The organism is Sphaerotilus uruguayifluvii (assembly GCF_013294065.1).
Taxonomy (GTDB): domain Bacteria; phylum Pseudomonadota; class Gammaproteobacteria; order Burkholderiales; family Burkholderiaceae_C; genus Sphaerotilus; species Sphaerotilus uruguayifluvii.
Genome location: NZ_JABSNM010000004.1, coordinates 169,194 through 223,664, shown reverse-complemented (window position 1 = coordinate 223,664; position 54,471 = coordinate 169,194). Strand labels below are relative to the sequence as shown.

Genomic DNA, 54,471 nt, shown 5'->3' with positions numbered 1-54,471 from the left:
GCTGCCGGGCCTCGCGGCCGCGCAGGACGCGGCGAAGTCGATCGTCATGGCCTCGACCACCTCGACCGAGCAGTCGGGCCTGTTCGCGCACTTGCTGCCGAGCTTCAAGGCCGCCAGCGGCATCGAGGTGCGTGTCGTGGCCGTCGGCACCGGCCAGGCGCTGGACATGGCGCGCCGCGGCGACGCCGACGTCGTCTTCGTGCATGACCAGGTGGCCGAGGAGAAGTTCGTCGCCGAGGGCTGGGGACTCAGGCGCGTGCCGGTCATGTACAACGACTTCGTTCTGGTCGGCCCGGCCGCCGATCCGGCCAGGGTCAAGGGCGCGACCATCACCGAGGCGCTGCGCAAGGTGGGCGCCTCCGGCGCCGCCTTCATCTCGCGCGGCGACAAGAGCGGCACGCATGCGGCCGAGCTGCGCCTGTGGCGCCAGGCCGGCAGCGATCTGGCGGCGCCGGGTGCGCCCAGGCCCGCGGGCTACAAGGAATGCGGCTGCGGCATGGGCCCGGCGCTGAACATGGCCGCCTCCACCGGTGCCTATGTCTTCACCGACCGCGGCACCTGGCTGAGCTTCAGGAACCGGGCCGATCTGACCATTCTGGTCGAAGGCGACAAGGCGCTGTTCAACCAGTACGGCGTGATGGTGGTCAATCCGGCCAGGCACCCGCATGTGAAGCAGGCTGCCGCCCAGGCCTTCGCCGACTGGGTGACCTCGCCGGCCGGACAGGCCTCGATCGCGTCCTACAAGGTCGGCGGCGAGCAGCTCTTCTTCCCGAACGCGCCGCGCTGAGGCGTCTGTCTCACTCTGGAGCATTGGCGGCTCCGGACATAGGTGAACCCCGGGCAGGCGTCCGGGGTGGCCGTTTTCCCGCGTGATTTCTAGGGTTAAGCCTAGGTTCCTCGCCGGCATCGATATGCAGATGATTGCATAGACATCGGCCGATCACGGAGAACCAGTCATGCAGAAGAGCCTCCACCTGAATCCGGACAAGTGCACCGGTTGCCTGCAGTGCGAGATGGCCTGCTCCTACGAGAACTACGGCGTCTTTGCGCCGGCGAAGTCCCGCATCAAGGTCTTCGACTTCCACGAGACGGGCCGCAAGGTGCCCTACACCTGCACCCAGTGCGACGAGGCCTGGTGCCTGCACGCCTGCCCGGTGGAGGCGATCACCATCGACAAGACCACCGGCGCGAAGGTCGTCGCCGAGACCACCTGCGTGGGCTGCAAGGTCTGCACCATTTCCTGCCCCTTCGGCACCATCAACTACGTCCAGGAAACCGGCAAGGTCCAGAAGTGCGACCTCTGCGGCGGCGAGCCCGCCTGCGCCGAGGCCTGCCCGACCGGTGCCATCACCTTCATCGACGCGAACTGGACCGGCATCGACAAGATGAAGGCCTGGGCCGACAAGCTCGGCAACCAGGCCTCCGCCTGATCCTGTCCAGAAACATCCGCCTCACCCGGCACTAGGAGCACACACATGTCTTGGGCAGGAAAGATCCTCCGCGTCAACCTCACGAACGGCACCGTCGCCAGCGAACCGCTGCGCATGGACTGGGCCAAGCAGTACCTGGGCTCGCGCGGCCTGGGCACCAAGTATCTGGTCGAGGAGATGGATGCCACCGTCGACCCGCTGTCGCCCGACAACAAGATGATCTGGTGCACCGGTCCGCTGACCGGCACCATGGCTTCCACGGGCGGGCGCTACACCGTCATCACCAAGGGCCCGCTGACCGGCGCCATCGCCTGCTCGAACTCGGGCGGCTACTGGGGCTCGGAGCTCAAGGCCGCCGGCTGGGACATGGTGATCGTCGAGGGCGCCTCGGCCAAGCCCGTCTACCTCTACATCAGCGACGACGTCGCCGAACTGCGCGATGCCTCCGGCCTGTGGGGCAAGAGCGTCTGGGAGACCGAGGAGACGCTGAAGAAGTCGCATCAGGATCCGCTGCTGCGCATCTCCTGCATCGGCCTGGCGGGCGAGAACAAGGTCCTGTTCTCCGCCATCGTCAACGACCTGCACCGCGCGGCCGGCCGCTCGGGCGTGGGCGCGGTGATGGGCTCGAAGAACCTGAAGGCCGTCGCGGTGCGCGGCACCAAGGGCGTGGGCAACATCGCCAACCCGAAGGAGTTCATGAAGGTCACCTTCGAGAAGAAGAAGATCCTTCACGACAACGCCGTCACCGGCGCGGGCCTGCCGACCTACGGCACCCAGGTGCTGATGAGCGTCATCAACGAGATCGGCGCGCTGCCGACCCGCAACCACCGCGACGTGCAGTTCGAGGGCGCCAAGGACATCGGCGCCGAGGCGATGGCCACGCCGCGCGCGACCGACGGCAAGAAGCACCTGGTGACCAACCAGGCCTGCTTCGGCTGCACCATCGCGTGCGGTCGCATCTCCAAGATCGACAAGACCCACTTCACGGTCGAGAACAAGCCGAAGTACTGGGGCGCCTCGGGCGGCCTGGAGTACGAAGCGGCCTGGGCGCTGGGCGCGGCCAACGGCGTCAACGACCTGGAGGCTCTGCAGTACGCCAACGTGCTGTGCAACGAGCAGGGCATGGACCCGATCTCCTTCGGCGCCACCATCGGCGCGGTGATGGAGCTCTACGAGATGGGCGTGCTGACCCAGGAGCAGCTGGGCATCGACGCCAAGTTCGGCGATGCGCGCGCGCTGGCCCACTTCGCCGAGATCACCGCCAAGGGCGAGGGCTTCGGCGTCGAGATCGGCCAGGGCTCGGCCCGCCTGTGCAGGAAGTACGGCCACCCGGACCTGTCGATGAGCGTCAAGGGCCAGGAATTCCCGGCCTACGACTCGCGCGGCGTGCAGGGCATGGGCCTGACCTACGCCACCAGCAACCGCGGTGCCTGCCACCTGCGCTCGTACACCATCGCCTCCGAAGTGCTGGGCATCCCGGTCAAGACCGATCCGCTGACCGCCGACGGCAAGCCGGAACTGGTCATGGCCTTCCAGGACGCGACCGCCGCCTTCGACGCCGCCGGCATCTGCATCTTCACCAGCTTCGCCTGGACGCTGGCCGACGTGCAGCCGCAGGTGGCCGCCGCCTGCGGCGAGGAGTTCACGCTCGAGAACCTGAACCAGATCGGCGAGCGCATCTGGAACATGGAGCGCGACTTCAACAACCGTGCCGGCTTCACCGCCAAGGACGACACGCTGCCCAAGCGTCTGCTGGAAGAGCCCGCGCAGACCGGCCCGGCCAAGGGTCTGGTCAACAAGCTGCCGGAGATGCTGCCCAAGTACTACGAGATCCGGGGCTGGGATGCGGAAGGTCGCCTGAAGCCCGAGACGCGCGAGCGCCTGGGTCTCTGAGCACGAGAGGCGCAACACGATGAGGCACGTGATCCTCGGGGCCGGTCCGTCCGGCGTCATCGCGGCCGAGACGATCCGAAAGCACGCGCCGCATGACGAGGTCATCGTCATCGGCGACGAGCCGGAGGCGCCGTACTCGCGCATGGCGATTCCCTACCTGCTGATCGGCAAGGTCGGCGAGGAGGGCACGCACCTGCGCCACGGCGAGGGCCACTACGAGCGGCTGGGCATCTCGCTGCGCCGCGGTCGCGCCAAGCGCGTCGACGTGCAGGCGCGCAGCGTCGAGCTCGACGACGGCAGCACGCTGGCCTTCGACCGGCTGCTGATCGCCACCGGCTCGTCGCCGGCCTCGCCGCCGATTCCCGGCATTCACGGCCGCGGCGTGCATCCGTGCTGGACGCTGAAGGACGCCCGCGCGATCGCCGCGCTGGCGCGCCCGGGTGCCAAGGTCATCCAGATGGGAGCCGGCTTCATCGGCTGCATCATCATGGAGGCGCTGCAGCAGCGCGGCGTCGAGCTGACCGTGGTCGAGATGGGCGACCGGATGGTGCCGCGCATGATGGGGCCGACCGCCGGCACCATGATCCGCGACTGGTGCGAGACCAAGGGCGTGCGGGTGTTCACCAGCACCCGCGTCGAGGCGATCGAGCGCCGCGCGCCGGACCTGATGGACCGCCTGGCCGAGGCCGGCGGCATCGAGGACCATGTGCCGGTCACGCCGATGACGGTGCGCCTGTCCAGCGGCGAGCATCTGCCCGCCGACCTGGTCATCAGCGCCACCGGCGTGCGCCCGAACATCGGCTTCCTCGAGAACTCCGGCATCACCTGCCTGGTCGGCGTGCTGACCGACGAGCGGCTTCAGACCAATGTCGAGGGCATCTACGCCGCGGGCGACTGCGCCGAGGCCTTCGACAAGGTCAGCGGTCGCACCATCGTCAGCGCGATCCAGCCCAACGCGGCCGAGCAGGCGCGCGTGGCCGCGATGAACATGATCGGGCGCGACGCCACGCTCAAGGGCGTCACGCAGATCAACGTGCTCGACACGCTGGGCATGATCTCGGCGTCCTTCGGCAAGTGGGACGGCGTGCCCGGCGGCCAGCATGTGGAGCTGACCGACCGCGAGGAAGGCCGGCACCTGAGCCTGCAGTTCGACGGCGACATGCTGGTCGGCTGCAACTCGATCGGCTGGACCGAGCATGTCGGCGTGATGCGCGGTCTGGTCGAGGGGCAGGTCCGTCTGGGCGAGTGGAAGGACCGCCTGCTCGAGGATCCGACGCTGCTGATGGAGGCCTATCTGGCCTGCGCGCAGGCCCAGGGCGACTTCGGGGCGGTTCGCGCCAAGGCATGATGCCGGCATGAGGATCACCTTCAAGCTCTTCGCGATGCTGGCCGAGCACCTGCCGGCCGACCGCCCGCCGGGCAATGCCGTCGATCTGGAGGTGCCGGACGGCTCGACGGTGGCCGCGGTCATCGACCGCTTCCAGCTGCCGCCCGCGCTGGTGCATCTGGTTCTGGTCAACGGCAGCTATGTCGCGGCCGACCAGCGCGCCGCGCGCGTGCTGGCCGACGGCGACGCGCTGGCGATCTGGCCGCCGATCGCCGGCGGCTGACGCGGCCGATGCCGCAGCCCGGTCCCGGATGAACGACGTTCCTGCCGCCTTCTCGCGCGAGCAGGGCTGCACCGAAGCCGAGTGGCTGGGCTGGCTGCCCGGCGCGGTCGACGGCCGTGCGCTGGCGCTGCAGCCCGGCCAGGCGCGCGTCGAGGGCATCGGTCCGGGAGGGCTGACGATCCGCTGGCGCGCGCTCGAGCCGCGCTGCATCGCGCTGATCCGCCTGCCCCGCCTGGCGGTGGACTTCCGCTTCGACGCGGATGTCGATGCGCCCGAGCGCCGGCACTTCATGTGCCGTTTCGATCTCTGGATGCAGCGCGGCGGCGGCTGAGGCGCGGGGGGCGTCGCGCTTTCCGCTATCGTCGCGGCCCATGAAGACCCGCGGCATCCATCTCCAGTACACCTTCGGCCCGCCTGACCAGCGCGGCGCCGACATCGGCAACCCGCTGTTCGACCTGATCAGCGCGGTGCACGAATGCGGCTCGATCCAGCACGCGGCGCGCTCCCTGGGCGCCTCCTACCGCCATGTCTGGGGCGCGCTGAAGCAGTGGGAGGAGGCGCTGGGCGAGCCGCTGGTCACCTGGGCCCAGGGCCAGCCGGCGCGGCTGACGCCCTTCGCCGACCGGCTGCTGTGGGCCGAGCGCCAGGCCCGCACCCGGCTGACGCCGCACATCGAGGCGCTGCGCGCCGAGCTCGAGCGGGTGCTGGCCGACGCCTTCGACGGCACGCAGCAGGTGCTGACCATCCACGCCAGCCACGACATCGCGCTGGCGCGGCTGCGCGAGCTCGCCAGCCAGGACGAGCGGCTGCACATCGAGCTGAAGTTCTCCGGCAGCCTGGACGCGCTGCGTTCCCTGGCCGAGGGGCGCTGCCTGGTCGCCGGCTTCCATGTGCCGGCGCTCGGCGAGGCCGCGCCGCTGTTCTCGCAGGCGCTCAAGCCGCTGCTCAAGCCGGGCCGCCACAAGCTGATCGGCTGCAGCCGGCGTCGCCAGGGCCTGATGGTGGCGCGCGGCAATCCGCTGGAGCTGCGCAGCCTGCGCGATCTCTCGGGCGGTGTGGCGCGCTATGTCAATCGCCAGACGGGCTCCGCCACGCGGCTGCTGGCCGACCACCTGCTGGCGCGCGCCGGACTGGACCCGGCCACGATCACCGGCTGGAGCGAGGGCGCCGAGGACAGCCATCTGGCGGTGGCCGCGGCGGTGGCGTCAGGGCAGGGCGACGCCGGTCTCGGCATCGAGGCCGCGGCGCAGGCCTTCGGGCTGGACTTCGTGCCGCTGGTCGAGGAGGACTACTTTCTCGTCGGCCTGAAGGAGACGCTCGACCACCCGGCGGTGCAGCGCCTCGGCCAGGTGCTGCAGGGGCCGCGCTGGCGCGAGCAGCTCGAGCGCCTGCCCGGCTATCACGCGGCCGAGCGCATCGGCGAGGTGCTGTCGCTGACCCGCGCGCTGCCCTGGTGGCACTACCGCACGCCGCGCGCCTGAGGCCGGGCCTGGCCCAGCACCTTCTGCTCGTAGACCGGGTAGAGGTGGGCGACGTTGCGCACGTACTCGGTGCGGAAGGCGGCCCACTGGCGGAACTCGTCGGGCACCGGTGCGCGCAGCACCTCGTTCATGTCCCAGCCCTGCGCCGCCCAGGCGCTGAAGCTGCGGTCGATCCACTGCAGGAAGCGCCGGGTCTGCGCGATGCCCTCGGCCGCGCGTTCGGGGCCGACCTGCACCGGGCCGTGGCTGGGCACCAGCGTGCGCAGCCCCATCGCCTGCAGCCGGTCCAGGCTCTGGAGCCAGCGCTCGACCCGGGCGTGCGGCGTCGTCGGCACCCGCTGCACGAACACCAGCCCGCCGACGAAGGCCACGCCGCTGGCCCGGTCGACCAGCACCAGGTCGGAGTCGGTGTGGCCACTCAGCTCGGTGAGATCGAAGGTGCGTCCGCCCAGCGTCAGCGTGCCGCGACCGTCCGGGCCGAGCGGCAGGTCGGCGTCGGGCCCCAGCGCCTCGGTGCCGCGCATCCAGTCGCCGCACAGCCGGTAGAGGTTGTTCTCGTAGGCCGAGGCCTCGCGGGCGATGCCGGCGCGCGTCGTCGGCGTGGCCAGGCGCGGCACGTCGGCGAAGCCCTGGTTGCCGAGAAAATAGTCCGGATGCAGGTTCAGGTGGATGACGCGCGCGACGCGCTGGCCGGTGGTGTGCTCGGCCAGCGCGCGCAGCTGCTGGCCGTGCAGCCGGCTGGTGCCGGTGTTGACCACCAGCGTGCCCTCGGCGGTGGCGATCAGGCCGAGGTTGATGATGTTGCAGCCGTTGGCGATCGAGAAGTCGTCGACCGCCCCCTCGACCACCCAGACGCCATCGGCCAGCGCACGCGCCTTCAGGCCGTAGTCGAGGCGGGCGACGTCGACCTGCGGCGCCTCGGCCGCGGCCGGCGGCGCGAAGCCGCCGGCCAGCAGCGCGGCGGCCAGCAGCGCCGCCAGCGGGGAACGGATCGGGAGTTGCCGGACGGTCCTCATGCTCACTCCAGCCGCGCGTCGATGCGGTTGCCGTTGTTGTCGGTGCCGACGATGCGCAGCTGCCCGGCCGGCCTCGTCGGGAAGTCGAAGGAGAACACCGGGTTCTCGCTGACCGGCTCGTAGGTCTGCAGCCGCAGCAGCTCGCGGTCGCCGTCGTCGCGCACGCTCAGGCGGTTGACGTAGAAGGCCGGGATGCCGCCGACCAGGCCGGTGTCCATCGGATGCATGATCTTCAGCCGCAGCCGGCTGCCGGCGGCGCTGTCCGCGCCGGGCACCGGCGAGGCCTCGAAGACGCGGCCGCTGACCAGGCCGAGCGTCTGCGTCCAGCTGCCGTCCTTGCGGGTGCTGCCGGGCACGGTGCAGCCGCCGCCGGCCGAGTCGACCCAGGTGCCGCCGACGTGCCAGACGCCGTCGGCGGTGCGGGCCGCCGCACGCACCGGGCTGGCCTGCTCGAGCTTGAAGCGGAAGGACACGCTGGGCAGCGCGCTGATCGGCTGGTACTCCAGCACCCGCCGGATCGGGTTGCGGTCGACCAGCACGACGATGCGGTCCACGCCGGGCAGGTCGCGCACCGACACGGTGACCGGCACGTTCATCGGGTCTTCGGCGAAGGCCGGCCCGCGCACCTGCACCCGCTCGTCGAAGACGGTGCGCGCGTCCTGGCCGAGGTATTCGCGCCGGATGTCCGGCCAGGGATGCGACTGGTAGGGGTCGCCCTCGAACAGGTCGGCCGCGGCGGTGCCGGCGACGGCCGACAGCGCGGCCAGCGCCGCGGCGAGCACCGCGGAGGCCAGGGCAGGATGGCGCGAGGAGAGGAACATCTGGGGTCTCCCGGGCTGGGCGCGAGGGGTCCGGTGTCGGCGGGCGGCTCCGGGGTTCAGAAGCGGCGCTGGTAGCGCAGCGACACCAGGCCGGTGCGGCCGGCGGCCGGCTCGAAGTAGCGGCCGTTGGCGTCGTTGACGATCACGCTGCCGACCACGCGGCGGTCGGCGACGTTGTCGATGCGCGCCAGCAGCTCCAGCGTGCCGTCGGCGTCCACCGTCCATCGGTGGCTGTAGCGCAGGTTGAAGAGCGCGTGGCCGCCGGCGAAGTCGCTGTTGAGGTCGTTGACCGCGGTGCGGCCCTGGGCGCGCCACTCCAGCCCCAGCTCGCCGTCGGCGCTCCACGGCGCGATCCAGGCCAGCTCGGCGAAGGCCGAGGCCGGCTGCGTGCCGGCGATGCGGTTGCCCGCCGGCACCGTCGCGGTGTTGGTCGTCGCGGTGAGCGTGCACGGCACGCCGGTGCAGGTGACGAAGCCGTCGGCGTAGCGCGCATGCAGCACGGTGAGCGCCATCTGCGCGCGCAGTCCCGGGCGCACGTTCCAGCGGCTGCCCAGCTCGGCGCCCCAGCGCTGCGTGCGGCCCACGTTGCGGAAGGACGAGCGCCCGCCCGAGTTGGTCGCCACGCCGATCTCGTCGTCGGTGTCGATGCGGAACAGCGTCGCGTCCAGCGTCAGGCCCGGCACGCGCCACTTGGCGCCCAGCTCGATCTGGCGGCTGCTCTGCGCCTTCAGGTCGGTGTTGAAGCCGGCGCCGCCGTCGGGGCGGTAGGCCAGCTCGCCCAGCGTCGGCGACTCGTGGCCGCGCGCCACCGCCGCGTGCAGCGTCCAGGCCTCGCTGGCGCGCCAGCGCAGGCCGGCGACCGGGTTGACGTAGTGGTAGGCCAGCTCGCCGGAGTCGTCGCCGTTGCTCAGGTAGTGGTCGTCGACGTCCATGCGCACCCGGCCGCCGCGCACGCCCAGGCTGGCCAGCCAGTCGGGTGCGAGCGTCCATTCGGCCTGCGCGTAGGCCTCGCGGGTGTCGGCGCGGTCGGTCTCGTCGCGGCGCAGCGTGCCCTGCACGCCCAGGGCGGTCGGGGCGGCGGCCGTGCCGGTGTAGTTGTTGTAGCCGCGGCGGGCGTCCTTCTGCCGCTCCAGGCTGGCGCCGGCGGTCAGGTCCAGCGCCTGCCACTGCCATTGCGCACGGGCGTCCAGGCCGTCGTAGCCGCGGTCGAAGTCGACCAGGCCGCCGCCGTGGCGGGCCGCGGCCTGGGTGGCCGGCGCGATCGCCTGGTACTGCGTGACCGCGCGCGTGCCGGCGTAGGCCGCCACCCGGGTCTGCTTCAGCGCGCCGGCGCTGCCGTCGAAGCGGTGCGTCCAGGCGGTGCCGAGCTGGGTCTGGCGGATGGACTTGCGGGTGTCGTACTGCAGCGCGACCGCGGCGGTCTGGTCCGGGTCGGCCTCGACCTGCGCGCGGGTCAGGCCGAGCGGGTCGTCGGCGCTCTGCACCTGGTCGCTCAGCGCGACGGTGACGCGGTCGGCGCCGTCCTGCCAGCCCAGGCGCAGGTTGGCCAGGCGGCGATCGGCGCCGCTGTGCGGGCGGAAACCGTCGATCGACAGGTCGGAGACGTTGCCCGAGAGGTCCAGCCCCTCGCCCAGCGGCGCGGCGAAGCCGACGCGGGCCTGGCGCAGGCCGGCGCTGCCGGCATCCAGCCCGACCTCGAACTGGCGCTCGCGCACCGGCTTCGAGAACAGCGCGATCACGCCGCCGGAGGCGTTGCCGTACAGCGCCGAGAACGGCCCGCGCAGCACCTCGACGCGCTCGGCGCCGGCGAGGTCGAAGTGCGCCACCTGGCCCTGGCCGTCGGGCATGGTCGCGGGAATGCCGTCGGCGTACAGCCGCAGGCCGCGCACGCCGAAGCCGGCGCGCGCGCCGAAGCCGCGGCTGCTGATCTGCAGGTCCTGGGCGTAGTTGTTGCGGTTGGCCACCACCAGGCCGGGCACGCGCGCCATCGACTCCGACAGGTTGATCATCGGGCCGCTGTCGCGCAGCGCCGCCTCGCCCACCGCGGTGATCGCGTAGGGCACGTCCTGCAGCCGGCGCTCGCGGGTCGAGCCGGTCACGACGACCGCATCGAGCTCGGCCTGCGACGAGGCCGCGGCCTGGGCCGACGCTGGCGCGGGCAGCGCCGCCAGCAGGGCGAGGGCCAGCGGGCTCAGCGCGAGAAGGGCGTGCGGACGCGAGTGGGAAGCGGGGCTCGACGGGGTCGGGCAGCGGCGGGAAGCGCGGGAGCGGATCATGGTGCGGACAAGGGGGACGATCATCGTTTGACGGCGATGGTCCCGGTCTGCTGCCCGCGCAGCCAGTCGGCATTTACCCGGTGGAGTTCCCGACTGTCCCGGAAAGTGACATGTGACAGCGGCGGCGCCGGGGCGGCTCAGCGCCGGGCGTGCCCGTCGTCGGGCGGCACGCCGGTGATCCAGCCTTCCAGCGGATCGATGCGCTCGGGCAGGCCCCAGCGGGGCAGCCGCGTCGCCTCGGCCGCCTGCAGCAGGCACAGCACCGCATCGATGCGGTCGCCGCGTGCGTCGTCCACCAGCGCATCCCGCTGCGCCGGGTCGAGCCGCAGCCTCAGGCCGAGCGTGCCGGCCCGGCCCTGCTCGAGCGCCTGCACCAGCGTCTGGCGCGCCTGGCGGCGGGCCTCGTCCTGGCGCGCCGCATCGTCGCTCTTGTAGCTGCGCCGGCCCAGCAGCGCGCGGGCGCTGCGACCGGGATAGGCCTCCAGCGCGATGCGGCTGCGGTCGCCCGCGTGCAGGCCGGGCAGGTGGCAGCCGGCGTCGAGCAGCGCCGGCGCGCCCGCGTGCAGCATGAAGGCCACCGGCGGGTTGACCCACTTCATCGACGGCGAGGAGCCGGCCGGGCGGTCGCAGGCCCGGTGCGCGAACTTCGCGCCCGCCGGCCGTGCCGCGCAGAACGCGGCGAAGGCGGTGCGGATCTCCGGGCGCGACAGGCGCCGGTAATGGCCGATCAGCGCGGCCCAGTCGGTGTCCGGCCAGCCCAGCGTCCCGATCAGCTCGCGCGGCAGGCCGAAGGGCAGGTCGAAGCCGCCCAGCCACGGGCCGGGCTCGTGCAGCAGGTGCAGGAAGCCGTCCGCGTCGGGCAGCGCGCGCAGCCGCTCGAGCCGCAGCTCATGGCCGTCGAGCCGGCCTTCGGCCACGACGATCGGCTTGAGCCGGTCGGGCCGGCTGCCGAAGTCGACGCCCAGCAGGCGCGGCGCGGATTCAGCCGCCGGCACGCCCGACGATCGAGGCGGTGGCGATCAGCTCCTCGAGCATCGCCATCGAGGCGCGGCCCGAGACGGCGAACGGATCGAGCACCGGCCGCGCGCTGTACTTCAGCACGATCGACGGATTGACCCGCGCGAGGTTGACCACGCCCATCGTCCAGCCGGCGAAGCGACGCTCGGCGATCTCCTCGAAGTGCAGCAGCGTCACGTCGTGGTGGCGGCTGTCGCGCACGATCGAGCCGTAGAGCCGGTTGACCGCGTCGCGCCCGCCCTCGAGCACCTGCATGAAGACATCGCCGCCGTGGCACAGGATGCCGGTGATGCCCTGCGCCGGGTTGCGCGCGCGCGACTGCGCCAGGATGGCATCGATCGTCTCGGGACTGACCGCGGTGGCGCGGCTCGCATACAGCAGGCGGACCATCATCGGGATTCCTCTTCGCCCTCGTGGGCAGTGGCTGGCGGTGGCGGGCGGTGACGTCGGTGAGGCGGCGGCCGGGCCGGCTCAGCCCTTGCGCTGGCCCAGCAGCGCAAGGAATTCGCGGCGCAGGTTCGGATCCTTCAGGAAGGCGCCGCGCATCACGCTGTTGATCATCTTCGAGTCCAGGTCGCGCACGCCGCGCCAGCCCATGCAGAAGTGGTCGGCCTCCATGACCAGCGCCAGACCGTCGGGCTGCATCTTGTCGGCCAGCAGGTCGGCGACCTGGATGATCGCCTCCTCCTGGATCTGCGGGCGGCTCATCACCCATTCGGCCAGGCGCGCGTACTTCGACAGGCCGATCAGCGCCGAGTGCTCGTTGGGCAGGATGCCGATCCACAGCTTGCCGATGATCGGGCACAGGTGGTGCGAGCAGGCGCTGCGCACGGTGATGGGCCCGACGATCATCAGCTCGCCCAGACGCTCGGCGTTGGGGAACTCGGTGACCGGCGGCTGCGGCTCGTAGCGGCCGCGGAAGACTTCCTTCAGGTACATCTTGGCGACGCGGCGCGCGGTGTCCTGGGTGTTGTGGTCGCTCTCGGTGTCGATCACCAGGCTGCGCAGCACGCCCGACATCTGGCCGGCGACCTCCTCGAGCAGCGCGTCGAGCTCGCCCGGGCGGATGAAGTCGGCGATGTTGTCGTTGGCGTGGAAGCGTCGGCCGGAGGCGCGGATGCGCTCGCGGATCACCGTCGAGACCAGCCGGCCCTCGTCGTCCGGGCGGTCATGCTGCAGCGGGGTCGGGCTGTTCATCGGGCGGCGGAAGTCATCGTTGTCTTGCACGTCGTTCTTTCAGATCACGACCGGCATGCTATCAGCGCGGCGAAGTCCCCGCCGCCCGGGCGGACGGTCGTACACAAAGCCACACCTGCAACACGGTCGGCCGGACGGGGTTTGCGAGAATGGGCCGTGATGCGGCGATGGTTCCGTGTCGCCTGCCGTGAAGGATGTCTGCCCATGTCCCGCCCGCCGCTGATCGGCATTTCCGCCCGCATCTACTTTCCGGCCGCGCCGGTGGCCGACATCGGCGGCGTCTTCACCCGCACGCTGCACTACCTCGAGCAGTCGGTGGCGCACTGGATCCTGGGCGGGCGGGCCCTGGCGGTGATGATTCCGGCCATCGAGAGCGACGGCATGCTCGCGCGCAGCGAGATGAGCCTGGCCGAGTACGCCAGCCAGCTCGACGGGCTGGTGCTGCAGGGCGGCAACGACATCGCGCCCGAGAGCTACGGCGAGACGCCGCTGCGGCCCGAGTGGCGCGGCGACCGGGTGCGCGACCGCTACGAGATCGACCTGTTCGACGCCTTCGTCAGCGCGGCCAAGCCGGTGGTGGGCATCTGCCGCGGCTGCCAGCTGATCAATGTCGCGCTGGGCGGCACGCTCTACCAGGACATTCCGACGCAGCAGCCCTCCGAGGTCCGCCATCTGCATGCCCAGCAGTACGACCGCCAGTTCCACGACGCCCGGATCGTGCCCGGATCGGGGCTGGCGCGGCTGTATCCGGGGGTCGAGCGCATGACGATCAACTCGATCCATCATCAGGCGGTCAAGGACCTGGGCCGCGATCTGGTGGTCGAGGCCCGCTCGGCGCCCGACGGCCTGGTCGAGGCGATCCGCTGGCGCGGGCCCAGCCTGGTCTTCGGCATGCAGTGGCATCCGGAGTTCATGGCCCAGGACCGCCACCATCCGGCGCAGCTCGACGGGCGGCCGATCCTCGAGGAGTTCCTCTCCGCCTGCCTCAGGCGCCGAGGCTGACGCCGGCCGCTGCGCCGACGCCTGCGCGGCAGCGCGCCAGCAGCGCCTGCATCTCGGCGGCAGCCATCGGCCGGCCGAGCAGGTAGCCCTGCATCTCGTCGCAGCCCAGCCGCGTCAGCAGGTCGCGCTGCGCGCCGGTCTCGACGCCCTCGGCGACGATGCGCAGGTTCATCTTGCGCGCCAGCGCGACGATGGCCTCGACGATGGCGATGTCGTCGCCGTCGTCCGGGATGCCGTCGACGAAGGAGCGGTCGATCTTCAGCCGCTGCAGCGGCAGGCGCTTCAGGTAGGCCAGGCTCGAGTAGCCGGTGCCGAAGTCGTCGACCGAGAGCTGCACGCCGATGCCGCGCAGCGTGTGCAGCAGCGACAGCGTGCCTTCCGGGTCGTCCATCATGCTCGACTCGGTGATCTCGAGCTCGAGCTGGGCGGCGGCCAGGCCGCTGCGGCGCAGCGCCGAGCGCACCGTGCGGTCCAGGCCGTGGCGCTGGAGCTGGCGCACCGACAGGTTGACCGCGACCCGCACGCCGGCGTGGCCGAGCAGATGCCACTGCCGCGCCTGGTGGCAGGCCTCGTCGAGCACCCAGTCGCCGATGACATGGATCAGGCCGGTCTCCTCGGCCAGCGGGATGAACTCGCCCGGGCCGATCAGGCCGCGCTGCGGATGCTGCCAGCGCAGCAGCGCCTCGGCGCCCTCGAGCCGGCCGTCGGCGGCGAACTGCGGCTGGTAGTGCACCCGCAGCTCGCCGCGCTCGATCGCGCGGCGCAGGTCGTTCTCCAGGCGCAGCCGCTCGTGCGCCTGCGCATCCATCTCCGGGCTGAAGAAGCAGTAGGTGTTGCGTCCGGCCGCCTTGGCCTTGTAGAGCGCGGTGTCGGCGTACTTCAGCAGCGTCTGCGCATCACTGCTGTCGCGCGGATACAGGCTCACGCCGACGCTGGCGCTGACATGCAGGTCCTGCGCGTCGATCTCGAAGGGCAGGTCGAGCGCGCCCATCAGCTCGTCGGCGATGCGTGCGGCCTGCGCCGCATCGTCGAGGTCCTCGACCAGCACCAGGAACTCGTCGCCGCCGAGCCGCGCGATCGTCACGTCCGGCGGCAGCAGCTGGCGCAGCCGCTGCGCCACCTGGCGCAGCAGCTCGTCGCCGACCAGGTGGCCGAGCGTGTCGTTGATCGTCTTGAAGCGGTCGAGATCGAGGAAGAGCAGCGCCAGCGCGCGGTGGTGGCGCTGCGCCTGCGCCAGGCCGCGCTCCATCCGGTCGAGCATCAGCATCCGGTTGGGCAGGTCGGTCAGCGGATCGTGGTAGGCCAGATGCTGGATGCGCGCGTCCTGCAGGTGCTGCTCGGTGACGTCCTGCGCGATGCCGGCGCGCCGCACGGTGTTGCCGTGCTCGTCCTGCACCGCGAAGCTGCGCAGCAGCACATGGCGGAGCTGGCCGTCCGGGCGGCGCATCCGGAAGCGCAGCTCGTAGTTGCCGCGGTGCGGCGAGGCATCCACCACCGCCGCACGCACCGCCTCGATGTCCTCCGGATGGATCTGCGCGAACCACAGCCGCCAGTCCTTCATCATCTCCTCGACCGGCATGCCCCAGATCCGCTCGATCGCCGGGCTGACGTAGAGCAGCCGGCGCTCGTCGGGGTCGCTGAGCCAGACGACGTCGTCGATGGTCGCGGCCAGCTCGCGGAAGCGCCGCTCGCTCTCGGCCAGCGCGCGGCGCTCGCGCTCGAGCTGCACCCGCAGGAAGGCCGACTCCAGCGCGATGTGCAGCCGCGGCAGCGACAGGTCGCGCTTGACCAGGTAGTCGTGCGCGCCGAGCTTGATCGCCTGCGCCGCGGCCGTCTCGTCGCCCTGGCCGGTGACGACGACGATCGGCAGGTCCAGGCCGCGCTTCTCGCGCACCTCCTGCACCAGCTCGAGCGCGTTCATGCCCGGCAGCAGGTAGTCCAGCAGCAGCACGTCGATCGGGCCGAGCGCGTCGGCGCCGCCGCGGTCGAGCGCGGCGAGCACCTCGGCGGCGCTGCCGACCGCCTCGACCAGGATGTGCGGGGCCTGCTGGCGCAGGTGGCGGCGCAGCAGGTCGACGTCGCTGGCGGTGCGCTCGGCATACAGCACATGCAGCACCTGGTGGCCGACGTGGTCCGGACGTTCCCGGCGGCGCCGCACGGCCGTCTCGATCGTCGCGGGCAGGTCGTCGAGATAGCGGGTGTCCTTGATGATGTAGTCGTCGGCGCCGCTGCGCAGCGCGCTGACCGCGGCCTCCTCGTCGCCGCAGCCGGTCAGCACCAGCACCGTCAGGGCCGGGCGGCTGCGGCGCACCTGCGCGACCAGCTCGATGCCGTTGCTGTCGGGCAGGTTCATGTCGATCAGCAGCACGTCGCAGGCGCAGTCCGGCTCGGCCAGCAGCGCGCGCGCCTGCTCGAGCGTGGCGGCCAGCCGCAGCTGCAGCCGCGGGGCCCGCAGCGCCAGCATCCGGCGCGTCAGGTCCGCATCGAGCGGGTTGTCCTCGACATAGATCAGGTTCATGCAGGGGTCTCGCCGACGGTACGGCCGGTCGGGCAGGTGAATTCGAGCACGAAGGTGGCGCCTCGGCCGGGCTCGGAGCGCGCGTGGACGCGCCCGTGCATGCGCTCCATCGCCTTGCGCACGATCGCCAGGCCGATGCCGGTGCCGGGATAGTCCTCGACCCGGTGCAGGCGCTGGAAGATGTCGAAGATGCGGTCGTGGTAGCGCATGTCGAAGCCGATGCCGTTGTCGCCGACGGACAGCTCGACGCCGGCCCGGCCCTGGGCATCGGGGCGCGAGATCGCGCTGATCGACAGCCGCAGCGGCCGGTCCGGACGCCGGAACTTGATCGCATTGTCGACCAGGTTCCTGAGCGTCAGCAGCAGGCCCTTGCGTTCGCCCAGGATCACCAGCGCGCCCAGGTCGGTGGCGACCTCCGCGCCGGCATGGGCCAGGCAGCCGCCGACCTCGGCCAGCGTCTCGTCGACCAGGTCCTGCAGCACGATCGGCACCAGCGTCGGGCGCAGCCGCTCGATGCGCGAGTAGGCCAGCAGGTCCTCGATGAGCTGGCTCATCTGGTTGGCCGCGCGGCGGATGTTGTCGACGAAGAGCCGGCCTTCCTCGTCGAGCTGCGCCGCCTTTTCCGACAGCAGCAGCCGGCTGTAGCCGTCGAGCCCGCGCAGCGGCGCCTTCAGGTCGTGCGAGACCGAGTAGGTGAAGCGCTCCATCTCGCGGTGCTTGGCCTCGAGCTCCGCGGTGCGCTCGCTCACGCGCTGCTCCAGGCTGGCATGCAGCGCCTCGATCTGCTGCTCGGCCCGCTTGCGCGCGCCGATGTCGAGCAGGTAGCCGTAGGCGCCGGGGCGGCCGTTCTCGTCGATCTCGACGGCCGCGCGGGCCTCGTGCCAGACCGGGCCGCGGATCGGATGCACGATGCGGAACTCCAGATGGAAGTCGCCCAGGCGCCGCACGGCCTCGCGCATGCCGTCGGCGAGCCGGTCGCGGTCCTCGGCATGCACATGCGGCAGCACCCGGAAACCGGGGTCGGTCAGCTCGCCCTCGTCGCGGCCGAAGGCGCGGCACAGCCCGGGCGACAGCAGGGTGAAGCGCAGCCGGGCCGGATCGCCGATCAGCTGCAGCGCGAACGGTGCGCCCGGCGACAGCTGCATGAAGCGCTCGAGCCGCCGGTCCGAGCCGGCGCGCAGCCGCTCGGCCTGCATCTGCGCGGTCACGTCGACGATCGCGCAGACATGGCTGGCCGGAGCCAGTCCCGGCATCAGCGCCACCGGCGTCGTCGTGATGTCGAGCCAGCGTTCGCGGCCGTCCGGGGCGCGCAGATGCACCGGCGCCAGCGGCCGCGGGCCCGGGGGGCGCTCGCCGGGCAGCAGATGCTGGCGCAGCGGCTCGCCGCCGTGCTGAGGCCGGCCTCGCGCGTCGAGCAGCGTCCAGCCGAGCTGGTCGATGCGGCGCCCGCGCATCGACAGCGGATCGAGTCCGAACAGCGCCAGCGCCGCGGCGTTGCCGGCGAGCACCCGCGCCGCCTCGTCGATGACCAGCATCGCGTGCGGCATCGCGTCGAAGATGCGCATGTGCAGCGGGTCGTGCCGCTCGGTGCGCCCGATCTCCTCGAACTGCCACAGCCGCACCGCGCCCCGCGGGCCCTCGACCCGCGGTCCGACGCGCAGCATGGCCTGCACCGCGGCGCCGGCCGGGCCGCTGCCGGCCAGCCGCACGACGATGCGCGGGCCGACGTCCGCGACCGGACGCCGCAGCAGCTCGTCGAGCTGCGCCCGGTGCTCCGGCGCGATGCGCTCGTCCAGACGCTCGCCGGGTCCGAGGCCGTCCGGACCGAACAGCCGCCGCGCCGCCGCGTTGGCGCCGCGCACGCGACCGTCGTCGGCGCCCGCCAGCACGGCGGCGTCGGGCACCAGATCGATCGGCAGTTCAGGGGCTCCGGGGGAGGACATCGGTTCGCAGGGCATGGACGGGCACGGCAGGCGCTGGATTATGGAAAAACCGGCAAATCCCGAGTGTGGCGAAAGTCTCGCACGCCTGCCCGGTGATCGTTCGCGCTTTCTTGGGGTCGAAGCGTGAAAAACGATTCAGTACCTCGGTCCGGCGCGTTCTTCTCCCGGGTCCTGCCCGGAGGCTGGAATGCCGGAAATGTGCTTTCATCGATGCGCGGGCGGATGCTTCGTGTCGTCCCGCCGACTTTCGCAACACAACAAGAGCCGTTTCCGTGCGATGCGGCCTGTCCTCCGATGAATCCTGTCTCTCTTCATGCACTTGCTGGCGAGGTCCCCGACCTCCGCCGCGGACCGCTTCCGACCGAGGAGGCCGGCCATGGCCGCTGACCCCCGCTCGATCCGTCGCCGTGCCACGGTGGCCGTGCTCGATCCCCTGCTCGACGAGGCCTCGCTGCACGAGGCGCTGTGGCTGCAGCACGACACCATGCGCGCCGACCAGGTCTCCGACATCATCGGCTTCGTCGATCGCCTGGCCGCGCGGCACCTGTTCGACGCCGCCACCGTCAAGCGGCTCTACAGCGATCTCTACAAGGCCCTGCGCGAGCGCGAGGACCGGCTGCCGGCCGATCCCTGGGCGGCGATGCAGGCCGCCCGGGCCGTCGAGCCGCCGGCCGCGCCGCCCGAGCCCCCGGCGCCTGCCGTGGCTCCGCCGCCGCCCCCGGCGGCACCGGTGATCAACCCGGTCGAGCGCGCGCTGCAGGCTGCGCGCCTGGACGGGGCGGTCGGCATGGCGGCCGCCGTGCCGGCGCCGGTGCCGCGTGCGCCGGAGAGCCAGGACGGCCATGGGCCGGCCGTGGTGCTGTTCGCCGCGCTGGTCGGGGCGGTGGTCGCCGAGGTGCGGCGCTTCCACGCCGAGGCGCTCGACGAGGTGCGCCGCGACGTGCTGCGCCGTGCCGACTCCGCCGCGGCCTCGCCGGCGCTGCGACTGGCCTTTCGCACCGCCTGGGCGCGCCCGCTCGACAGCGACTGGCGCCTGGCCGGCTCGGCCGGCGACCTGGCCGATCTGGTGCGGGTGCTGCATGTGGCGCTGGTCGAGGCCTTCGGCCGCAACGGCGCCGAGCAGATCCTCGGCCGCGGCCTGCGGGCCGCCGAGGCGCTGCCCGAGGCTGCGGCGCTGGTGCCGCGGCGCCTGCTCGAGACGATTCCGGGGCTGCGCCTGTGAGCGCCGCCATGTTCCCTGTTCCCGCTGCCCTGGAGTGAGCGATGGCCTCCCGACCGACCGATCTTCCCGATCTTCCCGACCTGCCTGCCGACGAGATCGACGAGCGCCTGCCGATGAGCGCGCAGGAGCGCCGCCTGGTGCTGACCTCCTCGCTGGGCACGATCTTCGAGTGGTACGACTTCTTCCTGTACGGCGCGATGGCCTCGGTCATCGCCCGGCAGTTCTTCACCTCGCTGGATCCGACCGCGGCCTTCATCCTGACGCTGCTGGCCTTCGCGGCCGGCTTCGTCGTGCGTCCGGTCGGCGCGGTGATCTTCGGCCACCTCGGTGACCGGGTCGGCCGCAAGCACACCTTCCTGGCCACCGTCACGCTGATGGGCCTGTCGACGGTGACGGTGGCGCTGCTGCCGACCTACAGCAGCGCCGGCGTGTTCGCGCCGATCGCGCTGGTGGTCCTGCGCATGCTGCAGGGCCTGGCGCTGGGCGGCGAGTACGGCGGCGCGGTGATCTATGTCGCCGAGCACGCGCCGCAGCACCAGCGCGGCGCCTACACCGGCTGGATCCAGACCACCGCGACCATCGGCCTGCTGCTGTCGCTGCTGGTGGTGCTGGGCGTTCGCTCGCTGCTGGGCGAGGCGACCTTCGCGGACTGGGGCTGGCGCGTGCCCTTCGGCCTGTCGGCGCTGATGCTGTCGCTGTCGCTGTGGCTGCGCCTGTCGCTGACCGAGTCGCCGGCCTTCCGGCGCATGCAGCAGGAGGGCCGCGGCTCGAAGGCGCCGCTGGCCGAGTGCTTCGGCCAGTGGAAGAACCTGCGGGTGATCGTGCTGGCGCTGTTCGGCCTGGTCGCCGGTCAGGCGGTGGTCTGGTACACCGGCCAGTTCTACGCGCTGTTCTTCCTGACCAGCGTGCTGAAGGTCGACCCGAACACCGCGACCTGGCTGCTGACGCTGGCGCTGCTGATCTCGCTGCCGCTGTTCGTCGGCTTCGGCATGCTGTCGGACCGCGTCGGGCGCAAGCCGGTCATCATGACCGGGCTGCTGCTGGCCTGCCTGGGGCTCCATCCGCTCTACCAGGCGCTGACCGCCTTCGCCAACCCGGCGCTGGCCGAGGCGCAGCAGAAGGTGCGCATCGTCGTGCGCGCCGATCCGGCGACCTGCTCCTTCCAGGCCAATCCGCTGGCCACCGACACCAGCTTTGCCACGCCCTGCGACATCGCCAAGCGCGCGCTGGCGCAGCTCTCGGCCAGCTATGCCAACGAGGCGCTCGCCCCGGGCTCGCCCACCGAGGTGCGCATCGGCGAGACGGTGCTCGAGCCGCCGGCGGGCGTGCTGACCGAGGAGGGCGGCCGCTTCGACAACGACAGCCTGCTGGAGATCTCGCACTTCCGCAAGGAGGTGCTGCCCGACGCGCTGGCCGCGGCCGGCTATCCCGCCAAGGCCGATCCGGCGCGCATCAGCCGCACCGGCGTCGTCGCGGTGCTGGTGGCGATGATGGTGCTGGTGGCGATGGTCTACGGCCCGCTGGGTGCGGCGCTGGTCGAGATGTTCCCGACCCGCATCCGCTACACCGCGATGTCGCTGCCCTACCACCTGGGCAACGGCTGGTTCGGCGGCCTGCTGCCGTCGATCGCCTTCGGCATGGCCGCGCAGGACGGCAGCATGTACCACGGCCTGTGGTTCCCGATCGGCGTGGCCGGCCTGACCTTCGTCGTCGGCATGCTCTTCATCCGCGAGACCAAGGACGTCGACATCTACGCCAAGTTCCTGTACTGGCACCCGAACCGGTTCGGGCGCTGATCAGGCTCAGGGCGCGGCGGCGCTCTCCGGCTCGCCGCCGAGCTCGGCGAGGTCGTCGTCCTCGACCTCGCGCAGGGGCGGCGGCACCAGCGTGACCGGCACGCGCGCGCGGCGCAGCACCTCGTGCGAGACGGCCTCCTGCAGCCGGCCCAGCAGCGCGCCGTGGCTGAGCGTGGTCATGACGATCTGGTCGCAGCCCTGCAGCAGCGCCTGCTCGGCGATCTCGTGGGCGGCGTCGCCGGTGACGACGAGCGCCTCGGCCGCGATGCCGGCCTGCGCCAGCAGCGCGGCGGCCGGGGCCAGCGCGTGCTCGCCGGCCTCGCGGCTGGCGCCGTCGATCAGCTCGACATCGGGGGCGAGCACCACCTCGTACAGATGGGGCGGCTCCTGCACGTTCAGCAGCACCGTCTCGATGTCGAGGCCCGTCCGCCTCAGCCCGATCACATGGCGCACGGCGTCGAGCGCATGCTCGCTTCCGTCGAGGGGCAGCAGGATGCGGATCATCAGGTTCTCCTTGCGGCAATGGGACACGGCCCATCGTAGCCCCGGGCGAGCGCACGCGCAGGCCGGATGGCGCAAGGAATCGCGGGAAAAACCGCTGGAAAGGCGGAGGGAGAAAACCTGGGGGGAGGGAGATGTCGCGCGAGGCGAGGGGGAGGGTGACGAGCCTGAACCCTGGCACTGAGTGCTAACGGTTAGGGCTGCTTCGTTCCCGACCTGACCCGGTTGGCCGCGCCCCCATGCAGGGAGGCCCGTCAGCGCGCATTGTAGCCGATTTCCTTGCGATGGCCCCGAGGCTGATCGCAAGGGTTCTGTGCGAACATCGGCGCTCGCACGAAACGGCCCCGATGAAGAAGAATCCCGACAAGACCCTCGAGACCCCGCACGACGATGCCGAGCGGCAGGTCGCGCTGCGCAAGATCCGCCGGCTGATGGAGTTCTGGCGCATCGAGCCGCACGAGTTGCGCGGGCGCCCGTCGCGGCCTGCGCCGGTGGCCGAGGCGGTCCTCGAGGTGCGCTATCGGCATCCCGTCTCGGGGGAGACCTGGGACGGGCGGGGTGCCCAGCCGCAGTGGCTGCGCGAGGCGCTGATCCGCGAGGGCTACACCGTCGACGAGCTCCGGCGCGCGGTCTGCGGCGATCCGCCGGGCTGAACCCGGCCGGGCCGGCGAACGTCGATCAGCACTCGCCGCAGTCGACGATGACGACGGGCGAGGACGTCCTGCCGCTGGACGATCCGACCTTCTCGATGGCGTCCACGACCTCCATGCCGCTCACGACCTGACCGAAGACCACATGCTTGCCGTCCAGCCACGGGGTCTGGGCCGTGCAGATGAAAAACTGCGATCCGTTCGTGTTGGGGCCGGCATTGGCCATCGACAGGATGCCCTTGCCCGTGTGCTTGCGCCTGAAGTTCTCGTCGTCGAACTTGTTGCCGTAGATGGACTTGCCTCCCGTGCCGTCGCCGCGGGTGAAGTCTCCGCCCTGGCACATGAAGCCGGGAATGATCCGGTGGAATTTCGAGGACTTGTAGCCAAAGCCCTTTTCGCCCGTGCACAGGGCCCGGAAGTTTTCGGCCGTCCGGGGAACGTCCTGGTCGAAGAGTTCAAAGACGACTCTTTTCGCTGCGCCGCCGCCGATCGAGATGTCGAAATAGGTTTTCATGGGTCAGGCGTTCCTTCTTGATGGTGCTGAGCGTCGACACCGGTGCCGGCGCGACGTGGCGGCACTGTATCGAGGCGGCGTGGCGCGGGCAAGCACGAGGCACAAAGCAAAACGCCTTGGTGCTTTTGACACCAAGGCGTGATCTGCTTGAATTTCTGGCTCCCCGACCTGGGCTCGAACCAGGGACCTGCGGATTAACAGTCCGTCGCTCTACCGACTGAGCTATCGGGGAATTGTCTGGAATGACGTGTCCGAGAATCTGATCTTTGGCTCCCCGACCTGGGCTCGAACCAGGGACCTGCGGATTAACAGTCCGTCGCTCTACCGACTGAGCTATCGGGGATCAGATTTTCTTGGCGTCAACCGACAAGAATTAGATTATATGACAGGATCTTGTCGCCTTGCAAGAGGTTCAGGCCACTTTTTTCTGCAGGTCCTCGAACGGAGGGGCTGGCGCCTGCGTCGTGGGCGAGGTGTCCCGGGCTGAGCTCGGCAGGAACAGGTCGAGCACGTTGCCGCCGTCGGGGTGGCCGTGGCAGCGCAGGTCGCCGCCCAGGCCGCGCATGATCTGGCGGCCGATCGCCAGCTCCAGCCCGCTGCCCGGCATGACCACGTCGCCGCGGCGGGACTGGAAGAAGGCCGAGAACATCGGCTCGTGCTCGCTCTCGGGCAGCGTCGGGCCGGCGTCGCGGATGCACCAGTGCAGCATCCCGTCCGCGTCGATCGAGGCAGCGATCTCGATGGTCGCCTGGTCCGGCGAGACCGCGATCGCGCGCTCGAGCAGCGCGCGCACGACCTGCTGGAAGCGCAGCGGCTCGACGCTGGCGAGGCCGTCGACCTGCTCGCGCGCCAGCATCAGGCTCTGGCCGCGGGCGCGTGCCTCGGCGCGGGCGTGGCCGAGCACCTCCTCGACCAGCACCGCAGTGTCCGCGCGGGTGCAGCGCAGCGTGCCGGCCGCGCTCTTGACCCGCGACAGGTCGAGCAGGTCGTCGACCACCGACAGCATGCGCAGGCCCGCCTGGCGCACCGGGGTGAACAGCTCCTGCAGGCCGGGATCGCGGCGGGTGCGCAGCGTGCCCAGCTCGGAGAAGCCGATGATCGACTGCAGCGGCGTGCGCAGCGCATGGCTCAGGTTGCCGATGAACTCCGACTCGGCCCGGTAGGCCGCCTCGATGCTCTGGCGCGCCTCGGCCGCGCGCTGCTCGGCCTCGCGGAAGCTGGTCACGTCGGTCAGGCTGCCGATGATGCCGCCGGGCCGGCCGTCGGGCCGGTTCAGCGCGACCTTGGTGATCAGCGCCTGGCGGCGCTCGCCGCCGCGCAGCCGGATCTCCTCGACATAGTGGCTGCGACCGCTGCCGCGGCCGCTCCACAGCGCATGGTCGAGCGCGCGGTGGTAGGCGAGCTGCTGCAGCGTCGGATCGCTCTCGCCGCGCTGTCCCAGCAGCTGTTCGCGCCGCACGCCGAGCAGGTCCTCGAAGGCCTGGTTGACCATCGTGTAGCGCCCGAGCGGGTCGAGCACAAACATCGGCGCCGGCGCGGCCTCGATCAGCGTGCGCAGATGGCCCTCGCTGTCGGCGAGCCGGGTGCGTGTGGCCTCCAGCGTGTCGCGCAGCCGTTCGTGCATGCGCAGGCTGCGCCAGGCCACCACCGTGCCCAGGCCGATCACGCCCATCGCGGCCAGCATCATCGCGACGGTCCAGGTCAGCTTGTGCTGCCAGGCGGCGTCCAGCAGCTCGGCGGGCATCTCGACCTGGGTGAAGACCGGCCAGCGGCCGCTGGCCTGGAAGGCGATCAGCGCGCTGCGACCGTCCAGGCCGTTGCCGGAGAAGCTGCCGTGCTCGCGCTCGGGCAGGAAGTCCTGCAGCACCCGCAGCGCCGGCATCGGCGTGCCCGGGGCTGCGGCCATGTTCTCGGTGCCGGCGATCAGCTGGCCCTGGTAGTCGAGCACCGCCGCCGCCAGGCCGGTGTCGCCGAGCAGCAGCTGCTGCTGGCTGGCCAGGGCATCCGGATTGATCGCCGCGACCAGGTAGCGCGCGCCGCCGCCGGCACCGCCGTCGAGCATCAGGGCGAGCGTCAGCACGCCGACGCCGGCCGGCGCGGTGGCTGCGGCCGCGCCGCTGGCGGCCAGATCGCGGCCGCCGAGCCACGGGCCGAGACGGAAGTCGCCCGGTCGTGCCGGCAGGGCCAGCCGGGTCCGGTCGATCTGCGGCACGGCCGACCCGGGCGCGGCCTCGGTGCTGGCCAGCACCCGGCCCTGGCCGTCGACCAGCCACAGGCTGCGCAGATGCGGCAGCGCATGGCGGGCCTCCTGCATGCGCTGCGTGACCCGATCCGCGGTCTCGGCATGGGCGGAGATCGTCTGCAGCGTCAGCGCAGCGGTGTCGAGCAGTCGGCCGGTCTCGCCCTGCAGCACCCGCGCGAGCATTTCCAGCCGGCGCGTCTCGTCGTCGATCGTCTCGCGGCGCTGCTGGGTCGCGAAGGCGGCCGTCAGCAGCGCCACCGCCATCAGCAGCAGCACGCCGACCCACAGCAGGCTCGAGCTGCCCAGCCGCCAGGCCGGGGACGGCGGCGTGCGGTGTGCGGCGTCGGCCGCGGCCGGCGTCGCCGTGCTCCGGCCGGCCGCGACCGGATCGTCGTCGGGGTGCGGATCGGCGGCGGCCGCCTCGGCGTTCATCGGGCCGCTCCGGGGCGCACCACGATCTCGGAAAGGCCGTGGCGCCGCGCGGCGCTGGCGAGGCGGCCGTCCTGGCGGATCATGTCGACGAAGCGGTCGACGCGCGACAGCCAGGCCGGGTCGCCCTGACGCATCGCGTAGGCGTAGGGCAGCACATGGAAGGGCTGCGGCGGGCTGATCAGCCGGGCCCATTCGGCGTTGTCGAGCAGGCGACGGCTGTAGGGATAGTCGGTCATGAAGACGTCGATGCGTCCGGCCTCGAGCTCCTGCTCGCGGGTGGTCGGTGCGCGCACCACGGTCAGCGTGGCCCGGCGCAGCGACTCGCGCATCACCGGCTCCATGAAGGTGCCGGCCTGCACGCCGACCTGCACGCCGGGCTGGTCGATGTCCTCCCAGCGCCGCACGGCCCGGTTCGTGCGCGTGGTGATCGCGCAGATGTCGCTCTGCAGGTAGGGCTGGCTGAACGCGAGCTGCTGACGGCGCTGCGGCAGCACAGCGACCGCGAACATCGCGATGTCGCAGCGTTCGCCGCGCACGTCATCGACCAGCGTCGCGAACGAGGAGTCGACGTACTGCAGCCGCACGCCGAGCTCGCGCGCCAGCTCGGCCGACAGGTCGATGTCGATGCCGCTGAGCTGGCCGGTCTTGGGGTTGCGGTAGGTGATGCCGTAGTAGTCGGGCCAGATGCATACCCGCAGCTCGCCGCGTCGCGTGATGCGCTCGAGCTGGCTGCCGTCGCCTTCGCCGGCCCGGGCGGCCGGGGCAGCGAGCATCATCATCATGACCAGTGTCGGCAGCTTCGGCAGGAGGGAGCGGAGACGCATGCGGGGCGGCGGGTCAGGGAACGGGCGACAGGCCGGACGACGATACCAGCTGTGTCGAGTGTGACGGCTGCTTTCGCGCCGGACGCGGCCAGTCCGCGGAGCAACGTGATTTCCGCAGGAAAGCGTGAGGGATTTTACGGAACCGCGGCGACTTTGCCGGTGTCGGACTCAGGTTTCAGGAAATGCGACCGAGCCGGCGCTGCAGCAGCGCGCTGCTGCTGGTGTAGAGCAGCGGGCCGCGCTCGTCCGGGCGCAGGCGCTCGTGCGCGGCATGCGCGGCCAGCGTGGCCTCGTGGAAGCCGCACAGGATCAGCTTCCTCTTGCCGGGATAGCCGGCGATGTCCCCGGCGGCATGGATGCCGGGCACGCTGGTCTCGAAGGTGGCCGGGTCCACCACGAGCAGCTTGCGGTCCATCGCCAGGCCCCAGTCGGCGATCGGGCCCAGGCGCGGGCTCAGGCCCTGGCAGACGACCAGCGTGTCGAGGTCCAGCGTGCGCGCGCTGCCGTCGGGCAGCGCGATGTCGACCTGCAGCAGCCGGCCGGCCTCGTCCTGGCGGGCCGCGGCGAGCTGCGCCGCATGGAAGACGATGCGCCCGGCCTGGCGCAGCGCGTCGATGCGCGCGAGCAGGGCCGCGTCGGCCTGCAGCACGTCGCGGCGGTGCATCAGCTGCACCGCGGGCAGATCGTCGCGCTCGGCCAAGGCGGCGGCGCGCAGCAGCGCGGCCTCGTCGCCGCCGATGACCAGCACGCGCTGGCCGGCGAAGCGCGCCAGCGCGGCCGGAGCGGTGCCGGGGTGGTAGTGAAGATGGCGGCCTTCGAGGCCGTCGAGGCCCGGCGCCTTGAGGCGCCGCGGCTGGAAGGCGCCGACGCCGGCGCAGATGAAGACGGCGCCCGCGTCGAAGGCGGTGCCGTCGGCGCAGGCTGCGTCGAAGCGGCCGTCGTCACGGCGGGCCAGCCGCGTGACTTCCTGGCCGAGATGCCAGCCCGGCGCCAGGGGCGCCAGCTGCGCCAGCAGCCGATCGGTCAGATCGCGGCCGCTGGACTCGACGATGCCGGGAATGTCGAGGATCGGCTTGTCGGCATAGAGCTCGACGCATTGCCCGCCGGCCTGCGGCAGGGCGTCGACGATCTGCACGGACAGGCCGAGCAGGCCGAGCTGGAAGGCCTGGAACAGGCCGACCGGGCCGGCGCCGACCACCAGCGCATCGGTGCGGAGGATCGGCGCGGCAGGGCTCATCGGCCGGGCAGGACGCGGGGCGCCGTCAGCGGATCGGCAGATCAGCGGATCAGCTGGTCGAGCTTGCCGGTCACGTTCTTCCACTGCTCGTGGTCAGGCAGCGGATCCTTGCGCTTGGTGATGCTGGGCCAGGTCGGCGCCAGATCGGCATTGAGCTTGATGTAGGCCTGCTGGGCGGCCGGCACGTCCTCCTCGGGCAGGATCGCGCTGACCGGGCACTCGGGAATGCAGACCGCGCAGTCGATGCACTCGTCCGGGTCGATCACCAGGAAGTTCGGGCCTTCGCGGAAGCAGTCGACGGGGCAGACGTCGACGCAGTCGGTGTACTTGCAGCGGATGCAGGCTTCGGTGACGACGTGGGTCATGACGGGGGAATTCGGTTCAGGGTTGAAGGGCGGGATTCTACGGTCTCAGGCCGTGCGGGCCGAGACGGGGGATTGATCGTCGTCATGCGCGTCGTCCGGATGCACCGGACGGGCGCCTGCGCCCACCGTGACGAGGGTGGGGCGGCCGTGGTGCAGAGCATCGGCCTCGGCCAGCGTGGCCACCGTGTGGCGGCTGAAGCGCTCGTCGGGCCAGCCGGCGCGCGAGATCGCCACCACCGGCGTGTCCGCCGGCCATCCGACCTCGGCCAGGCGCTCGGCCAGCGAGGGCAGCTGGCGTCCGGCCATGTAGAAGACCTCGGTGTCGGCGCTGCGACGGGCCTCGAGGTCGCCGGTGCGCGTCATCGCGGTGCTGAAGGCGACGCTGCGGCCGACGCCGCGCCGCGTCAGCGGCTGCTGCGAGGCGGCGGCCGCAGCCAGCGCCGAGGTGATGCCGGGCACGACCTCGCTGGCGATGCCGGCCTGGCCGAGCGCGTGCAGTTCCTCCTCGAGGCGGCCGAACACGCTCGGGTCGCCGCCCTTGAGGCGCACGACCCGCGCCGAGCGCCGCGCGCACTCGACCAGCAGCGCGTTGATGCGCGCCTGGCCGGTGCTCTCGGCGCTGAAGCCGCGCTTGCCGACGTCGATCCACTCGGCGTCGGGCGCCTCCTGGCGCAGCGCCGGATCGGTCAGCGCGTCGGCGAGCACGATCTCGGCCTGGCGCAGACGCTGCAGCCCGCGCAGGGTGATGAGGTCGGCCGAGCCGGGGCCCGCGCCGACGAAGACGACACGCACCTCGCTCATGGCTCGGCCGTCCGGACTCAGGCGCCGACCAGCAGCGCGCCGCTGGTGCGGTTGGTGGTCGGGTCGACCACGATCAGCGCGCCGCCGACGCGGTTGTCGGCATAGGCCTCGACCGGCAGGGCCTGCTGGGTCTGGATCTGCACGCGGCCGATCTCGTTGACCGACAGCTGCTCGGCCTCGACCTGCTCCAGCGTGTTGATGTCCAGGCGGTGCTCGATGGCGGTGATGCGCGCCTGCACCCAGCGGTTGCCGTGGCGCACCCAGTACTTGCGGCCCAGCACCGCCGGCTCGGTGTCGAGCCAGGCCAGCGTGCCGCCGAAGTTCTGCTGCACCGGCGCGGTGCCGGGCGTGAAGATCCAGTCGCCGCGCGAGACGTCGACCTGGCGGTCCAGCACGATGCCGGCGGACTGGCCGGCCTCGCAGCCGTCGACCACCAGACCGGCGTGGCGCACCTCGGCCACCACCGCGGTCTCGCCGCTGGGGTAGATCTGCACCGTGTCGCCGGCCTTCACGCCGCCGTGGGCGATGCGGCCCCACATCACGCGGTGCTGGTGGCCGGTGCCCTGACCGTCGTCGCGGGCGACGTACTGCACCGGCACCAGCAGGTGGCCGTCATGGGCCTCGTCGGTGACCGGCAGGGTCTCGAGCAGCTGCAGCAGCGTGGGGCCCGTGTACCAGTCCCAGTTCGCCGACGGGGTGGCGACGTTGTCGCCGCGCAGCGCCGACACCGGGATGATGCCCTTGACCGCGATGCCGGCCTCCTGCGCGAACTTCTCCAGCGCGCGGGCGGTCGCCTCGAAGGCGGCCTGCGTGCCGGTCTCGATCGCGTCGAGCTTGTTGATCGCGAAGACGATGCTGGGCACGCGCAGCAGGCGCGCCAGCAGGCTGTGGCGGCGGGTCTGCGGCAGCAGCACCACCTCGGGCACCGAGGTGTCGAGCTTGGTGATGTCCACCAGCACCACCGCGGCATCGCTGCCGGCGGCGGCCGTCACCATGTTGCGGGTGTACTGCTCGTGGCCGGGCGCGTCGGCGATAATGAACTTGCGGCTCTTGGTCGCGAAGTACTGGTAGGCCACGTCGATCGTGATGCCCTGCTCGCGCTCGGCCTCCAGGCCGTCGGTCAGCAGCGACAGATCGATCGGGGCGCCGGCGGCGCGCTTCTCCAGCGCGTCGAGCTTGTCGGCCAGGATGCCGCGGCTGTCGAACAGCAGGCGGCCGATCAGGGTGCTCTTGCCGTCATCCACGCTGCCCGCGGTCAGGAAGCGCAGGGCCTTGTGCGCCAGTTCCTCGCCGGCGTCGATGTGTTCCACGGTGCTCATCAGAAATAGCCTTCCTTCTTGCGGCGCTCCATCGAGGCCTCGGAGGTGCGGTCGTCCATGCGGGTGGCACCGCGCTCGGAGACGGTCACCTGCAGCGTCTCGGCGACGATGTCGGCGGTGGTGGCGGCGTCGGATTCCACCGGGCAGGTGCAGGTCATGTCGCCGACGGTGCGGAAGCGCACGTCGACCGTCTCGACGGTGTCCTCAGCCGAGGGCGGCGTCACGTCGGTCACCGGCACCAGCAGGCCCTTGCGGCGGTAGATCTCGCGCTTGTGCGTGTAGTAGATGCTCGGCAGCGGGATGTTCTCGCGGGCGATGTAGAGCCAGACGTCGAGTTCGGTCCAGTTCGAGATCGGGAAGGCGCGGAAGTGCTCGCCCGGCTTGATGCGGGTGTTGAACAGGTTCCACAGCTCCGGGCGCTGCTCCTTGGGCTGCCACTGGCCGAAGGCGTCGCGGTGGCTGAAGATGCGTTCCTTGGCGCGCGCCTTCTCTTCATCCCGGCGGGCGCCGCCGATCATGCAGTCGAAGCGGTGCTCCTCGATGGTTTCGAGCAGCGTCACCGTCTGGTGGCCGTTGCGCGATTCCAGCGGGTGCGCCAGACGGATCGTGCCCTTCTTCATCGAGTCTTCCAGATGCCCGACGATCAGGCGCTCGCCCATCTCGGCAATGCGCTCGTCGCGGAACTGGATGACTTCGGGGAAGTTGTGGCCGGTGTCGACATGCACCAGCGGGAAGGGCAGGCGGCCGCTGAAGGTCGGGCGCTCGCCGGGCTTGGATGTCTTCTGCTTGAAGGCCTTCTCGGCGAGGTGCAGCACCACGCAGGAGTCCTTGCCGCTGGAGAACAGCAGGCCGGGACGCTCGAAGGCGCCGGCGACCTCGCGCAGGATGAAGATCGCCTCTTCCTCCAGCGCGTCGAGGTGGCGGTGGTCCACGTCGGGAAGCGTTTGGGTCATGGTCTCGGGGACAGTCGTCGTGTGTTCGGGGGGCAGGGCGGCGCGACTCTCGCGCTCAGGCCGCCGGCTTCTGGGAGACGTGCAGGCCGCATTCCTTGGCCGATTCGTCTTCCCACCACCAGCGACCGGCGCGGAATTCCTGACCCACCGCGATCGCGCGGGTGCAGGGAGCGCAGCCGATGCTCGGCATGAACTGGTCGTGCAGCGGGTTGTACGGCACCTCGTTGGCGGCGATGTAGTGCCACACGTCGTTCCAGGACCAGTCCACCAGAGGGTTGATTTTGGCACGACCCTGGTCGTCGGCCTCGACGGTGCGGACCTCGCCGCGTGCGTTGGACTGCTCGCGGCGCAGGCCGGTGACCCAGGCGGTGCGCCCGGCCAGCATGCGCGAGAGCGGCTCCATCTTGCGCACGCCGCAGCAGGCCTTGCGCAGCGCGATGCTCTCGTACATCGCCTTCTCGCCGTTCTTCTGCACGAACTCGATCACGGCTTCCTGCACCGGGCGGTAGACCTCGACCTTCAGGCCGTAGTGCGCCTCGATGCGCGGGATCAGCGCGACCGTCTCGGCGTGCAGCGCGCCGGTCTCCAGCGTGGCGATGGTGATCGGCAGCTGGTGGCGCGCGATCAGGTCGGTGACGACCATGTCCTCGGCGCCGAGGCTGGTGGCCTGGACGAGGGTGCCGGGATGGGCGGCGGCGGCGTCCTTCAGGGCCTGGAGGGCGGCCTCCAGGCGGTCCTCGAAGCCGGCCTTCTTGCGGCCGTACAGGGCGATCGCGCTCATATCGCGGCTCCGGCGTTGATGAAGTCGGCGCCGCCGGTCGCGGCCGGACGGGCGAAGACCGGGCGGGCCTCGCCGACCGCGCCCTGGTAGTGGCCGGCGAAGAAGCCCAGCGCGCGCTCGGCGGCCTCGCGCGACTGGTCGCGGCGCAGCACGACGGCGTCGAAGCCGGTGCGCTGCATCAGCGGCAGCATGTCGACCAGCGCCTCGCCGGTGGCGCGGATCTGGCCCTTGAACTGGTAGCGCACCCGCAGCAGCCGGGCCTGGGTGTAGGCGCGGCCGTCCACCCACTTCGGGAACTGCAGCGCGACGAGCGACAGGCGCGGCAGATCGGCCACGATCGACTCGACGTCGACGCCGTTGGGCAGGATCACGCCGACGGCCAGGCCGGCCGGCCAGGTCTCGCGCACCGCATGCCACTGCTCCAGCGTCAGCAGCAGGTGGTCCTTGGGCTGCGGGTGCGGGATCGGGCCGTCCTCGCCGCCGACGGTGTGCCACGGGTCATGGGCGATGTCGATGAACTTCATGGTGTGTCGTGTTCCGGATGTCGGTCGGCCGCGGCTCAGGCGCGGGCGGTGGCGGTGCGCTGGGCGTTGGCGGCGGCCTTGAAGGGGTCCAGGCCGATGCGGTGCAGCGCGTCGATGAACTTCTCGTCGGGCTGGCGCAGCTCGCGGTAGGTGTCGAGAATGGCCTCGACCGCGTCGGTGATCTCGCTGGCGGCGAACGACGGGCCGATGACCTTGCCCGGCACGGCCAGCGGCGCGTGAGCCGAGCCGTCCGAGCCGCCCAGCGTCACCTGATACCACTCGCTGCCGTCCTTGTCGACGCCGAGGATGCCGATGTGGCCGCTGTGGTGGTGGCCGCAGGAGTTGATGCAGCCGCTGATGTGCAGGTCGATCTCGCCGAGATCGAACACCTCGTCGAGGTCGGCGAAGCGCTCGGTCAGCTCGGCCGCCACCGGGATCGAGCGCGCGTTGGCCAGATCGCAGAAGTCGCCGCCCGGGCAGGCGATCATGTCGGTGACCAGGCCGATGTTGGGCGTGGCGTAGCCGGCGGCCTTGGCGGCGGCGTGGACGGCGGGCAGGTCGCTGGCCTTGACCCAGGGCAGCAGCAGGTTCTGGTCGTGCGTGACGCGCAGCTCACCGAAGGAGAAGCGGTCGGCCAGGTCGGCGGCCGCGTCGAGCTGGGCATCGGTGGCATCGCCCGGCGCCTGGCCGGCGCGCTTGACCGACAGCGTCACCGCGCGCCAGCCCGGCACCTGGTGCGCGTGCACGTTGCGCTGCAGCCAGCGCTGGTAGGCCAGCGGCGCGTCGGCGTCCGCGGCCGGCTCGGCCAGCGGCTCGACGCCGGCCGGGCGGGTGAAGCAGGCCGCGACGCGGTCGAGCTCGGCCTGCGGGATCAGGTGCAGCGCGCCGTCCGGGTCGTTCTCGAGGATCTGGCGGAACTCGGCCTCGACCTGGTCGAAGTACTTCTGGCCCTCGGCCTTGACCAGGATCTTGATGCGCGCCTTGTAGGCGTTGTCGCGGCGGCCGTAGCGGTTGTAGACCCGCACCACGGCTTCCAGGTAGACCAGGATCTGGTTCCAGGGCAGGAACTCGCGGATCACCGAGCCGATGATCGGCGTGCGGCCCATGCCGCCGCCGACCAGCACCTTGAAGCCGATCTCGCCGGCCTCGTTCTTGACCAGCTGCAGGCCCACGTCATGCCAGCCGATCGCGGCACGGTCCTCGGCGGCGCCGGAGATGGCGATCTTGAACTTGCGCGGCAGGAAGGCGAACTCGGGGTGCAGCGTGCTCCACTGGCGCAGCACCTCGGCGTAGGGGCGCGGATCGACCAGCTCGTCGGCGGCCACGCCGGCCAGGCCGTCGGTGGTGATGTTGCGGATGCAGTTGCCGCTGGTCTGGATGCCGTGCATGTCGACCGCCGCCAGCTTGTCCATCACGTCGGCGGCCTGGCTCAGCGGGATCCAGTTGTACTGGACGTTCTGGCGGGTGGTGAAGTGCACGTAGCCGCGGTCATGCACCCGCGCGATCTCGGCCAGCGCGCGGATCTGGCCGCTGCCGATGGCGCCGTAGGGCACCGCCACGCGCAGCATCGGCGCATGGCGCTGGATGTACCAGCCGTTCTGCAGGCGCAGCGCCTTGAAGTCGTCGCCGTCGAGCTGGCCGGCGAAGTGGCGGTCGAGCTGGTCGCGGAACTGGGCCGCCCGGGCGCGGACGAACTGGCGGTCGAAGTCGGTGTACTGGTACATGGAGGGGTTCGTGTCGTTCGTTCAGGTTCTCGGACGGGAGCCGCGGCGGCGGGCTCAGGCGGTCATCAGGATCTTCTTCGCGGCCAGCAGCAGCGAGGCGCACAGCGCCAGGCGCGTCCAGACGTCGGGCAGCATCTTCGTGAGCCGCGCGCCGATCCAGATCGCCGGCACCGAGCCGACCAGCAGCTCGATCAGCAGCGCCCAGTGCACGTTGCCCAGCGTCGCGTGCCCGAGGCCCGCCACCAGCGTCAGCGGCACCGCATGCGCGATGTCGGTGCCGACCAGCCGCGGCGTCGGCAGGCGAGGGTACAGCAGAAGGATCATCGTCGCGCCCAGCGCGCCGGCGCCGATCGAGCTCAGCGAGACCATCACGCCCAGCGACAGGCCGCACAGCAGCGTCAGAACCGTCTGGCGCTGCGGGGTGATGAACTGCTCCAGCCACAGGCCGACGCGGTGCCAGACCGGACGGAAGATGATGGTGATGGCGGTCAGCACCAGCGCGACGCCCAGCGCCACGCTCAGCAGGCTGTCGGCACGCTTGGTGACGCCGACCAGATGCATCCAGGCGGTGGTCGCGATCGAGGCCGGGATGCTGCCGGCCAGCAGCCAGCCGGTGATCCGGTAGTCCACATGGCCGTGGCGATGGTGCGCGATCGAGCCGGAAACTTTCGTCAGTCCGGCGAACCAGAGATCGGTGCCGATGGCGACGGCCTTCTCCAGGTTGAAGACCGAGATCAGCAGCGGCGTCATCAGCGAGCCGCCGCCGACGCCGGTCAGGCCGACGATCAGGCCGATGCCGAAGCCGGCGGCGATCGCGATCCAGTCGATGGTGAGGCCTGTCATGGTGGGCAAGGGCGCCATGCGGCGGCGCAGCAGAATTTCGGATGCGCGACTGTAGTGAGGCACTTCATGATGCCAAACTATATTTTTCGATGATGCTTATATGAATATCGACATGAAGACGCGGCGCCAGAGCCTGTCCCGGCTGCTGGGCGGCCTGGGCGTGCTGGGGCTGGGATCGATGCTGGGCGCCTGCTCGACACCGCCGGCCGGCGAGCCGGCCGCCAGCGTGCCGCCGCCCCGGCCGGCCCCGCGGCCGCCGCGCATCGGCCTGGCGCTGGGCGGCGGCGCGGCGCGCGGCTTCGCGCACATCGGCGTGATCCAGGTGCTGGAGGAGAGCGGCATCCGCCCCGATCTGGTCGTCGGCACCTCGGCCGGCAGCCTGGTGGCGGCGCTCTATGCCAGCGGCCACGGCGGCGCGCAGCTCGCGCAGATGGCCGACGCGATGGACGAGTCGACGATCGCCGACTGGGCCTTCCCGCTGCGCGGCATGATCCGCGGCGAGGCGCTGGCGCGCTATGTGCGCCAGCAGACCGGCGGGCGGCTGATCGAGCAGATGCCGCTGCCGCTGGGCATCGTCGCGACCGACCTGGCCGACGGCCAGCCGATCCTGTTCCGGCGCGGCGACACCGGCACCGCGGTGCGCGCGTCGAGCTCGGTGCCGGCGGTGTTCCAGCCGGTGCGCATCGGCGATCACGAGTACGTCGACGGCGGCCTGGTCGCGCCGGTGCCGGTGCGCTTCGCGCGCCAGATGGGCGCCGAGCTGGTGATCGCGGTCGACATCTCCTCGCCGCCGGAGGGCGGCGCCACCGGCGACGCGATGCGCATGCTGCTGCAGACCTTCGCGATCATGGGGCGCAGCATCAACAGCTTCGAGCTCAAGGAGGCCGACGTGGTGCTGCGGCCGCGGCTCGCCGGCATCTCGAGCGCGGACTTCGGGGCGCGCCGGCGCTCGATCAGCGCCGGGCGCGAGATCGCGCAGGCCACGCTGGCCGAGCTGCGCTCGCGCATCGCCGCGCGCACGCGCTGAGCGGGGAGGGCGGTGCGACCGCCCTGCGACCTCCGTTCAGGGCTTCTTCGCGAAGGGCTCGCCGCCGAGGCGGCTGCCCGGGCCGAGGCCCTTCTTCGCGAACCAGCCCTGGTTCATCTCGAGCACGAAGCGCACCGGCTTCTTCGAGCAGTGCGGATCGTCGGTCTGCGGCTTCATGTCCTCGATGTTGACGATGCGGCCGTCGTCGTCGATGAAGGCCGCCGACAGCGGGATCAGCGTGTTGCGCATCCAGAAGCACTGCACGCCGGGCTCCTCGAACACGAAGATCATGCCGTCGCCGGCGGCCATCGACGGGCGGTGCATCAGGCCGATCTCGCGCTGCAGCTCGGTGCGCGCGACCTCGGCATGGATCAGGTGCATGCCGGCCGTCAGCGTCGTGGCCGGCAGCTTCTGCGGTCCGGACTGGGCCGGCGACAGCGCCGGCCACAGCAGCGTCAGCACGGCGAGCAGCGCGCCTGCACCCGACCTGCGGACGGGCTGTCGCGTTTTCGTGGTGGATTCCCCACAATGGTGCTGCCGGGTGCACCGCGACGAACCGGGGCGTGCGGGATCAAACGGATTGAACTTGATGTGGATCATGTTTTGAGGGGGGCTGCCCCCAAAGAATAGCGCATGCGTGGCGGCCGGCCGGCCGTCCCATGCCCCCTCATGTCCACGACCACCACCCCTTCCGCCCGTGTCGATGCTGCATTGACGCCGTCTTCGGCTGCGTCCGGCTCGGACGCGGCCGTGGTGCCGGGGCGCTTCAGCGGCACGCCCGGCCTGAGCGCGACGCAGGCCGCGGCGGTCGACGACCGGCGCGAGCAGTCCGCCTTCACGCAGTGGATCGACGACGGCCAGGGCCATGAGCTCGGCCAGTCGCGCCTGCTGATCGGCGGCATGTACTGTGCCGCCTGCGCCGGCCAGATCGAGGAGGCGCTGCTGAAGGTCGACGGCGTCAGCCGCGCCGACGTCAGCGGCGCGGCCCAGCGCGCGGTCGTGGTCTGGGACCCGCGGCGCACCCGGGTGTCGGCGCTGATCGAGGCAGTGCGCGCGATCGGCTACGGCGCCTTTCCCGACACCGGCGCGCAGGCCGTCGCGCTGGCGACGAAGCAGACGCGCCAGTCGATCTGGCGCCTGTTCGTCGCCGCGTTCTGCATGATGCAGGTGATGATGTACGCCACGCCGTCCTACGTGGCGGCGCCCGGCGACATCACGCCCGACATGGTCCAGCTGCTGCGCTGGGCCAGCTGGGTGCTCAGCATCCCGGTGATGGTCTTCGCCGCCGGGCCCTTCTTCCGCGGCGCCTGGGCGGGCCTGCGCGAGCGGCGCGTCTCGATGGACCTGCCGATCGCGCTGGGCATTGGCGTGACCTTCGTCGCCAGCTCGGCGGCCACCTTCGAGCCGGGCGGCGCCTTCGGCGCCGAGGTCTACTTCGACTCGCTGACGATGTTCGTCAGCTTCCTGTTCGCCGCGCGGGTGCTGGAGTCGCGGGCGCGCCAGCGCGCCGCCCAGTCGCTCGATGCGGTGATGCGCCGGCTGCCCGATGCGGTCGAGCGCCTGGACGCGAGCGGCCGCGGCGAACTGGTCGCGGCCTCGGCGCTGGCCGTGGGCGACCGCATCCGCGTGCATGCCGGGCAGGCCTTCGCCGCCGACGGCCGCCTGCTCGAGGGCCGCACGCAGGTCGACGAGGCGATGCTGACCGGCGAGTCGCGTCCGGTCGACCGCGCCGTCGGCGACGAGGTCTCGGCCGGCTGCCTGAACGTGGGCGCGCCGGTGGTCATGGAGGTGCTGCAGCTGGGGGCGCAGACGCGCTATCAGCGCATCGTCGCGCTGGTCGAGCGCGCGCTGACCGAGCGCCCGGCCTTCATGCTGGCCACCGACCGGCTGGCCGCGCCCTTCCTGATCGCGGTGCTGGTGCTGTCGGTGCTGGCCTGGGGCGCGTGGATGTTCATCGATCCGTCGCGTGCGCTGTGGGTCGCGGTGTCGGTGCTGGTGGTGACCTGCCCGTGCGCGCTGTCGCTGGGCGCGCCGGTGGCGCTGCTGGCCACCGCCGGCGAGCTGGCGCGGCGCGGCGTCGTCGTGCAGCGGCTCGATGCGCTGGAGGTGCTCACGCGCGTCGGCGACGTGGTCTTCGACAAGACCGGCACCGTCACCGAGGACCGCCTGGCGCTGGCGCAGACGGTCGAGACCGGCCAGCTCGCCGGCCTGCCGGCGGGCCTGCTGCGCGATGTCGCCTGCCAGCTCGCCGCGCATTCCTCGCATCCGCTGTCGCGCGCGCTGGTGCAGTCGCTGCCTCAGCCCGACTGGAGCGCCGGCCTCGACGAGCTGGTCGAGCAGCCGGGGCAGGGCCTGCAGGCGCGGGTGCGCGCCGCCTCGCGCGACTTCGAGGCCCGGCTGGGCTCGGGGGCATGGTGCGCCGCGGCCGAGGCCGCCGCCGGCATCGCGCGGCCGCAGGTCTGGCTGGCGGTGCGCGAGGGCGCGGGCGCCTGGTGCCCGGTGTTGCGCTTCGAGTTCGACGAGGTGCTGCGCGGCGACGCCGCCAGCGGGACGGCCCGGCTGGCGGCTGCGGGCCTGCGCCTGCGCCTGCTGTCGGGCGACCAGCCCGCCAGCGTCGCGGCCACCGCCGCCCGCCTGGGCATCGAGGCGGCCCGCGCGCAGTGCTCGCCGCAGGACAAGCTCGCCGAGGTCGAGGCGCTGCAGCGCCAGGGCCGCGTCGTCGCCATGGTGGGCGACGGCATCAACGACGCGCCGGTGCTGGCGCGCGCCGATGTCTCGATCGCGCTGGGCACGGCCGCCGCGCTGGCCCAGGCCCGTGCCGACGTGATCGTGCTGTCGGACCGCATCGAGGACCTGCCGGCACTGTTCGACACCGCACGGCGCACGCTGCGCATCGTGCGACAGAACCTGCGCTGGGCGCTGGTCTACAACATGGCATCGGTGCCGCTGGCGCTGGCGGGCTGGCTGCCGCCGTGGCTGGCGGGCATCGGCATGGCGGCGAGCTCGCTGCTGGTGGTGGTCAACGCGCTGCGCCTGACGCGCTGGCGAGGCCGGCGGGTCGGAGGCTGAGGTTCGATGGACATCCTTTTCCTGCTGATCCCGCTGTCGATCGTGCTGGTCTTCCTGATCATCGTGGTCTTTGCCTGGGCCCTGAAGAGCGGCCAGTTCGACGACATCGAGCGCGAGGGCGAACGCATGCTGCGTGCGGACCCCGACGAGATTGATTCGAGTCAACCCGGTCGCTGACGCGGTGCCAAAGAATCCCGGACCGGGATCGAGAGAGTTTCCAAGGAGCAACCAATGGCAATCAACACACAGACGGCTGGCCCCGTCTACAGCGATGCGGTGGTACGGCAGTTTGCCGTGGCCGCGGTGCTGTGGGGCATCGTGGGCATGTTAGTCGGCGTCTTCGTCGCGGCCCAGCTGGCCTTTCCCGACATGACGTTCGGCATCCCGTGGCTCAGCTACGGACGACTGCGACCGCTGCACACCAACGCGGTCATCTTCGCCTTCGGCGGCTGCGCGCTGTTCGCGACCAGCTACCACGTGGTGCAGCGCACCTGCCAGACCCGCCTGTTCGCACCGGCGCTGGCCCAGTTCACCTTCTGGGGCTGGCAGCTGGTCATCCTGCTGGCGGCGATCTCGCTGCCGCTGGGCTTCACGACCGGCAAGGAATACGCCGAACTCGAATGGCCGATCGACATCCTGATCGCCGTCGTGTGGGTGTCCTACGCCATCGTGTTCTTCGGCACGGTCGGCATCCGCAAGGTCAGCCACATCTACGTGGGCAACTGGTTCTTCGGCGCCTTCATCCTGGCCGTGGCGCTGCTGCACATCGTCAACTCGGCTGAAATCCCGGTCACGCTGACCAAGTCCTACTCGGCCTACGCCGGCGTGCAGGACGCGATGGTCCAGTGGTGGTACGGCCACAACGCGGTGGGCTTCTTCCTGACTGCGGGCTTCCTGGGGATGATGTACTACTACATCCCGAAGCAGGCCGGCCGTCCGGTGTACTCGTATCGCCTGTCGATCGTGCACTTCTGGGCGCTGATCTTCACGTACATGTGGGCGGGTCCTCACCACCTGCACTACACCGCGCTGCCGGACTGGACGCAAAGTGTCGGCATGATCTTCTCGCTGGTCCTGCTGGCACCGTCGTGGGGCGGCATGATCAACGGCATCATGACCCTGTCGGGCGCATGGAACAAGCTGCGTGACGACCCGATCCTGAAGTTCCTGATCGTCTCGCTGTCGTTCTACGGCATGTCGACCTTCGAAGGTCCGATGATGTCGATCAAGACCGTCAACGCCCTGAGCCACTACACCGACTGGACCGTCGGCCACGTGCACTCCGGCGCGCTGGGCTGGGTCGGCCTCGTGTCGATCGGCTCGCTGTACCACCTGATCCCGCGCATGTTCGGCCGCAAGTCGATGTACAGCATCCGCGCGATCGAGCTGCACTTCTGGATCGCCACCATCGGCATCGTGCTCTACATCGCCGCGATGTGGATCGCCGGCGTCATGCAGGGCCTGATGTGGCGCGCCACGAACCCGGACGGCACGCTGGTCTACAGCTTCGTCGAAGGCGTCAAGGCGACCTATCCGTTCTACGTGATCCGTCTGGGCGGTGGCCTGATGTACCTGACCGGCATGGTGATCATGGCCTGGAACACGATCATGACCATCCGCGTCGGCAAGGTCGAGCCGGTGGCCATCCCGGCCGTCGCGGCCCACGCCTGAGCCGCAGGAGAACACGAACATGGCACACGCTAACCGCCCTGTCTCCGGTCACGAGAAGATCGAGACCAGCAACTTCCTGATGATCACGCTGACGCTGATCGTCATCCTGTTCGGTGGTCTGACCGAGATCGTCCCGCTGTTCTTCCAGCACTCGACGACCCAGCCGGTCGAGGGCCTCAAGCCCTACACCGCGCTGCAGCTCGCCGGCCGCGACGTCTACATCCGCGAGGGCTGCTACAACTGCCACTCGCAGATGATCCGTCCGTTCCGCGCCGAGGTGCTGCGCTACGGCGACATCTCGAAGGCTGGCGAGTTCGTCTACGACCACCCCTTCCAGTGGGGCTCGAAGCGCACCGGCCCGGACCTGCACCGCGTCGGCGGCAAGTACAGCGACCAGTGGCACCGCGTCCACCTGATGAACCCGCGTGACGTGGTTCCCGAGTCGAACATGCCGGCCTACCCGTGGCTGGACAAGGCTCCGGCCAACACCGGCATCGGCGCCAACATGGCCGCGCTGCGCAAGGTCGGCGTCCCGTACACCGACGACGAGATCGCCAAGGCGGCCGACGAGGTCAAGGACAAGACCGAGCTCGAGGCGGTGATCGCCTTCCTGCAGGTGCTGGGCACCGCGGGCAAGGCACAGGCCCCGAAGGCCCAGTGACGAGGAGAACGACATGGACATCGTCAACGAGCTGAGAAGCGCGACGACCGTCGTCTTCCTGCTCATGTTCCTGGGCATCGTCGCCTGGGCCTTCTCCAGCCGCAACCGGGCCTCCTTCGACGAGGCTGCCGCGCTCCCGTTCGGCGACGACGAGTCGACCGGATCCAAGACAAACATCGGAGGCACCCGTGAGTGACTTCATTTCCAGCTTCTGGTCGTGGTACGTCATCGCGATCGTCGTGGGCGGTCTCGCCTTCTGCGTCTTCGTCCTGATCGTCGCCAGCAAGCGCACGGTCATGGCCGATGACAACTCCACCGGTCACGTCTGGGACGAGGACCTGCGCGAGATGAACAACCCGCTGCCGCGCTGGTGGATGGGCCTGTTCGTCATCACGGTGGTGTTCGCGGCAACCTACCTGACGCTGTACCCGGGTCTGGGCGGCAGCAAGGGCACGCTGGGCTGGTCCTCCAAGGGCCAGCTCGAGGCCGAGAACGCCAAGGCGCTGCAGACGATGGCCCCGGTGTACGAGCGCTTCAAGGCGATGACGCCCGAGCAGCTGATGGCCGATCCGCAGGCCATGGGCATCGGCGAGCGCCTGTTCGTCAACACCTGCGCCGGCTGTCACGGCTCGGACGCCCGCGGCAGCAAGGGCTTCCCGAACCTGACCGACAACGACTGGCTGGGTGGCTCGGGTCCGGAGTACATCGCCAAGACGATCGCCGAAGGTCGCCAGGGCATGATGCCCCCGATGGCCGCGGCCGTCGGCTCCGCCGATGACGTCAAGAACGTCGCCAACTACGTGCTGAGCCTGTCGGGCAGCCCGAACGACTCGATCCGCGCACAGCTGGGCAAGAGCAAGTTCGGCGCCTGCGCGGCCTGCCACGGTGCGGACGGCAAGGGCAACCAGGCCATCGGCGCGCCGAACCTGACCGACAAGGTCTGGCTGCACGGCTGGGGCGAGGCGGCGGTGATGGCGATGGTCAACAACGGCAAGACCAACGTCATGCCGCAGCACGCCAGCCGCCTGTCGCCGGACCAGATCCGCGTGCTGGCGAGCTACGTCTGGAGCCTGTCGCACAAGGGTGACAAGCAGACCGCCCTGGCTCCCGCAGGGGATGCGAAAGCGCAATAACCCCTGGGTGTACCTGGGGTAAAACCGAGGCCATGGACACAAGCACTTCGGGCGCCAAGCCCACTTCCTCGCCCTCCGTGGCCTCTTCTGCCGGTCTCGCGCCGGCCGCCGATCCGGCGGCCGGCGTGAAGACCGTCTCGCTCTACCAGAAGTCGAAGAAGATCTATCCGCGCGCCGTCAGCGGCTATTTCGCGAAGTGGCGCTGGGCCCTGGTGTGGCTCACCCAGATCGTCTTCTACGGCCTGCCCTGGCTGATGTGGAACGACCGCCAGGCGGTGCTGTTCGACCTGATCAGCCGGCGCTTCTACCTGTTCGGTCTGGTGCTGTATCCGCAGGACCTGATCTACCTGACCGGACTGCTGATCATCTCGGCCTACGGGCTGTTCCTGTTCACGGCGGTGGGCGGGCGGCTGTGGTGCGGCTACGCCTGCCCGCAGACGGTCTACACCGAGATCTTCCTGTGGTTCGAGCACCGCTTCGAGGGCGACCGCGCCCAGCGGATGAAGCTCGACGCCGGCCCGTGGACGGCCGAGAAGATCCGCCGCAAGGGCGCCAAGCACCTGGCGTGGGTGCTGTTCGCGCTGTGGACCGGCTTCACCTTCGTCGGCTACTTCACCCCCATCCACACGCTGGCCGCCGAGGCGCTGTCATTCGGCTTCGGACCGTGGGAATGGTTCTGGGTGCTGTTCTACGCCTTCGCGACCTGGGGCAACGCCGGCTTCATGCGCGAGCAGGTCTGCAAGTACATGTGCCCGTACGCGCGCTTCCAGAGCGCGATGTTCGACAAGGACACGCTGATCATCAGCTACGACGCCGAGCGCGGCGACCCGCGCGGCTCGCGCGGCAAGAAGGTCGACCCGAAGAGCAAGGGCCTGGGCGACTGCGTCGACTGCGGCGTGTGCGTGCAGGTCTGCCCGACGGGCATCGACATCCGCAACGGCCTGCAGTACGAGTGCATCGGCTGCGCCGCCTGCATCGATGCCTGCGACGGCATCATGGACAAGATGAACTACCCGCGCGGCCTGATCCGCTACGCGACGCAGAACGGCCTGAAGGAGCACTTCAGCCGTGGCCAGATGTGGCAGCGCGTGCTGCGGCCGCGGGTGCTGATCTACACCGCGATCCTGATTCTCATCGTCGCGGCGGTCGGCGCGAGCATCTGGCTGCGCACGCCTTTCCGCGTCGACGTGATCCGCGACCGGGCCTCGCTGGCGCGCATCGTCGACGACGGCCGCATCGAGAACGTCTACCGGCTGCAGGTGATGAACTCCGACGAGAAGCAGCACCACTTCCGCATCCAGGTCACCGGCCTGCCGAAGCTGCGGGTCGAGCCCGAGACGGCCTTCGACGTCGGTCCGGCCGAGGCGCGCTGGGTGACGATCGCGGTGCAGGCCGAACCTGAGGTTGCCACCGAGGCGGGGGCGGGATCGCACGCCATACACTTCGACATCGAGCGTGCCGACAGCTCCGGAGACGTTCCGGTCGTGGTGCGCGAGAAGTCCACCTTCATCGTTCCTCGCTGACGAGACAGCCAAGGAGGCTCTGCATGAATCCCTCGACCTCGACGAACCCGGCGGCCGCTTCCGGCAAGCCCTGGTGGAAATACAAGATGATGTGGCTGGTCGTCGGCGGACCGCTGGTGGTCGTTGTCGCCAGCTTCCTGACGCTGGGCCTGGCGATCAGCCATCCCGATCCGGTCATCGAGACCTCCTCGCGCGTCGGCGCCGACGACGCCTCGATGTCGCCGGCGATGCAGGCGCGCAACCACGCCGCGACCGGGGGCGCGACGACCGGAGACGCCAAGTGACCGCCGCCGACCCGCTCGACCCCGACGGGTCGCCTGTCCGGGACGGCGAGGTGGCGGTGCAGCCGCCGATCTCCGAGCTGCCGCTGCGCATCTCGGCGGTGCTGTGGCCGTCCTTCCTGATGGCCGGCGTCATCGAGATGCTGGTGTTCTCGCTGGTCGACCCGGCCGACCTGCACTGGCTCGGCGGCGCGGCCGTCGAGGCCAGCGCGCAGACCGTCTATTCGGTGGCCTTCCTGGTGTTCTGGGGCGTCATCGCGCTGGCGAGCGCGCTCACCGAGCTGGTGCTGGTCGAGCCCGACACGCTGAACCGGCCCTACCGCAACCACCCCTGAGCGCCGCGCGGCCGGCGCAAAGCGGGCACCCCAACGACATCGGGACGCCAAGGCGTCCCGATGTGCATGAAGAGGAGGGCGAAGCGTCGGTCCGCCCGGCCCTCGGCCGCAGCTGCTCAGCAGTTCGCGGCGTTGACGACGCGCTGCAGCGCGTTCTGGTCGAGGATGCGGATGTCGCGCTGCTTGACCTCGAGAATGCCTTCCTCCTGGAACTTCGAGAAGGTGCGGCTGACCGTCTCGAGCTTCAGGCCGAGGTAGCTGCCGATCTCCTCGCGGGTCATGCGCAGCACCAGCGCCGAGGCGGAGAAGCCGCGCGCCTGCAGGCGCTGCGTCAGGTTGAGCAGGAAGGCGGCCAGGCGTTCCTCGGCGCGCATCGAGCCCAGCAGCAGCATCACGCCATGGTCGCGCACGATCTCGCGGCTCATGATCTTGTGGAACTGGTGCTGCAGCAGCATGACCTCGCGCGACAGCGTCTCGAGCTGGCTGTAGGGGATCATGCAGACCTGCGAGTCCTCCAGCGCGATGGCGTCGCAGGAGTGGTGGTCGGTGCTGATGCCGTCCAGGCCGATCAGCTCGCCGGCCATCTGGAAGCCGGTGACCTGCTCGCGGCCGTCGGCGGCCGACACGACCGTCTTGAAGAAGCCGGTGCGGACCGCGTAGAGCGCCGAGAAGGCCTCGCCGGCGTGGAACAGGCTCTCGCCGCGACGCACCGTGCGGCGGGTGCCGATGATGCTGTCGATCGAGGAGAGCTCGTCGTCCGACAGGCCGACCGGCAGGCACAGCTCGCGCAGGTTGCAGGCGGAGCAGGCGACCTTGAGCGCGTCAAGGCGGGAAGGCGTCGTGGTGTCGTGCATGGCGGGCGGGAACATCGTTGAAGGGTCGACCGGATGCGGCCGAGACTGCATTTTGCGGCCGAAGACTTCCGATCGGATCAATCACCGGCGATTCTTGAGGATGCACCGCGCGCTGCACTTGAGCTGCGTCAAGGTCGACCGGGCGCCAGCCGGCACAGTGTGCGTCCATGGAACAACCGACCCTCAGTGCCGGCCGGCCGGCCGAGCCCGCGCTCACCGACGAGCTGCTGCGCCGGATGGACACGCCCGGCCCGCGCTACACCTCCTACCCGACCGCCGACCGCTTCGTCGAGGCCTTCACCGCCGAGCATTTCCTGCAGGCGCTGGCCCAGCGCCATGACATGGGCGGAGTCGGCGGGGCGGGCGCGCCGCTGTCGCTCTACGTCCATGTGCCGTTCTGCGAGTCGGTCTGCTACTACTGCGCCTGCAACAAGATCGTCACCCGCGACCACGGCCGGGCCGCGGCCTATCTGGATGCGCTCGAGCACGAGATGACGCTGGCCGCGGCCGCGCTGGGCGAGCGGGTGCAGGTCTCGCAGCTGCACTTCGGCGGCGGCACGCCGACCTTCCTGAGCGACGAGGAGCTGTCGCGGCTGATGGCGGCGATCCGCGCGCGCTTCGAGCTGCTGCCCAAGGGCGAGTTCTCGATCGAGATCGACCCGCGCACCGTCACCCGCCAGCGCTTGGAGCACCTGCGCGCGCTCGGGCTGAACCGCGTCTCGTTCGGGGTGCAGGACTTCGACGCCGACGTGCAGCAGGCGGTGCACCGCATCCAGCCCTTCGAGCAGGTCGAGGCGCTGATGCGCGACGCCCGCGAGCTCGGCTTCGAGTCGATCAACGCCGACCTGATCTACGGCCTGCCGCGCCAGACGCCCGAGAGCTTCGAGCGCACCGTGCGCCAGGTCGCCTCGCTGCGGCCCGACCGCATCGCGATGTACGGCTACGCGCACCTGCCGACGCGCTTCAAGCCGCAGCGCCGCATCGTGCCGATCGATCTGCCCAGCGGCGGCCAGCGGGTGGGCATGCTGTCGCAGGCGCTGGCCGGCTTCGTCAGCCACGGCTACCAGTACATCGGCATGGACCACTTCGCGCTGCCGGACGACCCGCTGGCGCAGGCCAAGCGCCAGGGGCGGCTGCACCGCAACTTCCAGGGCTACAGCACGCAGGCCGACTGCGACCTGATCGGCCTGGGCGTGTCGGCGATCTCCCGGGTGGGGGCTTGCTACAGCCAGAACGCCAAGACGCTCGACGAGTATTACGATGCGCTGCGTTCCAACCAGCTCCCGGTGGTGCGCGGCCTGGCGCTGACGCGCGACGACCTGGTGCGGCGCGCGGTGATCATGTCGATCATGTGCCATGGCCGGCTCAGCTACGAGTCGGTCGCGCTGGCCCACCTGATCGACGTGCGCTCGTATTTCGCCGCCGAGATCGAGTCGCTCGAGGACTTGGCCCGCGACGGGCTGGTCACGCTGAGCGATGACGGGCTGGAGGTCACGCCGCTGGGCTGGTACTTCGTCCGCTCGGTCGCGATGGTCTTCGATCGCCACCTGCGGGTCGACCGCAACCGGGAGCGTTTCTCCAAGGTGATCTGAATGACGGGTGCGCTGCTGCTGACGGCGGCACTGATGGGTCTGGCCGGCACGCCGCACTGCGCGGCGATGTGCGCGGCCGGATGCGCCGCCGTGGCGCGGCGCTGCACGCCGGCCCGGCCGGCCCGCGGCATGGCCGGCGTGCTGGCCGGCCGGCTGCTGGCCTATGCGCTGGCAGGCGCCGCCGCAGCCTCCGTGGTCGGTGGCCTGCGCTGGCTGGCCGACGTGGCCGGCTGGCTGCGGCCGCTGTGGCACGGGCTGCAGCTCTTCATGGTGCTCTTCGGTCTGTGGCTGCTGCTGCGCGGGCGCATGCCGGCGGCGGTCGAGGCCTGGATCGAGGGTCGCGGCACGGGCGCACCCGAGCTGCCGCCCGGGGTGCATCGCATCGCGATGCCGGGCGAGCTGAAGGCCGCGGGCCTGGGGCTGCTGTGGCCGGCGCTGCCCTGCGGCCTGCTGCATGCGGCGCTGCTGCTGGCGGCGGTGGCGTCCTCGCCGCTGGAGGGGGCGGCGGTCATGGGCGCCTTCGGCCTGAGCAGCAGTGCCGCGCTGCTGATCGGTCCGGTGCTGTGGCTGCGGCTGCTGCCGGCCGCGCTGCGCCGCGCCGATGCCGGCCCGGGCGATCTGCGCGCGACGCTGCCGCTGCGCCTGTCGGGGCTGGCGGTCATGCTGCTGTCGGGCTGGTCGCTGCTCGGGCACGGGCCCTGGGCCGAGGCGCTGATCGCCTGGTGCAGCTGAGCATTGCCGCGGATGCGGCGCCGGTCCGGCATGCCTAGAATCACCGGGCGCACCGAGACCCGAAAATCTCACGCTTTCCGCCACGTTCCCCTGTTTGAAACAAGCCACGAGACCGGACCCACCATGTACCAGCACATCCAGGTGCCTGCCGAGGGACAGAAGATCAGCGTCAACGAGGATTGCACGCTGAATGTCCCGAACCACCCGATCATCCCGTTCATCGAGGGCGACGGCGTCGGCGTCGATGTCACGCCGGTGATGCTCCGGGTGATCGACGCGGCGGTGGCACGCTCCTACGGCGGCGAGCGCCGCATCCACTGGATGGAGATCTATGCCGGCGAGAAGTCGACCCGCGTCTACGGCCCCGACGTCTGGCTGCCCGACGAGACGCTCGAGGTGGTGCGCGACTTCGTCGTGTCGATCAAGGGCCCGCTGACGACGCCGGTCGGCGGCGGCATCCGCTCGCTCAACGTCACGCTTCGCCAGGAGCTCGACCTCTACGTCTGTCTGCGCCCGGTGCGCTACTTCAAGGGCGTGCCCTCGCCGCTGAAGGAGCCCGAGAAGACCGACATGGTCATCTTCCGCGAGAACTCCGAGGACATCTACGCCGGCATCGAGTATCCGGCCGGCAGCGAGAAGGCGAAGAAGCTCATCCGCTTCCTGCAGGAGGAGATGGGCGTCACCAAGATCCGCTTTCCCGAGACCTCGGGCCTGGGCGTCAAGCCGGTGTCGATCGAGGGCACCGAGCGCCTGGTGCGCAAGGCCATCCAGTACGCGATCGACCATGACAAGCCCAGCGTGACCCTGGTCCACAAGGGCAACATCATGAAGTTCACGGAAGGCGGCTTCCGCGACTGGGGCTACGCGCTGGCGCAGAGGGAGTTCGGCGCCGAGCCGATCGACGGCGGTCCGTGGATGCGCCTGAAGAACCCGAAGACCGGCCGCGACATCCTGATCAAGGACGCCATCACGGACGCCTTCCTGCAGCAGGTGCTGCTGCGTCCGGCCGAGTACTCGGTGATCGCGACGCTGAACCTCAACGGCGACTACATCTCCGACGCGGTGGCGGCGCAGGTGGGCGGCATCGGCATCGCGCCGGGCGCCAACCTGTCGGACTCGGTGGCGATGTTCGAGGCCACGCACGGCACTGCGCCGCGCTACGCCGGCAAGGACTATGTCAATCCGGGTTCGCTGATCCTGTCGGCGGAGATGATGCTGCGCCACATCGGCTGGACGGAGGCCGCCGACCTGATCATCGAGTCGATGGAGCGCGCGATCCAGAGCGGCCGCGTCACCTACGACTTCGCGCGGCTGATGGAGGAGGCGACTCAGGTGTCGTGCTCCGGCTTCGGCCAGGTCATGATCGAGCACATGTGAGCCGCCACGGGCCCTGCCGGGTCCGGCCGCAGGTCTCGACGAGACAAGGAAGAAAGCCCGCTGATGCGGGCTTTTTCATGGGGTGTCCGCCCTGCGGATCAGGCGGCGGAGCCTTCGGCGACGGCCGCCTCGGCCTGGGGCGCCTTCGTGCGGCCGGGCGGCGGATCGATCTGGCGGATGTTCTGCGCCAGACGGCCCTTGGGTCCGTCGATCAGGTCGTAGGTGACCTGAGCGCCCTGCTTCAGGGTACGGAATCCCTCCATCTGGATGGCGGAGAAATGGGCGAAGACGTCGTCACCCCCTTCGGCGGGCTGGATGAAACCGAAGCCCTTGACGTCATTGAACCACTTGACCAAGCCGGTAGCCATCGACATTTCTCCTCTTTCCCAACAAAAAACCCAATAGTTTCACTGGGATTTTGTTGATAGCTTGCTTTCATGTCAAGAATCAGCGGTGCGAGATCGTGGTGCCGATGTGAACCTGTGCCGGCTTTCCCCGGTCCGGGCGGTGACATGTCACGATGGAGCCGATGCCGGTGGCGCTGCACTGCAGCACGCCGGGGCCGGGCTTGTCCAGAGTGTCAAGATCGGGTAACTCGAGGCCCCTGCGCGGATCTGCGCCGATCTATAGAATGTTTTCCATGGCCAGCAACACGCCTGACAGATCGAATCCGATTCCCCCCGGTCCGCCCGATGAAGGGCAGGGCTCGGTTGTCGAGGAACGCCAGCTTCAGCGCGTGGAACCGCCACGCGCCTATCAAGTCGTCATGCTGAACGACGATTACACCCCGATGGAATTCGTGGTGATGGTCCTGCAGCAGCATTTCCACCATGACATCGACGCCGCCACCCAGATCATGCTGAAGATCCATCATGAGGGGCGGGCGGTCTGCGGGGTCTACACCCGCGATGTCGCCGCGACGAAGGTCGAATTGGTTCTGGCAGCGGCACGAAGGGCGGGGCACCCGCTCCAGTGCATTTTGGAGGTCGCATGATCGCGCAAGAGTTGGAAGTCAGTCTGCACATGGCGTTCGTCGAGGCGCGTCAGCAGCGGCACGAGTTCATCACGGTCGAGCATCTGCTGCTCGCCCTGCTGGACAACCCCTCGGCATCGGAGGTGCTGCGTGCCTGCGCGGCCAATCTCGACGACCTGCGCAAGAGCCTGACGCAGTTCATCAAGGAGAACACCCCCACGGTCGGCGGCACCGACGAGGTCGACACGCAGCCCACGCTGGGCTTCCAGCGCGTGATCCAGCGCGCGATCATGCATGTGCAGTCGACCGGCAACGGCAAGAAGGAGGTCACCGGCGCGAACGTGCTGGTGGCGATCTTCGGCGAGAAGGACTCGCACGCGGTCTACTACCTGCACCAGCAGGGCGTGACCCGTCTGGATGTCGTCAACTTCATCGCCCACGGCATCAAGAAGTCGGATCCGCCGGAGCCGACCAAGTCGGCGGGCGAGTCCTCGTCCTCGTCGTCCTCCGACGGGGACAAGGACGAGGCCGACGGCAAGGGCTCGGCGCTGGACCAGTACACCCAGAACCTGAACCAGCAGGCCCGTGACGGCCGCATCGATCCGCTGATCGGCCGCGAGCACGAGGTCGAGCGGGTGATCCAGGTGCTGTGCCGCCGGCGCAAGAACAATCCGCTGCTGGTCGGCGAGGCCGGGGTCGGCAAGACCGCGATCGCCGAGGGCCTGGCCTGGCGCATCACCCAGGGCGACGTGCCCGAGGTACTGTCCGAGGCCACCGTCTACTCGCTCGACATGGGCGCGCTGCTGGCCGGCACCAAGTACCGCGGCGACTTCGAGCAGCGCCTGAAGGCGGTGCTCAAGCAGCTCAAGGAGCAGCCGCACGCGGTGCTGTTCATCGACGAGATCCACACGCTGATCGGCGCCGGCGCGGCCTCGGGCGGCACGCTCGATGCCAGCAACCTGCTCAAGCCGGCACTGAGCTCGGGCCAGATGAAGTGCATCGGCGCGACCACCTTCACCGAGTACCGCGGCATCTTCGAGAAGGATGCGGCGCTGTCGCGGCGCTTCCAGAAGGTCGACGTGGTCGAGCCGACCGTCGAGCAGACGATCGAGATCCTCAAGGGCCTGAAGTCGCGCTTCGAGGAGCACCACGGGGTCAAGTACGACGTCGGTGCGCTGCAGGCTGCGGCCGAGCTGTCGGCCAAGTACATCAACGACCGTCACCTGCCCGACAAGGCGATCGACGTGATCGACGAGGCCGGTGCCGCCCAGCGCGTGCTGCCCAAGAACAAGCAGAAGAAGAAGATCACCCGCGGCGAGGTCGAGGACATCGTCGCCAAGATCGCGCGCATCCCGCCGGCGAGCGTCTCCAGCGACGACCGCAGCAAGCTGAAAAGCCTGGACCGCGACCTCAAGAGCGTGGTCTTCGGTCAGGACGCGGCCATCGATGCGCTCTCGGGCGCGATCAAGATGGCGCGCTCGGGCCTGGGCAAGCCGGACAAGCCGATCGGCGCCTTCCTGTTCTCCGGCCCGACCGGCGTGGGCAAGACCGAGGTCGCCAAGCAGCTCGCCTACATCCTGGGCATCGACCTGATCCGCTTCGACATGTCGGAGTACATGGAGCGCCATGCGGTCAGCCGCCTGATCGGCGCGCCTCCGGGCTATGTCGGCTTCGACCAGGGCGGCCTGCTGACCGAGGCGGTCACGAAGAAGCCGCACTGCGTGCTGCTGCTCGACGAGATCGAGAAGGCTCACCCGGACGTCTTCAACGTGCTGCTGCAGGTCATGGACCACGGCACGCTGACCGACAACAACGGGCGCAAGGCCGACTTCCGCAACGCGATCATCGTGATGACGACGAACGCCGGCGCGGAGACGATCCAGAAGTCCACGATCGGCTTCACGACGCAGCGCGAGCGCGGCGACGAGATGGCCGACCTCAAGCGCATGTTCACGCCGGAGTTCCGCAACCGCCTCGACGCGATCGTCAGCTTCCGTCCGCTCGACGAGGAGATCATCCTGCGCGTGGTCGACAAGTTCCTGCTGCAGCTCGAGGGCCAGCTCGGCGAGAAGAAGGTCGATGTCACCTTCACCGACGCGCTGCGCAAGCACCTGGCCAAGCGCGGCTTCGATCCGCTGATGGGTGCGCGCCCGATGCAGCGCCTGATCCAGGACACGATCCGCCGTGCGCTGGCCGACGAGCTGCTGTTCGGTCGCCTGGTCGACGGCGGTCGTCTGACGGTCGATGTCGACGAGGCCGGCGAGGTGAGCCTGGACATCGAGCCGCGCAAGAGCGACAAGCCCAAGGCCGAGCCGGCCACCGCCTGATCCGGTCCGGACATGAACAAGGGCGCCCTCGGGCGCCCTTTGTGCTTTCCGGCCTCCTGGCCGGATGGGCCCGCGTCAGGCGTCGGTGCGGCGGAAGTCGTCCTTGCCGGCGCCGCACTCCGGGCAGCACCAGTCCTCGGGCACCGCGGCCCAGGGCGTGCCCGGCTCGATGCCGTCCTCGGGGCGGCCGGCTTCCTCGTCATAGACGAAGTGGCACAGCGTGCAGAGATAGGTCGCGGTGGCGAGCGTGGTGTTCATCGGGGTCTCCGGGCAGGCAGGTCGGACAGTGGGCAGGTGCACAGGTGGCACGGATCAGCGCGCGATTGTCGGCAGCGTGTCGCCGCCGCGGCTTGACCCATCGCAGTCCGAGGCCGCGACCGCGGGCTGCGGCCCGGGTCAGCGCGCGTGAAGCCGCGGATCCTGGTGAAAGAAGTCACGCATCAGCGCATAGACCTCGGGAAATTCCAGCGCCAGGCCATGCGGCGCGACGAAGAAGGCCTCGGCCGCGACCGGGAAGAACTCTTCCGGCCCCTGAGCCGCATACGGATCGAGCCAGGTCGGCCGGTCGGCATCGACCTCGGCGGCATGGCGCGCGAAGGCCTCGCCCATGACCGTCTGCCAGCGCTCGCGCTGCACGCGCGTCGGCAGCGCCGGCATGCCGTCGACCTGGCCGTCGCGCATGTCGATGACATGGACAAACTCGTGGATGACGACGTTGTAGGCCAGGTCCTGATCCGCCTCCAGCTGGCCGTCGCGGCCGCCGAGCCGCACGTCCTGCCAGGACAGCATCAGCGGACCGCCCTCGATCGCCTCGCCGGCCAGCACCTCGTCGCCGCTGTGCACCACGCCGTCCTCGTCATGCCACTGGCGCGGCACGACCACCTCGGACGGATGCAGCACGATGCCAACGAACCCGTCGTACCAGTCGAGCTCGCCCGGCAGGTGCAGCACCGGCACGCAGGCCTGCGCGGCCACCGCGACCGCCATCGCGTCGTCGAGCACCAGGCCGCCGGCGGTGCTGAACTCCTTGCGGTCGAGCAGCAGCGAGGTCATCTCGCGCAGCCGCAGCAGGTCCTCGAGCGGCCGGTGGCGCAGGAAGGGCCAGCCGCGCAGCGTCTCCAGCCAGAGCTCGTCGGGAATCGCGCGGGCCTCGAGCACGCGGCGGCGGCGCCAGTCGCGCCAGGCCTGCCCCCAGCGTCCGAACATCATGCTCGGGCGACGAGGGACTGGCGGTGCAGGCCGCGGGCGTCCAGCCGCAGCACCTCGGCGCGGGCCGGGCCGTGCTGGCCGTCGAGATCCCAGTCCGACAGCACATGGCGGCTCAGGCCGGGCCCGAGCCGCTCGTCGCCGGGGCGGTGGGTGTGGCCGTGGATCAGGCGGTCGGCGCTGGCGGCGGCCAGCAGCGACAGCATCTCGGCGCGGTCCAGGTCGGCATAGCCGGCCAGGCCCTGCTCGCGCTTGCGCTGCTCGCTGCCGTCGCGCAGCGAGCGCGCCACCGCCATGCGCTCGGCCAGCGGCCGCGCCAGGAAGGCCTCGCGCCAGCCGGGCGTGCGCACCTGGGCGCGGAAGCGCTGGTAGTCGCGGTCGTCCAGGCATTCGGCGTCGCCGTGCACCAGCACCTGGCGGTGGCCGAAGGCCTGCAGCACGCAGCGGTCGGGCAGCACCGTCCAGCCCAGGCGGCGTGCCGCCTCGGGCCCGAGCAGGAAGTCGCGGTTGCCGGTGAGCATCGCCACCGGCCGGCGGCGCGCCGCCTCGGCCAGCGCCTGCAGCGCCTGCGCCACCGGGCTGGCCGGGTCGGCGGGGGCGTCGAGCTGCTCGTCGCCGACCCAGACCTCGAACAGGTCGCCCAGCAGCACGATCAGGTCGGCATCGCTGGCCGCCAGGTGCCCGGCCAGCGCGCGGGCGGTGGCGGGCGCGTGCTCGCCCAGGTGCAGGTCGGACAGCAGCTCGATGCTGCGCCAGTGCGGCGCGGCATGGATCTCGC

53 protein-coding genes, 2 tRNA genes and 1 other RNA gene (2 of these 56 running past the window's edge) are annotated in these 54,471 nt (G+C 70.6%); 26 read left to right on the top strand and 30 right to left on the bottom strand.

Going from position 1 to position 54,471, the window contains the following annotated elements; all coding sequences use genetic code 11:
• From HNQ01_RS06575 to HNQ01_RS06545, 7 genes are all read left to right on the top strand, one after another.
• On the top strand, nt 1-787 hold the 3' portion of the coding sequence (locus tag HNQ01_RS06575) for an ABC transporter substrate-binding protein (protein ID WP_434801486.1). Its footprint begins 89 nt before the window's first position; the window shows 787 of its 876 coding nt (coding positions 90-876); its start codon lies beyond the left edge, outside the window; the stop codon is at nt 785-787.
• Between the two features lie 169 nt (nt 788-956).
• Nucleotides 957-1,430, top strand: coding sequence for a 4Fe-4S dicluster domain-containing protein (locus HNQ01_RS06570; protein ID WP_037479503.1), 474 nt, complete (start codon nt 957-959; stop codon nt 1,428-1,430).
• 45 nt (nt 1,431-1,475) lie between these two features.
• Entirely contained in the window at nt 1,476-3,323 is a 1,848-nt protein-coding gene (locus HNQ01_RS06565) for an aldehyde ferredoxin oxidoreductase family protein (protein WP_173804556.1), read from the top strand.
• A gap of 19 nt (nt 3,324-3,342) precedes the next feature.
• A complete protein-coding gene (locus HNQ01_RS06560) occupies nt 3,343-4,671 on the top strand; it encodes an NAD(P)/FAD-dependent oxidoreductase (protein ID WP_173804555.1) in 1,329 nt (442 codons plus the stop codon).
• 7 nt (nt 4,672-4,678) lie between these two features.
• Nucleotides 4,679-4,933 (top strand): sulfur carrier protein ThiS, encoded by a 255-nt coding sequence (gene thiS / locus HNQ01_RS06555; protein WP_149503036.1) that lies wholly within the window; start codon nt 4,679-4,681, stop codon nt 4,931-4,933.
• Nucleotides 4,934-4,961: 28 nt separating this feature from the next.
• The gene (locus HNQ01_RS06550) at nt 4,962-5,264 is read left to right on the top strand and encodes a hypothetical protein (RefSeq protein ID WP_173804554.1); all 303 of its coding nucleotides are present in this window, start codon (nt 4,962-4,964) and stop codon (nt 5,262-5,264) included.
• 40 nt (nt 5,265-5,304) lie between these two features.
• The gene (locus HNQ01_RS06545) at nt 5,305-6,414 is read left to right on the top strand and encodes a substrate-binding domain-containing protein (RefSeq protein ID WP_173804553.1); all 1,110 of its coding nucleotides are present in this window, start codon (nt 5,305-5,307) and stop codon (nt 6,412-6,414) included.
• Here the strand turns inward: HNQ01_RS06545 and HNQ01_RS06540 are convergent.
• From HNQ01_RS06540 to folE, 6 genes are all read right to left on the bottom strand, one after another.
• Nucleotides 6,393-7,430 carry a quinoprotein relay system zinc metallohydrolase 1 gene (locus tag HNQ01_RS06540; RefSeq protein ID WP_173804552.1) on the bottom strand — a complete coding sequence of 346 codons (1,038 nt, stop codon included), beginning with the start codon at nt 7,428-7,430 and terminating at the stop codon, nt 6,393-6,395. The genes HNQ01_RS06545 and HNQ01_RS06540 overlap by 22 nt on opposite strands.
• Nucleotides 7,431-7,432: 2 nt before the next feature.
• Nucleotides 7,433-8,251 carry a quinoprotein dehydrogenase-associated SoxYZ-like carrier gene (locus HNQ01_RS06535; protein WP_173804551.1) on the bottom strand — a complete coding sequence of 273 codons (819 nt, stop codon included), beginning with the start codon at nt 8,249-8,251 and terminating at the stop codon, nt 7,433-7,435.
• A 56-nt stretch (nt 8,252-8,307) separates the two neighbouring features.
• Nucleotides 8,308-10,527: a TonB-dependent receptor family protein gene (locus tag HNQ01_RS06530; protein ID WP_173804550.1), complete on the bottom strand. Its 2,220-nt coding sequence runs from the start codon at nt 10,525-10,527 to the stop codon at nt 8,308-8,310.
• A gap of 137 nt (nt 10,528-10,664) precedes the next feature.
• Nucleotides 10,665-11,522 (bottom strand): DUF429 domain-containing protein, encoded by an 858-nt coding sequence (locus tag HNQ01_RS06525; RefSeq protein WP_173804549.1) that lies wholly within the window; start codon nt 11,520-11,522, stop codon nt 10,665-10,667.
• A complete protein-coding gene (locus tag HNQ01_RS06520) occupies nt 11,509-11,937 on the bottom strand; it encodes a BLUF domain-containing protein (RefSeq protein ID WP_173804548.1) in 429 nt (142 codons plus the stop codon). The genes HNQ01_RS06525 and HNQ01_RS06520 overlap by 14 nt, the downstream gene beginning before the upstream one ends.
• A gap of 78 nt (nt 11,938-12,015) precedes the next feature.
• Nucleotides 12,016-12,741, bottom strand: a complete 726-nt coding sequence (gene folE / locus HNQ01_RS06515) for a GTP cyclohydrolase I (protein WP_173804547.1) — start codon at nt 12,739-12,741, stop codon at nt 12,016-12,018.
• Between the two features lie 204 nt (nt 12,742-12,945).
• On the opposite strand from folE, the gene HNQ01_RS06510 reads away from it, so the two are divergent.
• On the top strand, nt 12,946-13,743 hold the full coding sequence (locus HNQ01_RS06510; protein WP_173804546.1) for a gamma-glutamyl-gamma-aminobutyrate hydrolase family protein: 798 nt from the start codon (nt 12,946-12,948) through the stop codon (nt 13,741-13,743).
• On the opposite strand, the gene HNQ01_RS06505 is transcribed toward HNQ01_RS06510, so the two are convergent.
• Entirely contained in the window at nt 13,727-16,261 is a 2,535-nt protein-coding gene (locus HNQ01_RS06505) for a two-component system response regulator (RefSeq protein WP_173804545.1), read from the bottom strand. The two genes, HNQ01_RS06510 and HNQ01_RS06505, sit on opposite strands and share 17 nt — an antisense overlap.
• Nucleotides 16,258-18,204 (bottom strand): sensor histidine kinase, encoded by a 1,947-nt coding sequence (locus tag HNQ01_RS06500; protein ID WP_173804544.1) that lies wholly within the window; start codon nt 18,202-18,204, stop codon nt 16,258-16,260. The genes HNQ01_RS06505 and HNQ01_RS06500 overlap by 4 nt, the downstream gene beginning before the upstream one ends.
• Nucleotides 18,205-18,580: 376 nt before the next feature.
• On the opposite strand from HNQ01_RS06500, the gene HNQ01_RS06495 reads away from it, so the two are divergent.
• On the top strand, nt 18,581-19,426 hold the full coding sequence (locus HNQ01_RS06495; RefSeq protein WP_173804543.1) for a hypothetical protein: 846 nt from the start codon (nt 18,581-18,583) through the stop codon (nt 19,424-19,426).
• Nucleotides 19,427-19,539: 113 nt separating this feature from the next.
• On the top strand, nt 19,540-21,222 hold the full coding sequence (locus HNQ01_RS06490) for an MFS transporter (protein WP_173804625.1): 1,683 nt from the start codon (nt 19,540-19,542) through the stop codon (nt 21,220-21,222).
• 6 nt (nt 21,223-21,228) lie between these two features.
• On the opposite strand, the gene HNQ01_RS06485 is transcribed toward HNQ01_RS06490, so the two are convergent.
• Both HNQ01_RS06485 and ffs read right to left on the bottom strand, forming a co-directional pair.
• Nucleotides 21,229-21,726 carry a universal stress protein gene (locus HNQ01_RS06485; RefSeq protein ID WP_173804542.1) on the bottom strand — a complete coding sequence of 166 codons (498 nt, stop codon included), beginning with the start codon at nt 21,724-21,726 and terminating at the stop codon, nt 21,229-21,231.
• A 154-nt stretch (nt 21,727-21,880) separates the two neighbouring features.
• Nucleotides 21,881-21,979, bottom strand: an RNA gene (gene ffs, locus HNQ01_RS06480) — signal recognition particle sRNA small type.
• A gap of 91 nt (nt 21,980-22,070) precedes the next feature.
• Here ffs and HNQ01_RS06475 point away from each other — a divergent pair.
• On the top strand, nt 22,071-22,376 hold the full coding sequence (locus HNQ01_RS06475; protein ID WP_173804541.1) for an H-NS histone family protein: 306 nt from the start codon (nt 22,071-22,073) through the stop codon (nt 22,374-22,376).
• Nucleotides 22,377-22,401: 25 nt separating this feature from the next.
• Here the strand turns inward: HNQ01_RS06475 and HNQ01_RS06470 are convergent, their stop codons facing one another.
• The 14 genes from HNQ01_RS06470 to HNQ01_RS06405 form a co-directional block, all read right to left on the bottom strand.
• Nucleotides 22,402-22,887, bottom strand: a complete 486-nt coding sequence (locus HNQ01_RS06470; RefSeq protein ID WP_173804540.1) for a peptidylprolyl isomerase — start codon at nt 22,885-22,887, stop codon at nt 22,402-22,404.
• A gap of 156 nt (nt 22,888-23,043) precedes the next feature.
• Nucleotides 23,044-23,119, bottom strand: a tRNA-Asn gene (locus HNQ01_RS06465).
• Nucleotides 23,120-23,154: 35 nt separating this feature from the next.
• Nucleotides 23,155-23,230 (bottom strand) — tRNA-Asn (locus HNQ01_RS06460).
• 69 nt (nt 23,231-23,299) lie between these two features.
• Nucleotides 23,300-25,561, bottom strand: coding sequence for a histidine kinase dimerization/phospho-acceptor domain-containing protein (locus tag HNQ01_RS06455; protein WP_173804539.1), 2,262 nt, complete (start codon nt 25,559-25,561; stop codon nt 23,300-23,302).
• A complete protein-coding gene (locus HNQ01_RS06450; RefSeq protein WP_173804538.1) occupies nt 25,558-26,385 on the bottom strand; it encodes an ABC transporter substrate-binding protein in 828 nt (275 codons plus the stop codon). Before HNQ01_RS06450 ends, HNQ01_RS06455 begins: the two co-directional genes overlap by 4 nt.
• Nucleotides 26,386-26,560: 175 nt before the next feature.
• The gene (locus HNQ01_RS06445; protein WP_173804537.1) at nt 26,561-27,622 is read right to left on the bottom strand and encodes an NAD(P)/FAD-dependent oxidoreductase; all 1,062 of its coding nucleotides are present in this window, start codon (nt 27,620-27,622) and stop codon (nt 26,561-26,563) included.
• A gap of 41 nt (nt 27,623-27,663) precedes the next feature.
• A complete protein-coding gene (gene fdxA / locus HNQ01_RS06440) occupies nt 27,664-27,987 on the bottom strand; it encodes a ferredoxin FdxA (RefSeq protein WP_173804536.1) in 324 nt (107 codons plus the stop codon).
• A gap of 45 nt (nt 27,988-28,032) precedes the next feature.
• On the bottom strand, nt 28,033-28,788 hold the full coding sequence (gene cobA, locus HNQ01_RS06435; RefSeq protein ID WP_173804535.1) for a uroporphyrinogen-III C-methyltransferase: 756 nt from the start codon (nt 28,786-28,788) through the stop codon (nt 28,033-28,035).
• A 17-nt stretch (nt 28,789-28,805) separates the two neighbouring features.
• Nucleotides 28,806-30,107 (bottom strand): sulfate adenylyltransferase subunit 1, encoded by a 1,302-nt coding sequence (locus HNQ01_RS06430; RefSeq protein ID WP_173804534.1) that lies wholly within the window; start codon nt 30,105-30,107, stop codon nt 28,806-28,808.
• On the bottom strand, nt 30,107-31,060 hold the full coding sequence (gene cysD, locus HNQ01_RS06425; RefSeq protein WP_173804533.1) for a sulfate adenylyltransferase subunit CysD: 954 nt from the start codon (nt 31,058-31,060) through the stop codon (nt 30,107-30,109). Before cysD ends, HNQ01_RS06430 begins: the two co-directional genes overlap by 1 nt.
• 55 nt (nt 31,061-31,115) lie before the next feature.
• Nucleotides 31,116-31,841, bottom strand: coding sequence for a phosphoadenylyl-sulfate reductase (locus HNQ01_RS06420; RefSeq protein ID WP_173804532.1), 726 nt, complete (start codon nt 31,839-31,841; stop codon nt 31,116-31,118).
• Nucleotides 31,838-32,365, bottom strand: coding sequence for a DUF934 domain-containing protein (locus HNQ01_RS06415; RefSeq protein ID WP_173804531.1), 528 nt, complete (start codon nt 32,363-32,365; stop codon nt 31,838-31,840). Before HNQ01_RS06415 ends, HNQ01_RS06420 begins: the two co-directional genes overlap by 4 nt.
• A gap of 35 nt (nt 32,366-32,400) precedes the next feature.
• A complete protein-coding gene (locus tag HNQ01_RS06410) occupies nt 32,401-34,089 on the bottom strand; it encodes a nitrite/sulfite reductase (protein ID WP_173804530.1) in 1,689 nt (562 codons plus the stop codon).
• A gap of 54 nt (nt 34,090-34,143) precedes the next feature.
• Entirely contained in the window at nt 34,144-34,932 is a 789-nt protein-coding gene (locus HNQ01_RS06405) for a sulfite exporter TauE/SafE family protein (RefSeq protein WP_217427421.1), read from the bottom strand.
• A 100-nt stretch (nt 34,933-35,032) separates the two neighbouring features.
• Between HNQ01_RS06405 and HNQ01_RS06400 the strand changes: the two genes are divergently transcribed.
• Nucleotides 35,033-35,959: a patatin-like phospholipase family protein gene (locus HNQ01_RS06400; protein WP_173804529.1), complete on the top strand. Its 927-nt coding sequence runs from the start codon at nt 35,033-35,035 to the stop codon at nt 35,957-35,959.
• A gap of 36 nt (nt 35,960-35,995) precedes the next feature.
• Here HNQ01_RS06400 and HNQ01_RS06395 read toward each other — a convergent pair whose 3' ends face one another.
• Nucleotides 35,996-36,430 (bottom strand): DUF192 domain-containing protein, encoded by a 435-nt coding sequence (locus tag HNQ01_RS06395; RefSeq protein ID WP_434801488.1) that lies wholly within the window; start codon nt 36,428-36,430, stop codon nt 35,996-35,998.
• A gap of 198 nt (nt 36,431-36,628) precedes the next feature.
• Here HNQ01_RS06395 and HNQ01_RS06390 point away from each other — a divergent pair, with 198 nt between their 5' ends.
• From HNQ01_RS06390 to HNQ01_RS22565, 9 genes are read left to right on the top strand one after another with little or no spacing between them, the layout of a single operon-like run.
• Complete coding sequence (locus HNQ01_RS06390) at nt 36,629-39,028, top strand: heavy metal translocating P-type ATPase (protein WP_173804527.1); 2,400 nt, start codon at nt 36,629-36,631, stop codon at nt 39,026-39,028.
• Nucleotides 39,029-39,034: 6 nt separating this feature from the next.
• Nucleotides 39,035-39,205 (top strand): cbb3-type cytochrome oxidase assembly protein CcoS, encoded by a 171-nt coding sequence (gene ccoS / locus HNQ01_RS06385; protein ID WP_173804526.1) that lies wholly within the window; start codon nt 39,035-39,037, stop codon nt 39,203-39,205.
• A 54-nt stretch (nt 39,206-39,259) separates the two neighbouring features.
• Nucleotides 39,260-40,699, top strand: coding sequence for a cytochrome-c oxidase, cbb3-type subunit I (gene ccoN / locus HNQ01_RS06380; RefSeq protein WP_173804525.1), 1,440 nt, complete (start codon nt 39,260-39,262; stop codon nt 40,697-40,699).
• A gap of 19 nt (nt 40,700-40,718) precedes the next feature.
• Nucleotides 40,719-41,360 carry a cytochrome-c oxidase, cbb3-type subunit II gene (gene ccoO / locus HNQ01_RS06375; RefSeq protein WP_173804524.1) on the top strand — a complete coding sequence of 214 codons (642 nt, stop codon included), beginning with the start codon at nt 40,719-40,721 and terminating at the stop codon, nt 41,358-41,360.
• A 13-nt stretch (nt 41,361-41,373) separates the two neighbouring features.
• Complete coding sequence (locus HNQ01_RS06370) at nt 41,374-41,556, top strand: cbb3-type cytochrome oxidase subunit 3 (RefSeq protein WP_173804523.1); 183 nt, start codon at nt 41,374-41,376, stop codon at nt 41,554-41,556.
• Entirely contained in the window at nt 41,549-42,493 is a 945-nt protein-coding gene (ccoP, locus tag HNQ01_RS06365; RefSeq protein WP_173804522.1) for a cytochrome-c oxidase, cbb3-type subunit III, read from the top strand. Before HNQ01_RS06370 ends, ccoP begins: the two co-directional genes overlap by 8 nt.
• Nucleotides 42,494-42,525: 32 nt before the next feature.
• Entirely contained in the window at nt 42,526-44,016 is a 1,491-nt protein-coding gene (gene ccoG, locus HNQ01_RS06360) for a cytochrome c oxidase accessory protein CcoG (protein WP_173804521.1), read from the top strand.
• A gap of 23 nt (nt 44,017-44,039) precedes the next feature.
• Nucleotides 44,040-44,300, top strand: coding sequence for a hypothetical protein (locus tag HNQ01_RS06355; RefSeq protein WP_173804520.1), 261 nt, complete (start codon nt 44,040-44,042; stop codon nt 44,298-44,300).
• Nucleotides 44,297-44,632: a hypothetical protein gene (locus tag HNQ01_RS22565; protein ID WP_353621643.1), complete on the top strand. Its 336-nt coding sequence runs from the start codon at nt 44,297-44,299 to the stop codon at nt 44,630-44,632. The genes HNQ01_RS06355 and HNQ01_RS22565 overlap by 4 nt, the downstream gene beginning before the upstream one ends.
• Before the next feature lie 116 nt (nt 44,633-44,748).
• Here the strand turns inward: HNQ01_RS22565 and fnr are convergent, their stop codons facing one another.
• Nucleotides 44,749-45,486, bottom strand: coding sequence for a fumarate/nitrate reduction transcriptional regulator Fnr (fnr, locus tag HNQ01_RS06345; RefSeq protein WP_173804519.1), 738 nt, complete (start codon nt 45,484-45,486; stop codon nt 44,749-44,751).
• Between the two features lie 167 nt (nt 45,487-45,653).
• Between fnr and hemN the strand changes: the two genes are divergently transcribed.
• From hemN to icd, 3 genes are all read left to right on the top strand, one after another.
• Nucleotides 45,654-47,078, top strand: a complete 1,425-nt coding sequence (hemN, locus tag HNQ01_RS06340; RefSeq protein WP_173804518.1) for an oxygen-independent coproporphyrinogen III oxidase — start codon at nt 45,654-45,656, stop codon at nt 47,076-47,078.
• Nucleotides 47,079-47,810, top strand: a complete 732-nt coding sequence (locus HNQ01_RS06335; RefSeq protein WP_173804517.1) for an urease accessory protein UreH domain-containing protein — start codon at nt 47,079-47,081, stop codon at nt 47,808-47,810. It abuts the gene before it with no gap.
• 123 nt (nt 47,811-47,933) lie between these two features.
• Nucleotides 47,934-49,187 carry an NADP-dependent isocitrate dehydrogenase gene (gene icd / locus HNQ01_RS06330; RefSeq protein ID WP_173804516.1) on the top strand — a complete coding sequence of 418 codons (1,254 nt, stop codon included), beginning with the start codon at nt 47,934-47,936 and terminating at the stop codon, nt 49,185-49,187.
• Nucleotides 49,188-49,285: 98 nt separating this feature from the next.
• On the opposite strand, the gene HNQ01_RS06325 is transcribed toward icd, so the two are convergent.
• A complete protein-coding gene (locus HNQ01_RS06325) occupies nt 49,286-49,555 on the bottom strand; it encodes a cold-shock protein (protein ID WP_173804515.1) in 270 nt (89 codons plus the stop codon).
• A gap of 263 nt (nt 49,556-49,818) precedes the next feature.
• On the opposite strand from HNQ01_RS06325, the gene clpS reads away from it, so the two are divergent.
• A complete protein-coding gene (gene clpS, locus HNQ01_RS06320; RefSeq protein ID WP_173804514.1) occupies nt 49,819-50,181 on the top strand; it encodes an ATP-dependent Clp protease adapter ClpS in 363 nt (120 codons plus the stop codon).
• Nucleotides 50,178-52,487, top strand: a complete 2,310-nt coding sequence (clpA, locus tag HNQ01_RS06315) for an ATP-dependent Clp protease ATP-binding subunit ClpA (protein ID WP_173804513.1) — start codon at nt 50,178-50,180, stop codon at nt 52,485-52,487. Before clpS ends, clpA begins: the two co-directional genes overlap by 4 nt.
• A 75-nt stretch (nt 52,488-52,562) precedes the next feature.
• Here clpA and HNQ01_RS06310 read toward each other — a convergent pair whose 3' ends face one another.
• The 3 genes from HNQ01_RS06310 to HNQ01_RS06300 form a co-directional block, all read right to left on the bottom strand.
• A complete protein-coding gene (locus tag HNQ01_RS06310) occupies nt 52,563-52,745 on the bottom strand; it encodes a rubredoxin (protein ID WP_173804512.1) in 183 nt (60 codons plus the stop codon).
• Between the two features lie 138 nt (nt 52,746-52,883).
• A complete protein-coding gene (locus tag HNQ01_RS06305) occupies nt 52,884-53,693 on the bottom strand; it encodes a M90 family metallopeptidase (protein WP_173804511.1) in 810 nt (269 codons plus the stop codon).
• Nucleotides 53,693-54,471, bottom strand: the 3' portion of a protein-coding gene (locus HNQ01_RS06300; RefSeq protein ID WP_353621642.1) for a UDP-2,3-diacylglucosamine diphosphatase. 37 nt of this gene lie beyond the right edge of the window; only the last 779 of its 816 coding nucleotides appear in the window; the start codon falls outside the window, past its right edge; it ends in the stop codon at nt 53,693-53,695. Before HNQ01_RS06300 ends, HNQ01_RS06305 begins: the two co-directional genes overlap by 1 nt.

What these genes read in the sequence shown, in the direction of transcription:
- thiS (WP_149503036.1), top strand. Translation starts at nt 4,679, where the DNA reads ATGAGGATCACCTTCAAGCTCTTCGCGATGCTGGCCGAGCACCTGCCG.
- ccoG (WP_173804521.1), top strand. Translation starts at nt 42,526, where the DNA reads ATGGACACAAGCACTTCGGGCGCCAAGCCCACTTCCTCGCCCTCCGTG.
- HNQ01_RS06455 (WP_173804539.1), bottom strand. Translation starts at nt 25,561, where the DNA reads ATGAACGCCGAGGCGGCCGCCGCCGATCCGCACCCCGACGACGATCCG.
- HNQ01_RS06420 (WP_173804532.1), bottom strand. Translation starts at nt 31,841, where the DNA reads ATGAGCGCGATCGCCCTGTACGGCCGCAAGAAGGCCGGCTTCGAGGAC.
- HNQ01_RS06400 (WP_173804529.1), top strand. Translation starts at nt 35,033, where the DNA reads ATGAATATCGACATGAAGACGCGGCGCCAGAGCCTGTCCCGGCTGCTG.
- HNQ01_RS06405 (WP_217427421.1), bottom strand. Translation starts at nt 34,932, where the DNA reads ATGACAGGCCTCACCATCGACTGGATCGCGATCGCCGCCGGCTTCGGC.
- HNQ01_RS06355 (WP_173804520.1), top strand. Translation starts at nt 44,040, where the DNA reads ATGAATCCCTCGACCTCGACGAACCCGGCGGCCGCTTCCGGCAAGCCC.
- HNQ01_RS06305 (WP_173804511.1), bottom strand. Translation starts at nt 53,693, where the DNA reads ATGTTCGGACGCTGGGGGCAGGCCTGGCGCGACTGGCGCCGCCGCCGC.
- HNQ01_RS06485 (WP_173804542.1), bottom strand. Translation starts at nt 21,726, where the DNA reads ATGATCCGCATCCTGCTGCCCCTCGACGGAAGCGAGCATGCGCTCGAC.
- fdxA (WP_173804536.1), bottom strand. Translation starts at nt 27,987, where the DNA reads ATGACCCACGTCGTCACCGAAGCCTGCATCCGCTGCAAGTACACCGAC.
- HNQ01_RS06370 (WP_173804523.1), top strand. Translation starts at nt 41,374, where the DNA reads ATGGACATCGTCAACGAGCTGAGAAGCGCGACGACCGTCGTCTTCCTG.
- cobA (WP_173804535.1), bottom strand. Translation starts at nt 28,788, where the DNA reads ATGAGCGAGGTGCGTGTCGTCTTCGTCGGCGCGGGCCCCGGCTCGGCC.
- HNQ01_RS06475 (WP_173804541.1), top strand. Translation starts at nt 22,071, where the DNA reads ATGAAGAAGAATCCCGACAAGACCCTCGAGACCCCGCACGACGATGCC.
- HNQ01_RS06550 (WP_173804554.1), top strand. Translation starts at nt 4,962, where the DNA reads ATGAACGACGTTCCTGCCGCCTTCTCGCGCGAGCAGGGCTGCACCGAA.
- icd (WP_173804516.1), top strand. Translation starts at nt 47,934, where the DNA reads ATGTACCAGCACATCCAGGTGCCTGCCGAGGGACAGAAGATCAGCGTC.
- HNQ01_RS06450 (WP_173804538.1), bottom strand. Translation starts at nt 26,385, where the DNA reads ATGCGTCTCCGCTCCCTCCTGCCGAAGCTGCCGACACTGGTCATGATG.
- HNQ01_RS06510 (WP_173804546.1), top strand. Translation starts at nt 12,946, where the DNA reads ATGTCCCGCCCGCCGCTGATCGGCATTTCCGCCCGCATCTACTTTCCG.
- HNQ01_RS06335 (WP_173804517.1), top strand. Translation starts at nt 47,079, where the DNA reads ATGACGGGTGCGCTGCTGCTGACGGCGGCACTGATGGGTCTGGCCGGC.
- HNQ01_RS06390 (WP_173804527.1), top strand. Translation starts at nt 36,629, where the DNA reads ATGTCCACGACCACCACCCCTTCCGCCCGTGTCGATGCTGCATTGACG.
- HNQ01_RS06540 (WP_173804552.1), bottom strand. Translation starts at nt 7,430, where the DNA reads ATGAGGACCGTCCGGCAACTCCCGATCCGTTCCCCGCTGGCGGCGCTG.
- HNQ01_RS06570 (WP_037479503.1), top strand. Translation starts at nt 957, where the DNA reads ATGCAGAAGAGCCTCCACCTGAATCCGGACAAGTGCACCGGTTGCCTG.
- HNQ01_RS06325 (WP_173804515.1), bottom strand. Translation starts at nt 49,555, where the DNA reads ATGGCTACCGGCTTGGTCAAGTGGTTCAATGACGTCAAGGGCTTCGGT.
- HNQ01_RS06415 (WP_173804531.1), bottom strand. Translation starts at nt 32,365, where the DNA reads ATGAAGTTCATCGACATCGCCCATGACCCGTGGCACACCGTCGGCGGC.
- HNQ01_RS06545 (WP_173804553.1), top strand. Translation starts at nt 5,305, where the DNA reads ATGAAGACCCGCGGCATCCATCTCCAGTACACCTTCGGCCCGCCTGAC.
- HNQ01_RS06490 (WP_173804625.1), top strand. Translation starts at nt 19,540, where the DNA reads ATGAGCGCGCAGGAGCGCCGCCTGGTGCTGACCTCCTCGCTGGGCACG.
- cysD (WP_173804533.1), bottom strand. Translation starts at nt 31,060, where the DNA reads ATGACCCAAACGCTTCCCGACGTGGACCACCGCCACCTCGACGCGCTG.
- fnr (WP_173804519.1), bottom strand. Translation starts at nt 45,486, where the DNA reads ATGCACGACACCACGACGCCTTCCCGCCTTGACGCGCTCAAGGTCGCC.
- HNQ01_RS06500 (WP_173804544.1), bottom strand. Translation starts at nt 18,204, where the DNA reads ATGTCCTCCCCCGGAGCCCCTGAACTGCCGATCGATCTGGTGCCCGAC.
- HNQ01_RS06430 (WP_173804534.1), bottom strand. Translation starts at nt 30,107, where the DNA reads ATGAGCACCGTGGAACACATCGACGCCGGCGAGGAACTGGCGCACAAG.
- ccoN (WP_173804525.1), top strand. Translation starts at nt 39,260, where the DNA reads ATGGCAATCAACACACAGACGGCTGGCCCCGTCTACAGCGATGCGGTG.
- HNQ01_RS06505 (WP_173804545.1), bottom strand. Translation starts at nt 16,261, where the DNA reads ATGAACCTGATCTATGTCGAGGACAACCCGCTCGATGCGGACCTGACG.
- clpA (WP_173804513.1), top strand. Translation starts at nt 50,178, where the DNA reads ATGATCGCGCAAGAGTTGGAAGTCAGTCTGCACATGGCGTTCGTCGAG.
- HNQ01_RS06410 (WP_173804530.1), bottom strand. Translation starts at nt 34,089, where the DNA reads ATGTACCAGTACACCGACTTCGACCGCCAGTTCGTCCGCGCCCGGGCG.
- HNQ01_RS06495 (WP_173804543.1), top strand. Translation starts at nt 18,581, where the DNA reads ATGGCCGCTGACCCCCGCTCGATCCGTCGCCGTGCCACGGTGGCCGTG.
- HNQ01_RS06520 (WP_173804548.1), bottom strand. Translation starts at nt 11,937, where the DNA reads ATGATGGTCCGCCTGCTGTATGCGAGCCGCGCCACCGCGGTCAGTCCC.
- HNQ01_RS06565 (WP_173804556.1), top strand. Translation starts at nt 1,476, where the DNA reads ATGTCTTGGGCAGGAAAGATCCTCCGCGTCAACCTCACGAACGGCACC.
- HNQ01_RS06470 (WP_173804540.1), bottom strand. Translation starts at nt 22,887, where the DNA reads ATGAAAACCTATTTCGACATCTCGATCGGCGGCGGCGCAGCGAAAAGA.
- ccoO (WP_173804524.1), top strand. Translation starts at nt 40,719, where the DNA reads ATGGCACACGCTAACCGCCCTGTCTCCGGTCACGAGAAGATCGAGACC.
- hemN (WP_173804518.1), top strand. Translation starts at nt 45,654, where the DNA reads ATGGAACAACCGACCCTCAGTGCCGGCCGGCCGGCCGAGCCCGCGCTC.
- HNQ01_RS06535 (WP_173804551.1), bottom strand. Translation starts at nt 8,251, where the DNA reads ATGTTCCTCTCCTCGCGCCATCCTGCCCTGGCCTCCGCGGTGCTCGCC.
- clpS (WP_173804514.1), top strand. Translation starts at nt 49,819, where the DNA reads ATGTTTTCCATGGCCAGCAACACGCCTGACAGATCGAATCCGATTCCC.
- HNQ01_RS06310 (WP_173804512.1), bottom strand. Translation starts at nt 52,745, where the DNA reads ATGAACACCACGCTCGCCACCGCGACCTATCTCTGCACGCTGTGCCAC.
- ccoS (WP_173804526.1), top strand. Translation starts at nt 39,035, where the DNA reads ATGGACATCCTTTTCCTGCTGATCCCGCTGTCGATCGTGCTGGTCTTC.
- HNQ01_RS06530 (WP_173804550.1), bottom strand. Translation starts at nt 10,527, where the DNA reads ATGATCCGCTCCCGCGCTTCCCGCCGCTGCCCGACCCCGTCGAGCCCC.
- HNQ01_RS06445 (WP_173804537.1), bottom strand. Translation starts at nt 27,622, where the DNA reads ATGAGCCCTGCCGCGCCGATCCTCCGCACCGATGCGCTGGTGGTCGGC.
- folE (WP_173804547.1), bottom strand. Translation starts at nt 12,741, where the DNA reads ATGAACAGCCCGACCCCGCTGCAGCATGACCGCCCGGACGACGAGGGC.
- HNQ01_RS06560 (WP_173804555.1), top strand. Translation starts at nt 3,343, where the DNA reads ATGAGGCACGTGATCCTCGGGGCCGGTCCGTCCGGCGTCATCGCGGCC.